At 38.9% G+C, this 57,671-nt stretch carries 59 protein-coding genes, 2 pseudogenes and 1 other annotated feature (2 of these 62 only partly in view); of the genes and pseudogenes, 15 read left to right on the forward strand and 46 right to left on the reverse strand.

The annotated features are described in order from the left end of the window. On the reverse strand, nucleotides 1-915 hold the 5' portion of the coding sequence (locus EL087_RS04955) for a galactokinase (protein WP_126407189.1). Its footprint begins 264 nt before the window's first position; the window shows 915 of its 1,179 coding nt (coding positions 1-915); it begins with the start codon at nucleotides 913-915; the stop codon falls past the left edge of the window. Nucleotides 916-1,156: 241 nt separating this feature from the next. Here EL087_RS04955 and EL087_RS04960 point away from each other — a divergent pair, with 241 nt between their 5' ends. Further along, the gene (locus EL087_RS04960; RefSeq protein WP_126407191.1) at nucleotides 1,157-2,158 is read left to right on the forward strand and encodes a LacI family DNA-binding transcriptional regulator; all 1,002 of its coding nucleotides are present in this window, start codon (nucleotides 1,157-1,159) and stop codon (nucleotides 2,156-2,158) included. Nucleotides 2,159-2,160: 2 nt separating this feature from the next. Continuing rightward, nucleotides 2,161-3,096, forward strand: a complete 936-nt coding sequence (birA, locus tag EL087_RS04965; RefSeq protein WP_003042895.1) for a bifunctional biotin--[acetyl-CoA-carboxylase] ligase/biotin operon repressor BirA — start codon at nucleotides 2,161-2,163, stop codon at nucleotides 3,094-3,096. A 145-nt stretch (nucleotides 3,097-3,241) separates the two neighbouring features. Here birA and EL087_RS04970 read toward each other — a convergent pair whose 3' ends face one another. From EL087_RS04970 to EL087_RS05025, 13 genes are all read right to left on the reverse strand, one after another. Next, on the reverse strand, nucleotides 3,242-3,436 hold the full coding sequence (locus EL087_RS04970; protein WP_003024260.1) for a DUF3272 family protein: 195 nt from the start codon (nucleotides 3,434-3,436) through the stop codon (nucleotides 3,242-3,244). A 38-nt stretch (nucleotides 3,437-3,474) separates the two neighbouring features. Next, on the reverse strand, nucleotides 3,475-5,139 hold the full coding sequence (gene dnaX, locus EL087_RS04975) for a DNA polymerase III subunit gamma/tau (protein ID WP_126407193.1): 1,665 nt from the start codon (nucleotides 5,137-5,139) through the stop codon (nucleotides 3,475-3,477). Continuing rightward, nucleotides 5,139-5,636: a GAF domain-containing protein gene (locus EL087_RS04980; RefSeq protein WP_126407195.1), complete on the reverse strand. Its 498-nt coding sequence runs from the start codon at nucleotides 5,634-5,636 to the stop codon at nucleotides 5,139-5,141. The genes dnaX and EL087_RS04980 overlap by 1 nt, the downstream gene beginning before the upstream one ends. A 437-nt stretch (nucleotides 5,637-6,073) precedes the next feature. Next, entirely contained in the window at nucleotides 6,074-8,692 is a 2,619-nt protein-coding gene (locus EL087_RS04985; RefSeq protein ID WP_126407197.1) for a pneumococcal-type histidine triad protein, read from the reverse strand. An 8-nt stretch (nucleotides 8,693-8,700) separates the two neighbouring features. Next, nucleotides 8,701-9,624, reverse strand: coding sequence for a metal ABC transporter solute-binding protein, Zn/Mn family (locus EL087_RS04990; RefSeq protein ID WP_003042942.1), 924 nt, complete (start codon nucleotides 9,622-9,624; stop codon nucleotides 8,701-8,703). Nucleotides 9,625-9,767: 143 nt separating this feature from the next. Further along, on the reverse strand, nucleotides 9,768-10,493 hold the full coding sequence (gene trmD, locus EL087_RS04995) for a tRNA (guanosine(37)-N1)-methyltransferase TrmD (protein WP_037567355.1): 726 nt from the start codon (nucleotides 10,491-10,493) through the stop codon (nucleotides 9,768-9,770). Beyond that, nucleotides 10,483-11,001, reverse strand: a complete 519-nt coding sequence (gene rimM / locus EL087_RS05000; protein ID WP_003042729.1) for a ribosome maturation factor RimM — start codon at nucleotides 10,999-11,001, stop codon at nucleotides 10,483-10,485. The genes trmD and rimM overlap by 11 nt, the downstream gene beginning before the upstream one ends. 196 nt (nucleotides 11,002-11,197) lie before the next feature. Beyond that, entirely contained in the window at nucleotides 11,198-11,566 is a 369-nt protein-coding gene (rplL, locus tag EL087_RS05005; protein ID WP_003024225.1) for a 50S ribosomal protein L7/L12, read from the reverse strand. A gap of 70 nt (nucleotides 11,567-11,636) precedes the next feature. Then, nucleotides 11,637-12,137, reverse strand: a complete 501-nt coding sequence (gene rplJ, locus EL087_RS05010; RefSeq protein WP_003029380.1) for a 50S ribosomal protein L10 — start codon at nucleotides 12,135-12,137, stop codon at nucleotides 11,637-11,639. Between the two features lie 38 nt (nucleotides 12,138-12,175). Continuing rightward, nucleotides 12,176-12,310 (reverse strand) — a sequence feature (ribosomal protein L10 leader region). 145 nt (nucleotides 12,311-12,455) lie between these two features. Beyond that, nucleotides 12,456-12,749, reverse strand: coding sequence for a hypothetical protein (locus tag EL087_RS09365; RefSeq protein WP_232008234.1), 294 nt, complete (start codon nucleotides 12,747-12,749; stop codon nucleotides 12,456-12,458). A gap of 436 nt (nucleotides 12,750-13,185) precedes the next feature. Next, complete coding sequence (locus tag EL087_RS09370) at nucleotides 13,186-13,308, reverse strand: MerR family DNA-binding transcriptional regulator (RefSeq protein ID WP_003042987.1); 123 nt, start codon at nucleotides 13,306-13,308, stop codon at nucleotides 13,186-13,188. 291 nt (nucleotides 13,309-13,599) lie between these two features. After that, nucleotides 13,600-14,481 (reverse strand): 4-hydroxy-tetrahydrodipicolinate synthase, encoded by an 882-nt coding sequence (gene dapA, locus EL087_RS05020; protein ID WP_126407199.1) that lies wholly within the window; start codon nucleotides 14,479-14,481, stop codon nucleotides 13,600-13,602. 54 nt (nucleotides 14,482-14,535) lie between these two features. Beyond that, on the reverse strand, nucleotides 14,536-15,612 hold the full coding sequence (locus tag EL087_RS05025) for an aspartate-semialdehyde dehydrogenase (RefSeq protein WP_126407201.1): 1,077 nt from the start codon (nucleotides 15,610-15,612) through the stop codon (nucleotides 14,536-14,538). Nucleotides 15,613-15,958: 346 nt separating this feature from the next. Between EL087_RS05025 and EL087_RS05030 the strand changes: the two genes are divergently transcribed. Then, nucleotides 15,959-16,651, forward strand: a complete 693-nt coding sequence (locus EL087_RS05030) for a YoaK family protein (protein WP_126407203.1) — start codon at nucleotides 15,959-15,961, stop codon at nucleotides 16,649-16,651. A 194-nt stretch (nucleotides 16,652-16,845) separates the two neighbouring features. On the opposite strand, the gene EL087_RS05035 is transcribed toward EL087_RS05030, so the two are convergent. From EL087_RS05035 to EL087_RS05045, 3 genes are all read right to left on the reverse strand, one after another. Next, nucleotides 16,846-17,499 (reverse strand): DNA alkylation repair protein, encoded by a 654-nt coding sequence (locus EL087_RS05035; RefSeq protein WP_126408149.1) that lies wholly within the window; start codon nucleotides 17,497-17,499, stop codon nucleotides 16,846-16,848. Between the two features lies 1 nt (nucleotide 17,500). Continuing rightward, a complete protein-coding gene (locus tag EL087_RS05040) occupies nucleotides 17,501-18,043 on the reverse strand; it encodes a GNAT family N-acetyltransferase (RefSeq protein ID WP_126407205.1) in 543 nt (180 codons plus the stop codon). A 103-nt stretch (nucleotides 18,044-18,146) separates the two neighbouring features. Continuing rightward, nucleotides 18,147-19,817 (reverse strand): formate--tetrahydrofolate ligase, encoded by a 1,671-nt coding sequence (locus EL087_RS05045; RefSeq protein ID WP_126407207.1) that lies wholly within the window; start codon nucleotides 19,815-19,817, stop codon nucleotides 18,147-18,149. A 137-nt stretch (nucleotides 19,818-19,954) separates the two neighbouring features. Here EL087_RS05045 and EL087_RS05050 point away from each other — a divergent pair, with 137 nt between their 5' ends. The 5 genes from EL087_RS05050 (at nucleotide 19,955) to EL087_RS05070 (ending at nucleotide 24,379) form a co-directional block, all read left to right on the forward strand. After that, nucleotides 19,955-20,647 (forward strand): phosphopantothenate--cysteine ligase, encoded by a 693-nt coding sequence (locus tag EL087_RS05050; protein WP_126407209.1) that lies wholly within the window; start codon nucleotides 19,955-19,957, stop codon nucleotides 20,645-20,647. After that, nucleotides 20,644-21,195 (forward strand): phosphopantothenoylcysteine decarboxylase, encoded by a 552-nt coding sequence (gene coaC / locus EL087_RS05055; RefSeq protein ID WP_126407211.1) that lies wholly within the window; start codon nucleotides 20,644-20,646, stop codon nucleotides 21,193-21,195. Before EL087_RS05050 ends, coaC begins: the two co-directional genes overlap by 4 nt. After that, nucleotides 21,179-21,742: an ECF transporter S component gene (locus EL087_RS05060; protein WP_126407213.1), complete on the forward strand. Its 564-nt coding sequence runs from the start codon at nucleotides 21,179-21,181 to the stop codon at nucleotides 21,740-21,742. The genes coaC and EL087_RS05060 overlap by 17 nt, the downstream gene beginning before the upstream one ends. A gap of 179 nt (nucleotides 21,743-21,921) precedes the next feature. After that, complete coding sequence (locus EL087_RS05065; protein WP_126407215.1) at nucleotides 21,922-23,640, forward strand: phospho-sugar mutase; 1,719 nt, start codon at nucleotides 21,922-21,924, stop codon at nucleotides 23,638-23,640. A gap of 391 nt (nucleotides 23,641-24,031) precedes the next feature. Beyond that, a complete protein-coding gene (locus EL087_RS05070; protein WP_126407217.1) occupies nucleotides 24,032-24,379 on the forward strand; it encodes a PedC/BrcD family bacteriocin maturation disulfide isomerase in 348 nt (115 codons plus the stop codon). Between the two features lie 115 nt (nucleotides 24,380-24,494). Here EL087_RS05070 and mutY read toward each other — a convergent pair whose 3' ends face one another. The 5 genes from mutY to EL087_RS05095 form a co-directional block, all read right to left on the reverse strand. Further along, nucleotides 24,495-25,664, reverse strand: coding sequence for an A/G-specific adenine glycosylase (gene mutY / locus EL087_RS05075; RefSeq protein ID WP_126407219.1), 1,170 nt, complete (start codon nucleotides 25,662-25,664; stop codon nucleotides 24,495-24,497). Between the two features lie 66 nt (nucleotides 25,665-25,730). After that, the gene (gene pta, locus EL087_RS05080) at nucleotides 25,731-26,708 is read right to left on the reverse strand and encodes a phosphate acetyltransferase (protein WP_117644404.1); all 978 of its coding nucleotides are present in this window, start codon (nucleotides 26,706-26,708) and stop codon (nucleotides 25,731-25,733) included. 10 nt (nucleotides 26,709-26,718) lie between these two features. Next, nucleotides 26,719-27,609 (reverse strand): RluA family pseudouridine synthase, encoded by an 891-nt coding sequence (locus tag EL087_RS05085; RefSeq protein ID WP_126407221.1) that lies wholly within the window; start codon nucleotides 27,607-27,609, stop codon nucleotides 26,719-26,721. Next, nucleotides 27,606-28,424, reverse strand: coding sequence for an NAD kinase (locus EL087_RS05090; RefSeq protein ID WP_022526149.1), 819 nt, complete (start codon nucleotides 28,422-28,424; stop codon nucleotides 27,606-27,608). The genes EL087_RS05085 and EL087_RS05090 overlap by 4 nt, the downstream gene beginning before the upstream one ends. Further along, nucleotides 28,408-29,079: a GTP pyrophosphokinase gene (locus EL087_RS05095; protein ID WP_003024184.1), complete on the reverse strand. Its 672-nt coding sequence runs from the start codon at nucleotides 29,077-29,079 to the stop codon at nucleotides 28,408-28,410. Before EL087_RS05095 ends, EL087_RS05090 begins: the two co-directional genes overlap by 17 nt. A 95-nt stretch (nucleotides 29,080-29,174) precedes the next feature. Between EL087_RS05095 and EL087_RS05100 the strand changes: the two genes are divergently transcribed. From EL087_RS05100 to EL087_RS05125, 6 genes are all read left to right on the forward strand, one after another. Next, entirely contained in the window at nucleotides 29,175-29,735 is a 561-nt protein-coding gene (locus EL087_RS05100; protein WP_126407224.1) for a CYTH domain-containing protein, read from the forward strand. A gap of 83 nt (nucleotides 29,736-29,818) precedes the next feature. Next, nucleotides 29,819-30,778 carry a ribose-phosphate diphosphokinase gene (locus EL087_RS05105; RefSeq protein ID WP_049533856.1) on the forward strand — a complete coding sequence of 320 codons (960 nt, stop codon included), beginning with the start codon at nucleotides 29,819-29,821 and terminating at the stop codon, nucleotides 30,776-30,778. A 9-nt stretch (nucleotides 30,779-30,787) separates the two neighbouring features. Then, complete coding sequence (locus EL087_RS05110) at nucleotides 30,788-31,903, forward strand: cysteine desulfurase family protein (RefSeq protein WP_126407226.1); 1,116 nt, start codon at nucleotides 30,788-30,790, stop codon at nucleotides 31,901-31,903. Between the two features lie 5 nt (nucleotides 31,904-31,908). Further along, entirely contained in the window at nucleotides 31,909-32,256 is a 348-nt protein-coding gene (locus tag EL087_RS05115) for a DUF1831 domain-containing protein (protein WP_003029329.1), read from the forward strand. A 164-nt stretch (nucleotides 32,257-32,420) separates the two neighbouring features. Then, a complete protein-coding gene (locus EL087_RS05120) occupies nucleotides 32,421-33,065 on the forward strand; it encodes a redox-sensing transcriptional repressor Rex (protein ID WP_003032500.1) in 645 nt (214 codons plus the stop codon). Between the two features lie 27 nt (nucleotides 33,066-33,092). Continuing rightward, nucleotides 33,093-33,785: a gamma-glutamyl-gamma-aminobutyrate hydrolase family protein gene (locus tag EL087_RS05125; protein WP_126407228.1), complete on the forward strand. Its 693-nt coding sequence runs from the start codon at nucleotides 33,093-33,095 to the stop codon at nucleotides 33,783-33,785. Here the strand turns inward: EL087_RS05125 and radC are convergent. From radC to pcrA, 20 genes and pseudogenes are all read right to left on the reverse strand, one after another. Further along, entirely contained in the window at nucleotides 33,782-34,462 is a 681-nt protein-coding gene (gene radC, locus EL087_RS05130) for a RadC family protein (RefSeq protein ID WP_126407230.1), read from the reverse strand. The two genes, EL087_RS05125 and radC, sit on opposite strands and share 4 nt — an antisense overlap. Before the next feature lie 86 nt (nucleotides 34,463-34,548). After that, nucleotides 34,549-35,202 (reverse strand): phosphate signaling complex protein PhoU, encoded by a 654-nt coding sequence (gene phoU / locus EL087_RS05135; protein WP_003042059.1) that lies wholly within the window; start codon nucleotides 35,200-35,202, stop codon nucleotides 34,549-34,551. Nucleotides 35,203-35,365: 163 nt separating this feature from the next. Beyond that, a complete protein-coding gene (gene pstB, locus EL087_RS05140) occupies nucleotides 35,366-36,124 on the reverse strand; it encodes a phosphate ABC transporter ATP-binding protein PstB (protein WP_003029320.1) in 759 nt (252 codons plus the stop codon). Between the two features lie 42 nt (nucleotides 36,125-36,166). Then, nucleotides 36,167-36,970, reverse strand: coding sequence for a phosphate ABC transporter ATP-binding protein PstB (gene pstB / locus EL087_RS05145; protein ID WP_003029316.1), 804 nt, complete (start codon nucleotides 36,968-36,970; stop codon nucleotides 36,167-36,169). Between the two features lie 11 nt (nucleotides 36,971-36,981). Next, nucleotides 36,982-37,866 carry a phosphate ABC transporter permease PstA gene (pstA, locus tag EL087_RS05150; protein WP_126407232.1) on the reverse strand — a complete coding sequence of 295 codons (885 nt, stop codon included), beginning with the start codon at nucleotides 37,864-37,866 and terminating at the stop codon, nucleotides 36,982-36,984. After that, entirely contained in the window at nucleotides 37,856-38,767 is a 912-nt protein-coding gene (gene pstC / locus EL087_RS05155) for a phosphate ABC transporter permease subunit PstC (protein ID WP_003024154.1), read from the reverse strand. The genes pstA and pstC overlap by 11 nt, the downstream gene beginning before the upstream one ends. 21 nt (nucleotides 38,768-38,788) lie before the next feature. After that, on the reverse strand, nucleotides 38,789-39,655 hold the full coding sequence (locus EL087_RS05160) for a phosphate ABC transporter substrate-binding protein PstS family protein (protein ID WP_126407234.1): 867 nt from the start codon (nucleotides 39,653-39,655) through the stop codon (nucleotides 38,789-38,791). Between the two features lie 105 nt (nucleotides 39,656-39,760). After that, nucleotides 39,761-41,065 carry an RsmF rRNA methyltransferase first C-terminal domain-containing protein gene (locus EL087_RS05165; protein ID WP_003042280.1) on the reverse strand — a complete coding sequence of 435 codons (1,305 nt, stop codon included), beginning with the start codon at nucleotides 41,063-41,065 and terminating at the stop codon, nucleotides 39,761-39,763. After that, entirely contained in the window at nucleotides 41,066-41,839 is a 774-nt protein-coding gene (locus tag EL087_RS05170; protein WP_126407237.1) for an inositol monophosphatase family protein, read from the reverse strand. Then, complete coding sequence (locus EL087_RS05175; protein ID WP_003029307.1) at nucleotides 41,823-42,107, reverse strand: UPF0223 family protein; 285 nt, start codon at nucleotides 42,105-42,107, stop codon at nucleotides 41,823-41,825. The genes EL087_RS05170 and EL087_RS05175 overlap by 17 nt, the downstream gene beginning before the upstream one ends. 1 nt (nucleotide 42,108) lies before the next feature. Continuing rightward, the gene (locus EL087_RS05180; protein ID WP_003029306.1) at nucleotides 42,109-42,510 is read right to left on the reverse strand and encodes a Spx/MgsR family RNA polymerase-binding regulatory protein; all 402 of its coding nucleotides are present in this window, start codon (nucleotides 42,508-42,510) and stop codon (nucleotides 42,109-42,111) included. 120 nt (nucleotides 42,511-42,630) lie between these two features. Beyond that, nucleotides 42,631-43,563 (reverse strand): bifunctional riboflavin kinase/FAD synthetase, encoded by a 933-nt coding sequence (locus tag EL087_RS05185; protein WP_126407239.1) that lies wholly within the window; start codon nucleotides 43,561-43,563, stop codon nucleotides 42,631-42,633. 25 nt (nucleotides 43,564-43,588) lie between these two features. After that, on the reverse strand, nucleotides 43,589-44,467 hold the full coding sequence (gene truB / locus EL087_RS05190) for a tRNA pseudouridine(55) synthase TruB (protein WP_003029303.1): 879 nt from the start codon (nucleotides 44,465-44,467) through the stop codon (nucleotides 43,589-43,591). A gap of 43 nt (nucleotides 44,468-44,510) precedes the next feature. After that, nucleotides 44,511-44,658: pseudogene (locus tag EL087_RS09475) on the reverse strand (GNAT family N-acetyltransferase); the annotation flags it as partial. 9 nt (nucleotides 44,659-44,667) lie between these two features. Next, the gene (locus EL087_RS05195) at nucleotides 44,668-45,942 is read right to left on the reverse strand and encodes a DUF2130 domain-containing protein (RefSeq protein WP_126407241.1); all 1,275 of its coding nucleotides are present in this window, start codon (nucleotides 45,940-45,942) and stop codon (nucleotides 44,668-44,670) included. A 124-nt stretch (nucleotides 45,943-46,066) separates the two neighbouring features. Continuing rightward, nucleotides 46,067-47,806, reverse strand: a complete 1,740-nt coding sequence (locus EL087_RS05200) for an ABC transporter ATP-binding protein (protein WP_126407243.1) — start codon at nucleotides 47,804-47,806, stop codon at nucleotides 46,067-46,069. After that, nucleotides 47,799-49,568 (reverse strand): ABC transporter ATP-binding protein, encoded by a 1,770-nt coding sequence (locus EL087_RS05205; RefSeq protein WP_126407245.1) that lies wholly within the window; start codon nucleotides 49,566-49,568, stop codon nucleotides 47,799-47,801. The genes EL087_RS05200 and EL087_RS05205 overlap by 8 nt, the downstream gene beginning before the upstream one ends. Before the next feature lie 451 nt (nucleotides 49,569-50,019). Then, nucleotides 50,020-50,919 (reverse strand): annotated as a pseudogene (locus EL087_RS05210) (helix-turn-helix transcriptional regulator). Between the two features lie 24 nt (nucleotides 50,920-50,943). Beyond that, entirely contained in the window at nucleotides 50,944-51,342 is a 399-nt protein-coding gene (locus tag EL087_RS05215) for an NUDIX hydrolase (protein WP_126407247.1), read from the reverse strand. A gap of 19 nt (nucleotides 51,343-51,361) precedes the next feature. After that, nucleotides 51,362-53,644 carry a DNA helicase PcrA gene (gene pcrA, locus EL087_RS05220; RefSeq protein ID WP_126407249.1) on the reverse strand — a complete coding sequence of 761 codons (2,283 nt, stop codon included), beginning with the start codon at nucleotides 53,642-53,644 and terminating at the stop codon, nucleotides 51,362-51,364. 152 nt (nucleotides 53,645-53,796) lie between these two features. Here pcrA and EL087_RS05225 point away from each other — a divergent pair, with 152 nt between their 5' ends. After that, the gene (locus EL087_RS05225; RefSeq protein ID WP_003042078.1) at nucleotides 53,797-54,999 is read left to right on the forward strand and encodes a cation diffusion facilitator family transporter; all 1,203 of its coding nucleotides are present in this window, start codon (nucleotides 53,797-53,799) and stop codon (nucleotides 54,997-54,999) included. Nucleotides 55,000-55,260: 261 nt separating this feature from the next. Here EL087_RS05225 and EL087_RS05230 read toward each other — a convergent pair whose 3' ends face one another. The 4 genes from EL087_RS05230 to lepB form a co-directional block, all read right to left on the reverse strand. Then, complete coding sequence (locus EL087_RS05230) at nucleotides 55,261-56,094, reverse strand: amino acid ABC transporter substrate-binding protein (RefSeq protein WP_003042753.1); 834 nt, start codon at nucleotides 56,092-56,094, stop codon at nucleotides 55,261-55,263. Nucleotides 56,095-56,103: 9 nt separating this feature from the next. Beyond that, nucleotides 56,104-56,733, reverse strand: a complete 630-nt coding sequence (locus EL087_RS05235; RefSeq protein WP_003042623.1) for an amino acid ABC transporter ATP-binding protein — start codon at nucleotides 56,731-56,733, stop codon at nucleotides 56,104-56,106. A 9-nt stretch (nucleotides 56,734-56,742) separates the two neighbouring features. Beyond that, the gene (locus EL087_RS05240) at nucleotides 56,743-57,384 is read right to left on the reverse strand and encodes an amino acid ABC transporter permease (protein WP_003042803.1); all 642 of its coding nucleotides are present in this window, start codon (nucleotides 57,382-57,384) and stop codon (nucleotides 56,743-56,745) included. Nucleotides 57,385-57,526: 142 nt separating this feature from the next. Beyond that, nucleotides 57,527-57,671, reverse strand: partial view of a signal peptidase I gene (gene lepB, locus EL087_RS05245; protein ID WP_003042836.1) — the final stretch only. It continues 413 nt past the right edge of the window; only the last 145 of its 558 coding nucleotides appear in the window; the start codon falls outside the window, past its right edge — the gene reads right to left on this strand; it ends in the stop codon at nucleotides 57,527-57,529.

Consider the following 57,671-nt stretch of genomic DNA (forward strand, 5'->3'; position numbering starts at 1 on the left):
ATTCATTAAGCGACCGAATTTTTCCAAATCGCCAGCTTGCAATGCAGCTTGAGCTTGAAGTGTCCGTTGATTTTCCAACACAGCGTGACGAGCGCGTTTGAGTCGATTTTCATCTTGAATTAAGTAGCTGTATTCATCAAAATCCCACTCATTTAATTCACCCAAGGTTGCAATAGAGAGTTTTTGCTTTAATTCCTCTACTGCTTTTTCACACTCTGCACGGCGTTCATTGTATTTGGAGTCTGCTAGTTCACGACGCTTGTTTGTATTCATGATGACAACCACATTGTCTTTGAGATCAAGCGGTACCAATTCGTATTCGAGCGTGTTCGTGTCTAAGTAAATTGCCTGTTGATCCGCCCCCATGCCAATGGCAAACTGATCCATGATTCCAGAATTAACACCGATAAATTCGTTCTCTGTTTGTTTACCGATTTTTACTAAATCTAAACGGTCTAATTTTAAATCAAACAGTTTCTCTGCAATAATTCCTGTCAGTAGCTCTAAAGAAGCCGATGAAGAGAGACCCGAACCATTTGGGATATTTCCAAAAACATAGACATCCATCCCTTTATCAATAACATGTCCTGCTTTTTGCAAGAAATGAAGCACCCCTTTTGGATAATTCGTCCAATTATGCGCTTTTTCAAAACGAAGATCTTCTAGCGGCACCTCAATAATTCCCTTGTCTTCAAAGTTTGCTGAGTAAAAACGAAGTAAGTTATCGTCACGCTTGCGCGCTGCCCCATAAGTTCCTAATGAAATAGCTGCAGGAAAGACATGCCCGCCGTTGTAATCGATATGCTCACCAATCAGGTTAATGCGTCCCGGTGAAAAAAATGTGTGATCTGCTTCTGCCCCAAAAATTGTTGCAAAGTTTGAACGCAATTGTTGAGTTGAAAGAGTTGTTGACATAAAAAGTCTCCTTTTGTTTTGTTAGGTCTTGTAACCGTTTTATTATCTTTATTATAAAATATCATTAGTAAAATTTCAAGTATTTTAGTAAATTTTTACCAAAATTTTATCAATCAAGTTGTAAAAAATAATACTCGTCAATCTTTCATACTAAACTTTAGAAAATTTACTAAATATTTTTGTATTTTACTAATTTTTAAGATATAATAGACATATTCTTTAAAGAAATTAGGAAACAATCATGGCAACGATTAAAGATATTGCAAAAAGTGCTGGTGTCTCTCCGGCAACTGTATCACGCGTTTTAAATCATGACCAATCCATGTCTGTGAGTGATGAGACACGCCAAAAGATATTTGATATTGCAGAGAAATTAGAATATAAAAAAACAAAAAGAGGAAGCAAGCGAAATTCCCAAAACCGCAGAATTGCGATTGTAGAATGGTACACAGAAGAGGAGGAACTAGACGACCTCTACTACTATGCCATTCGTCTTGGGGTAGAGAAAAAAGCTCAAGAATTGGCCTATGATGTTATGCGCTTTTTCAATAATGAAGAATTAAATCATCTCGATCAAGTTGACGGCATCATCGCGATTGGAAAATTCAGCCCTCAAAAGATAAAGGAGTTGGAACTCCACACAGAGCAGCTTGTTTTTATTGATAGCAATACGCTTGCCTATGGCCATAGCTGCGTCACAACAGACTTTGAAAATTCTGTTATAGCTGTTCTGAGCCACTTTTTAGAAAATGGGCACCGGCAAATTGGACTGCTAGTGGGGCAAGAACAAACTTCTGACAAAACCACTACCTTATCTGACCCACGCTTAGTAACCTTTAAAAATTATCTAACTGAAAAACAACTCTATCAGGAAAAATACGTCAAAATAGGAAACTTTTCATCTGAATCAGGTTATTCTATGATGAAAGAATTGATTGAAAATTTAAGCAAACAACTTCCAACTGCATTTTTCATGGCAAGTGACGCCTTAGCTGTTGGTGCTCTTCGAGCACTTCAAGAAGCTGACATCCCTGTACCAGATCGTGTTAGTTTGATTGCTTTTAATGATACATCTATCGCCAAGTACGTCTATCCACCACTCAGCACGGTTACTGTCTTTACAGAAGAAATGGGCAGACAAGGCTTGCAACTGCTGCACGAGGAATTTCAACATGCTGAACTAACCATTCCTCGTATGGTAACACTTGCTACCACCCTAACCATTAGAAAGAGCAGCTTATAGAAATGAAAACATACGAAATTTTATTTGACATTTTAAGTCGAGAATCTGACTATATCAGCGGTGAAAAATTAGCACAGGAGTTAGGAATTTCACGCACTTCTATCTGGAAAGCTATTCAACATTTGGAAAAAGAAGGTGTTCATGTTGAATCGATAAAAAATAAAGGCTATAAGCTCCTTTCAGGCGATTTATTGATTGCTAAAAAAATTGAAGAAACTGCTCCCATTCAAGTTTCTTTCAATCCAAACTGCAAATCCACTCAACTTGACGCCAAAGCAGGAATTGAAGCTGGCAATCCTGCCAACACGCTCTATCTGGCTTCCTCTCAATCAGCTGGTCGTGGACGCTTTGGCAGAAATTATTTTGCTCCAGAAAAAGGCGGGATTTATATGTCTCTTCACTTGAAACCCAATCTCCCTTTTCAACAAATTCCCGCCTATACTATCCTGACTGCCGGAGCCATTTACAAAGCCACTAAAGACCTCACTTTAATGGAAATGGACATTAAATGGGTCAATGACATTTACTACAAGGGCAAGAAAATAGCTGGCATCTTAACCGAAGCTATTACTTCTGTCGAGACGGGCTTAGTCACTGATGTGATTATTGGAGTGGGCATCAATTTCACAATCTCTGATTTTCCGAAAGAGTTAAAAAATAAGGCTGACTCTCTCTTCCACGAAAAACAATCTATCACGCGCAATGAACTTATTGCTGAGATTTGGAAAGATTTCTATGAATGTGAGCCAGACGAGCTGATTTACCTTTACAAACAACATTCCCTTGTCTTAGGTCGGACGGTCACTTTTTGCCAGAATGACAAAGGCTACAAAGGAGTTGCCAAGGAAATATCAGATAGCGGTCAGCTGTTGGTTCAATTAGATACTGGACAAGAAATGTGGCTAAACAGCGGTGAAGTTTCTTTAACAAGTTGGTAAATAAAAGAAGGAGACAAATTGAGTAACCATCAACTTTCTCCTTCTTTTTTCAACACAAAATCAATTCCTTTTATTCTACCATGTGCAGATTTTTTAAATCAAACAGAAGAAAAAAGGTCAAGGATTTTTGCCCCAACCTTTCTTTTTATTTTTTACGTTTGATATGTTTATCAATTTCGTCCACTATTTTACCCATGACATAGCTCACCTGTAAATTGCGAATCACTAGAAGCGCCCAGAAAACAGCGAATAAATAGTGTCCTGACATCATTGCTTCGTTAAAAAAATAGGTTTCAATTGCTGTGAAAAAAGCTGTTGTAAGAAATTGTTGTCTTGTCATGATTCTATTATAGCACGAAAAAGCAGAAAAATCTAAATTCAGTCCTCTTGAACGGTAATTTTTTCCGCTAAGAAATCAAATCCTTCTGGAATGACTGTATTCTCTTTTTCTTCAGCTTGTGGTGCGTTTTCTCCACGCGCTTTAGCCGAAAATTCAGCCCGAATCTCTGTCCAATCCGTCATAGAAACCGCCAAGATGTCTGGTGAAAATCCAGCAGCATTGCTTAAGAGATTGCCAAACATGGTGTTAAGATTTTCCCGTTTCATGGTTTGTTCTGCATTAAAGCTCGACTCGAATGCCAAAATGGCGTGGTTTTCGTTAGCTGCGACGGGTTGTGAGCCGACTAAAAGCGCCTTATCTGCTCCGGCTAAACTTTCAATAATTTCTCCCCAAGCATTCTGCAACTTGGTTAAATTACTGCGAGCCAGGCTAGGATTTTCAACTGCCTCTTGCAGAATCGCATTTACTTTATGACGATCTACCCGGTATCCTTTGCTTGTTTTGGCTGGTCGTGTTGCCTGTACTGGCTTACTCGGTACAGAATTTGACTGCAAACCTGCCAATTGATTTTTAAGCTGGCTGATTTCTTCTTTTAGCGTTTCTATCTCGCCTGCTATATTGGAAGGTAATTCTGCTTTTTCTTGCCCTTCTGCCAGTCGAATGGTCATCATCTCTGTATAAATCTTGGGTTGCAAGCTGTTCTTGATTTCCGCAAGGCTCTTCGTTGCAATCTCAATCAGCTCAAACAATCTTTCCTGCGGAGTCTTGAGATTGTCTAAAAAGATTTCACTTGTATGAGTATTCTTACCGCCAGTTTTGACAATGAGCAAGTCTCTAAGATATTGCAGCAAGTCTGTGACAAAACGAGCCATATTTTTGCCGCTGTCAAATATGACATCAAGATTTTCCAAAGCTGCTGACGTATCATGCGCTACTACAGCTGCTACATAAGCGTCTAGCGCTCCTAAACTGATGGAGCCTGTGATTTCCTCAGAGATAACTGTTGTCAGCTGATTGTCTTGAGTGAGACTAAGGGCTTGGTCCAAAATAGACAATGCATCTCGCATGCCCCCTTCTGCCCGTCTTGCGATAATCTGCACCGCTTCATTTTCAAAGTCAATATTTTCTTGCTGCAAAATCCACTCTATGTGCTCTACAATATCTTTGGTCTTAATCGACTTAAACTCAAAGCGCTGAACACGCGAGAGAATGGTTGCTGGTATTTTATGCAACTCTGTCGTTGCTAAAATAAAGACGACATTCTCTGTTGGCTCTTCCAAAGTCTTAAGAAGCGCATTAAAAGCTCCCGTTGAGAGCATGTGAACCTCATCAATGATATAAACCTTGTGTTTAGCTAAGCTAGGAGCGTAAGTAGATTTGTCACGAATATCTCGGATTTCATCTACACCATTATTGGAAGCCGCATCAATCTCGATGACATCCTCTAGGCTTCCTTCGGTAATGGCCTTGCAAATATAGCACTCATTACAAGGCTCGCCGCCCTTTTGGTTGGGGCAATTCATGGCTTTGGCAAAAATTTTAGCTACACTGGTCTTTCCTGTTCCTCTAGGACCTGAAAAGAGATAAGCATGACTGATTTTATCTTGCTCAACTGCCTGCCGCAAGGTTGTTGCCACGACTTCCTGCCCGACTAGCTGACCGAAGGTTTGGCTTCTATATTTTCGATATAAAGCTTGATACATTAGGCTTTGTCTCCAAACATTTCAAAATTCCAACTTGTTTTCTCTAGTAAGAGAGCCACAAAATTTTCCAAATATTCTCGATCAATCTCATCGTAATCCGCTACCAGATGAGAATCCAAATCCAGCACTCCTATTAATTGGTCGTTTTTGACCATTGGCACCACAATCTCACTACGTGCCCTGCTATCACAGGAAATGTAGTTACCATACTGGGTAACATCTTCGACGATCACCGTCTGACGTTTGGCTGCTGCTTCACCGCAAACACCTTTTCCTAAAGCAATGTGCACGCAGGAAACACCACCTTGAAAAGGTCCTAAAATCAACTCGTTTCCGTCATAAAGATAAAAGCCGGTAAAAACGGAATGCGGCAAGGTTTGATTTAGCAAAGCAGAGCTGTTTGACAGATTAGCCAAAGCATTGCTTTCGCCCTCTAGTAATGCTTCAAGCTGCGCTAAAAGTAATTGATAATTTGAAATTTTTTCTGATTGATTCATACTCTCTATTATATCAAAAAAACAGCCTCGTGACTGTTTTTTCGCAAATGGACAAGTCATTCCTCAAAAATGATAGATTTTTCAGTTTATAAAAGGTCGTCCGAGGGTCGGACGAAGTGAATCTCTTTTGGTTGAAGCAATCTGACCCTCGGACGAAGCAAATCTCTTTTGATTGAGGCTAGCCGACCCTCGGACAGGATAAATTAGTTTTGGTTTGTTCTATCCGCCCGGCGGACGAAGTGAAATCATTTTGGTTTGTTCTATCCGCCCGGCGGACGAAGTGAAATCATTTTGGTTTGTTCTATCCGCTCGGCGGACGGAGTGAATCTCTTTTAGTTTGTCTTATCAGCCTGACGGACAAGATAAAACTTCCCTTTATAAACATAGAATAACAAAAGAGCTGGAAAGTCAATTTCCAACTCTTGAGGGGTGCATTATTAAGAAACCAATTCTCCTGTGAGTACATTGATAGACTTGACAGTTCCTGTCGAATCAGTATAGCTGACTGTCTTGTTTTCAGGATGATAGGTAAAGTTTTCTAAGCTCAAACCATATTTAAAAGCAATGTTAATCAATTTTTTTCGGAAATCTTGCAGAGACAATCCATAGCTTGCTGCGCGTGCCTTTTCAGCTTCTTCTTCAGCATTAACTGTTGGTTTTTCAGTCCCTTCTGAATTTTCCTTTTCATCATCTACCTCTTTACTTGCAGAGTCGTCTTTCTTATCTTCTGGCTCTTCATTTGGTGCATAGTTCTTTCCGTTATCTGATTGATTTTTCTTACCATGCTGACTAGAATTACCAAAACCATTGTCAGAATGCGGACGGTCTTCTGGATGAGTGACGTAATATTTCACGGTCGCAAGGAAATCTTCCATGCTGTAGCCGTCAGGTGCTTTGTAAAGTCCTTGATCAAACCAAGAAAGAGAGATATTATGATAATGGTCATAATGCGGAATAATCAATTGACCATTTTTATAATCAACGACATAAGCTGTATTATATGGCATTGCCTCAACAGGTACCTTTTTAGCTGGTGTCACGCGTTCATAGATTGATTGCGCACTTTCTTTTTGAGGTTGCTTTGGATCAGTTTTAGGCTTGTCTTCTTTCTTTTCATTCGGAGTTTTTGTTTTCAGATACTCTTCCGTCGCCTTACGCTCAGATTCTGACAAATCTTTCTTAGGAATATAATGGCTGTGTGTCATGTGTGGCGCAGTGTAGCCATCTCCCTCATCCTTAATCACATCATGCGGATCAAAGATATAACCATCTGATGTCGCATAACGACCTGCAGCTTTAGCTAGCGCAACTTCATCAGCCGTATAAGCAATTTGAGAATTTGCTTTACCTGCGCGGTCAGGGTGCTGTACCTCACTTGACAATTTCAAAACCTTATCCAATAAGGCAAGCTTATCCACATTCGGATTTGCAGCCTGTTGCATGAGGTCTTCAACCGTTGCCAGTTGTGCTTTATCCCCTTTGCTTTCAAGCGTTTGACGAATTGGTGTTAAGACTTTCTTGAAAGCAGCAACGATTTCAGCATTTTTCTTTGTCAGTCCCGCTTGTGTTTTCGGATCAACCGCCTTGACGATTTCAGACAACAAATCTTTCACCTTTTGAAGCACTGTTGCTTTTTCTTCTGTTCCAAGAGTGAAGCCAGATTTGATACCAGCGAGTTGCTCTTCAAAGTTTGCCTTTTGACTAGCATTTGTCACCTTACTCATCAAACTTTCAACCTTATTGATAAAGGTTTGAATCTGTTCATCCGTCACTTCTGTCTCAGATGGTCCTTCTTTTGGCTTTTCAGGCTCTTTGCTTGGCTCAGTTTGCTTGCCATCATTAGGTTTGTTTGGCTGTGTTTGGTCCTTGCCCGTATCTTGGTTCGGTTTACTTGGGTTTGGCTGTTGATTACTTTGACCAGCTAGCTTTTTCGCTTCTGAATAGTCCGTACCAGGAACAATCATCCGCGAAATTTTTTCTTCTAGTGGCGACATTTGACTATAGTAAATGAAATGATAATGATTACCATGTGGCACTGCCACCCCACTAGAAGATTTTTTAGTAATCTGTGCCGGGTCAAATACCAAACCATCAGATTCCACATGACGTTGGTTTAACGGCATCAAGTACAGTTGTTTTAACAGATTGATGATTTCTTGATGAGCAGATGGAGTATTCTGATGACTTGGTTGTGATGGCTGCGCATGATGATTATTGCCCTGATGGGTCTGTGTTCCCGGCGTTGATGGTTGGTAATGGATAGAAGGTAGTGTAGTTCCGCCATTTGATGGTCTTGATGGCGTTGGACTTGGACTCGGAGTTGATGTCGTACCGCCAGATTTGTGTTTGTTGTCCCAATAGCTCTGAGCAGCAGCTAACTCACTAGGAGACAAATCTTTCTTTGGAATATAATGGAAATGATTACCATGCGGTACAATGAAGCCATCTCCAGTATCTTCTATCACATCTGTCGGGTTGAAAACATAGCCATCGTCTGTCGTATAACGACCTTGCGCACGAGCTTCTTTGACAGCTGTAGTTACAGTTCCTTTTGCGCCCTTATGCCCTTTTCCACTGTATTCTGCCCTTTGGCGAGCAATTTCTTCTTTTGTCCGAACATTGCTCGTGTGATTTGGATCTTTCAGATAAAGATAATATTTGCCATTCACCTTAATAATGTAGCCGTCTTTTACTTCGTTGACAATATCAGACTGCTGCAAAGTGTAGTTTGGATCGCGCATGATTAGCTCTTCACTGATAATGGCATCATAAGGAACTTTTCCATTATAATAGTGATAATGATCCCCATGAGATGTTACATAGCCTTGATCTGTGATTTTAACAACAATCTGCTCTGCGTTGATTCCTTCTTTCGCACTCACTTCATCAGGCGACAAATTCTCTGCTTGCTTGCCCTTATTTGCTTTAGATTTTCCATTTACATAAGCAACACGGTTATTTTCCTTGCTAGATACTGTCTGATGACGCCCCAGCTCATAGCTACACAAACTTAAGACAACAACTGCAACAGAACCGATAAGATATTTTTTCTTCATGATTCTCCTCATTTTTTCAATTCTTTTGCCAATGTCGCTAGATTGGCTTCTAGATTTTCAAGATAAGTATGATTATTTTGCGGATCAGCTTCCAAAGGATTTAATTGTTTTAGTTTAACGCCTGTAGATTTGACCAAAGTTTTCGCAACTTTTGATGAAGCATTACTTTCCACGAAAATTGTTTTGACCTTGTATTGTTTCACAAACTCTTCGATTTCCGTCAGTTGGCGCGGACTTGGTTCTTGTTCTGGTGAAATCCCAGCAATCCCCAATTGGGTCAATCCAAATCGCTTTGCCAAGTAAGAAAAGGCCGTATGCTGCGTCACAAACGTTTTTTGTTTCGCTGCTTTGAAAATCGGCTGATATTTTTTAGTCAACTCTTTTGCCTTAGCTGCCAGCTCTTTCGCATTTTTTTGATAGATCTCTTTATTTTTACTATCAATCTTCGAAAGTTTATCAGCGATGATTTGCGCTTCTTCTGCCACTTTTTCTGGATCTAACCACGTATGTGGATCGTAAAGAGTCTTTTCATCCACTCCTTCACCAGCAGTTACATCTTCTAATCCCGGCACACGCTCCAGCTTCATCCCTTCTGAAGCTTCAAGTACCTTCGCTTTAGATTTTTTTAGATTTGGATCCAATTTTCCTGCCCATGACTCTAGTGTATGAGAATGGTAAACAAAGACATCCGCATCATAGATAGCAGCTACATCATTCGCCGATGGCTCAAAAGAATGAATTCCCGTGCTTGACTGAATCATCCGAACATCATTCAAATCCCCAGACACTTCTTTAACCATGGCATAAATCGGGTAAAAACTTGTTACAATTTTCATTCCCTTGCTCTGCTTTTTGCTACCTGCACCGCACGCCGTCAAAATCAAAACCAGTCCTGCCACAAAAATAGAAAATAAATATTTCCTTAATTTCATATATCACTCCTTAACTAGTGTTTAACCAGTTCATTAACTGGTTAATATGATACCATGATAGAAATTAGCTGTCAAGAATTTTTTATCTGTTTTTTTAACAATAATAAAAAAGCTTTCTAAATAACATTAGAAAACTTTTACTCTTACCAATCGCTTTTTTCTTTACGAATCTCTTCCAGCATTTCAGCTTCTTCTGCTGTGAACTCATATTTTTCTAGCAAATCTGGACGACGCTCGTAAGTCTTTTTCAAACTCTCATACAGACGCCATTTTCGGATATTTTCATGATGACCACTCATCAAAATATCTGGCACAACCATTCCACGAAAATCATACGGGCGAGTATATTGAGGATATTCTAAAAGCCCTGATGAAAAACTATCATCAGTATGACTGGCTTCCTTACCAAGAACTTCAGGAATCAGCCGTACCGTCGCATCGATCATCGTCATGGCAGCCAATTCTCCACCGGTCAAAACATAGTCTCCAAGCGAGATTTCGTCTGTCACCAAACTTTTAATCCGCTCATCATAACCTTCATAATGTCCACAAATAAAAATCAATTCTTCTTCTTGGGAAAGCTCTTCCGCATAGGCTTGATCAAACGTTCGACCAGCGGGATCTAACAAAATAACCCGTGGCTGTTTTTTCTCAATCGCATCATAAGCATCAAAAATTGGTTGCGCTCTGAGCAGCATTCCCTGACCGCCCCCATAAGGCTCGTCATCAACATGCCGTGATTTCTCTGCATTTTCTCGAAAATTATGATAGTGAATCTCTAGTAATCCTTTTTCGCGCGCCTTACCAACTATTGAATGCTCCAGCGGGGCAAACATCTCCGGAAATAATGTTAAAATATCAATCTTCATCATCCAGCCCTTCCGGAATTTCCACATCTACTCGATTATTTTCAAGATCAATATTCAATACAACAGGCGGAATATAAGGCAAGAGTAAATCACGCTTGCCTTTGCGCTTTACCACCCAGACATCATTGGCACCGGGCTGCAAAATTTCTTTAATGGTTCCAATCAAAATATCCTGTTCATAAACATTTAAGCCAATAATTTCATGATAATAAAATTCGCCCTCATCTAAATCCGATAAATCTTCTTCAGCCACTTTCAAAGTAAAATCACGATATTTCTCAATGTCATTGATATGGTACATTCCTTTGAATTTGATAATATCAAAATTTTTCATCTTACGATGACTGGCAATTTCCACATTCATGACAAAATTATCTTTCTTATCAAAAAGGGCCAACATACTTCCCTTTTTAAAACGTTCCTCTGCAAAATCCGTCACCGATAGTACACGCATTTCACCTTGCAAACCTTGCGTATTTACAATTTTTCCAACATTATAATAGTTCATTTTCTCTCCAAATACTAGCATTATCCTATTTATTCTATCATGAATAAAGGGAATTCTCAAGAAAACAAAAACCCCACCAAGATAAATCCTTAGTAGGGTCATTGGGGAATGACATCATTCCTCTAATTTTAAATCGCCTTAAGCAACCTTAAAACCTTGATTTATTAGGCTTCCGCAATCAAATTGCGGTACTCTATTATTTAAGAGTAACTGAAGCTCCAGCTTCTTCCAATTTAGTTTTGATTTCTTCAGCTTCTGCAGTTGCAACACCTTCTTTAACAACAGTTGGTGCTCCGTCAACCAATTCTTTAGCTTCTTTAAGACCAAGACCTGTAATTTCACGAACAGCTTTGATAACGCCGACTTTCTTGTCGCCTGCTGCAGTCAATTCAACATCAAATGAATCTTTCGCAGCGGCAGCTTCACCAGCACCAGCAGCAGCTACAGCTACAGGAGCAGCTGCAGTTACACCAAATTCTTCTTCGATAGCTTTTACAAGGTCGTTCAATTCAAGGATTGAAGCTTCTTTAATTTCAGCAATAATATTTTCAATGTTCAATGCCATTGTTATTTCCTCCAAATATATTTCATTAGTTTAAAATTAGTTTGTAGCATAGGCTACGCGCAACTTAACATTAAGCCGCTTCTTCTTTGTTGTCTGCAACAGCTTTGACTGCGAGAGCAACGTTGCGAACTGGCGCTTGAAGTACAGATAGTAGCATAGATAGAAGTCCTTCGCGGTTTGGAAGAGTTGCAAGAGCAACAATTTCTTCTTTAGATGCAACCGCACCTTCAATAGCTCCACCTTTAATTTCAAGTGCATCAGCTTCTTTAGTAAAATCATTGATGATTTTTGCTGGTGCTACAACATCTTCATTTGAAAATGCAACAGCAGACGGTCCAACAAAAGCATCAGCAAGGCCTTCAAGTCCAGCTTTTTCAGCTGCACGACGTAAGATTGAGTTTTTAATGACTTTATACTCAACTTCGCTTCCACGAAGATTACGACGAAGAACTGTGTCTTGTTCAACTGTAAGACCACGAGCATCCACAACAACGATACTTGCAGCTGCTTTCATTTTTTCAGCAACTACATCAACTAGTTCCGCTTTTTTAGCAATACTTGCTTCACTCATTTAGTGTTTCACCTCCGTAATTATTTTGCTTGGGGAATTTTTCCAAAAGAAAAACGCGCCCAAACCTAGACACGAAAGTACAATACGTTTCTTTTACATGATCCGTTTTGTCCTCGGTAGGATCTTTATGAGTCGAGCTCCCCTACTGTCTTAGGCAGTTTTTTCAAACCATTAATGATTGTAACATAAGAAAAAAAAGATTGCAAGAGTTTTTGATAATTTTTTATAGCTAGAGCGGAGATCTATCCTTTGGGGTAAGCAGATACATTAAATTTTTGAAAAAAGTACCAGCTCACTCGGAGTAGATGCCTTATACTCTTATAACGCTCTGGCATTCAAATATTGATCGTTTGCAATAAGCATTTTTTTGTAATACTGATCATAACTCTTACTAAATTTCCTTATTAGTGGAATTGCTATTTCATAATATTTATTGTCTAACATAAACGTTTGTAATTTATCTTGAATTGTTTTCATAGGACTATTTTTATAATTGTCGCTATTTTTATAATCTTGATATTGAGCTATAATATTCTTATTTTCTGTTAGCCACTTTTCGGCATTTTCTATTGCTTCAATTTTTGACGCATTAACTTCTTTTAATACTTTCATATCAAAAGCAGAGCTTACTTCTTCAATATAATCTTGTTATTCTTTACTAAGGTTAAAAGAAGGAAGGCTATCTAGATAGTTAACAAATTTTTTATAAGCTTCTTTTCCATCCTCTCTTAAATGTTCATTCAAAAATGACTGGCATGCAGAAAAAATTAATTGCCCAAAATATCCTGGAAATGTTTTTTTCTAATCTCTCATAAATACTTTCTTCTGCTTCAATCAAAGCTATCTTATCATCAATAAGAGTCTAGCTTTCTTTCTTAACGATTGGCTTAATAATCTCTTTCCTCTTTTGTTCAATATCCAGCTGATGTTGTTTTCTTCTAAGTATGGAAGATAATGAATTTCCGTTTGAAGATAAACATTCTTTTATCTCAGATATACTAAGCCCAACTTTTCTAAATAAAGATATCTTACTCAAGATTTTCATGTCTTATTCGCTATAATCTCGATAACCATTTTCTGATTTCAAAGGCTTAATCAATCCTTTTTCCTCGTAGTACTCAATTGCTTTTCTGGTCAAACCAGTTTTATTTTGAATTTCATTTCTCAACATGATGCACCACCTCCTCAATTAAATGATATACCAGACCCTAACAAACAGGTCAAGCCCTTTATTTAATATTTTCTCGTAATATCTGGTGATGAAAAACATAATTAATGGAGACATCCAACTGAAATCTCAACAGAATCACTGGTAAATAAGCCTTTACAGGAATACAAATAACAGCAATCATCCTCATCAAAGGCATTAGATGCCAAAGTCCTCCGTAATGAAAAAATTAACTACTTCACAATAAATTTTGACAATATCTTTACGACTTTTTAGAAATCTAAAATGCTTATTTCAATCTTCAAAAAATGGAAGAATAGAGGCTTTTTCTTTCTCTGTACAGGCAACAAGCGGGAGGCGGAGTGGTCCGACTTCAAATCCTTGAGAATTTAGCACAGCTTTAAGTGGTGCTGGGCTTGTCACAGAAAAGAGAGCTTCTATTTTTGGTAACAGCTGACGTTGAATCTGAGCAGCTTTTTTCAGATTGCCCTCATCTAAGGCTGAAAACATTTCATAAAAATCATCACCATTGGTATGAGCCGCAACAGATATAACACCCTGTGCTCCAATTGCCTTTGCATGAAAAGCTTGTCCGTCTTCCCCAGTATAAATTAGAAAGTCCTGTGGCGCATTTTCAACCAAATGAGTAAGAGTATCTATACCCGTACAGTCTTTGATAGCAATAATATTTGGCAACTGCGCCAAGCGCAAGGAAGTTTCTACTGTCAAACCAGCAACCGTTCGGCTAGGAACATTATAAACGATGACTGGCAGATTTGAAGCTTCCGCAATCGCTTTATAATGCTGATATAGACCTTCTTGAGTCGGTTTGTTATAATAAGGAGTCACTGCAAGTCCGGCAGCAAAACCACCAAATTTGTCAACTTCACGCGCGAATTCAACTGAATCTCGAGTATCATTTGTACCAATTCCGGCTATCAGCGGAACTCGCCCTTTTACAATCTTTTGAACTACTGCAAATAATTCCAGCTCCTCTTCATGCGTCAGAGTTGGGCTTTCGCCTGTCGTTCCTACGATAATCAATCCTTCTGTATGATGCGCTAGAAGGTGTTCAATCAGCTTAGGAAGAGCCTCAAAGTTAATGCTACCGTCCTCTTTAAACGGTGTTACAAGTGCTGTTATGATTCTTGCTTTTTTTAAATCTTCTATAGACATAAACCTCGTCCTCCTAGCTTGCAAAATACAACTATACGAATATTATCTCACATTTTACTTCAATTCGAAAATGACCTCTGCTGTTGGATGCACCAAGCCACGTTCATGCAAAGTCTCAGCGATTTGAACAGAATTCCAAGCAGCACCTTTAAGCAGATTGTCTGAAACCACCCACATATGGATGCCTTTTTCAGCGTCCAAATCCTTGCGAATTCGTCCCACGAATGTCTCGCGTTTTCCGACAGCATTGACAGCTTGAGGGTAGACTTGATGAGCAACATCATCCTCTAATACTGCTCCTGGGAAGTTCGCAATAGCTGCTTTGACCTCTGCGATGGGTGCTACTTCTTTTGTCTCGATGTAGACAGACTCTGAGTGCGCTGAAAGAACAGGGATACGAACACAAGTAGCAGAAACCGCAATCGTGTCATCTTCCATGATCTTCTTGGTTTCATTGGTCATCTTCATCTCTTCGTAGGTGTAGTCATTGTCCGTAAAGACATCGATTTGAGGAAGAGCATTAAAAGCAATCGGATAGTGTTTCTTGTCACCGCCGGAAGGCAAAATCTCAGCCTTGACATCACACGGATTGACTCCGTCATTTAAGACCTCACGCAGTTCGCGTTGAGTCTCAAGAATAGCTCCCATACCAGCACCGGACACAGCTTGATAGGTCGATACGATAATGCGCTCCAAGCCCCATTTCTGACGAACAGGTTCCAGCGCCACCATCATCTGGATGGTGGAACAGTTAGGACAGGCAATAATTCCGTTATGAGCATCAAGTGCATGGGCATTGACCTCCGGCACAACTAATGGAACATCAGGATTCAGACGGAAATGAGAGGTATTGTCAACGACAACAGCTCCTGCTTTGACAGCGTAAGGAGCATACTTGGCAGACGTTGAACCGCCTGCTGAAAAGAGAGCGATATCTACACCTTCAAAGGTAGTTTCCGTTGTTTCTTCAATTGTGATGTCTTGGTCTTTGAATTTCAAAACTTTCCCAGCAGAACGAGCTGAAGCCAAGTAGCGTACTTTCTCAATTGGAAGACTTGATTCTTCCAGCATTTTAATCATTTGAGCTCCAACGGCACCTGTAGCACCAACCACAGCAACTGTATATCCCATAACATACCTCTCTGAATTTTCAAAAAATTTGTGTATTGCTGGTATTATACTACTTTTCTAAAGAATTGAAAAGACTTATAAGAAAAAAATCCCCACTAAAAAGTAGGGATTGAGGGCACTTTCGTGTGATGAGCAGGTTCACACAACTCATCAAGGTCCGCTCCTGCGTATATGACCTCCCATGCTCAATATGTGGCTTGCGCCACTTATCGACTCATCGCATATCTAGCATTCTACTATAGAAAATCCTAAAAGTCAAACTATTTTTTATGAGAGATTTTTTAGCTTATCCATATTTGAAATTGGTGCCTTAAAAGAGTAAAATAGTCTTTAGGAGGATGAAGTTATGGATACTATGAAACAGCCTGTCCCCATGCCTCAAGATAGGCGAACAATGGCCCTCTTACTTGGTGCTGTAGGTGGCTGCCTTGATGTTTTCTCGCATATGCAATTTAGTACGCTAATCGCAACCCAAACAGGGAATATTCTTTTAATCGTAGCCGATTGGGATGGACCAACCGTAAAGACTGCTTACCGTATCCTTTCGCTTATCTTTTTTACCTGTGGCTTTGTCTTCGGTATTCTACTTAAGGAACGGGCGCAAAGTTCACATTGGCGTACTTGGGGGGTCTTACCATTGACTCTCACGACTTTCCTCTTTCCTTTCTTTCATTCTCATTATTTTATCTGGGTGATATTGCTTGCAACCTCTACCGGAATGGTCATGCTAACTTATACAGGCTCAAAAATCGAGTCTTATCCCTATATGATTATGATGACTTCAGGAAACTATCGGAGAATGGTCACTGCTTGGTATGAGTATATTCGTTTTAAAGACCGTAGACATATTATTAGAAGGCAAGCGGCTAATTACTCTATGATTGTCGCTAGTTTCATCGGCGGTGCTGTTTTTACTGGTTTTCTCACACGCTTCATTCACCAATACGCTATCTGGACAGTCACCACTATTTTGACGATTATTATCATTCATTATACCAGATACAATCATATACATCACTTAGAGCAAAAAAATATCTAACACTCAATGAAAATCGAAAAACAAACTAGGAACTAAGTAAGACAAAAAACCGAACCAATCCTCTTGGGTAATGCTCACAAAGAGAATTGGTTCGGTTTTTGCTAGTTCATCAATACTTGCCTGCGATATTTCATTTATCAATCCTCTTCATCAGTTTTTAACTACTGATGGAAAAACTTCCTCATCTATCAATCTCACAAATACTTGCTTCCTTCTTTAATGCTGAGTTTGCTCAGTTTATCCTTGTATTTTTCGATAAACTCCAGCACCCAGTCGGGATTGGTTTTAGAGTAGTCTCGCAGAGCCCAGCCGATGGCCTTATTGATGAAAAACTCGGTTTGATTAAGATTATTAATCAGGATTTGCTCCAGCAGCTGGACATCCGTTTCTTCTTTTTGAAGCAATTGATGCTCGATAGCAATTCGGCGCAACCAGAAATCTTTATCCCTGCTCCAATCTAATACTATTTTCTTTGTCTCAGGATAATGCAAACTAATATAGCCTACCGAGCGACACAAAAAGTCAATTGTGTCCCACCATGGCTTTGTTTGTGCTAATTTCTTTATCTTTGGCAAATCGCTTGGTGTCAAAGCTTTTTGTTTCAGTTGCAAATAATCCAGCACCACATATTGCATTTCACGATAGGGATTGTCCCAAGCCTGATGGATAAATTTCCAATCAATTGCAGGGCTGCTATTTTTCTTAAAAAATACCTTGGAAAGCTTTCGTCTAACAGGTGTTTTGACCCCTAAAAACTCGAACTGGTCTTTCATGTATGCTTTCATGTGAATAGCATCTTCAGGGTTTGCTACTTCTTTTAATCCTTGGAAAATATCTTCTACTTTCATATTACCATTCACTTTCAACATTCATATCTTTGAATAATTTAATTGGTCTTGCTGGTTTATCTAAACTCTTCTGCAACCAAACTGTATCATGCCAGCAGCCAAATTTATAGCCGATTTTTGGGAAATGCGCTACCTGCTGATAACCACGTTTTTTATGGAAAGAAATACTAGCGTCATTCGGCAGAGCAATACAAGCTAGAAAATGAACAAACCCTTGCTGTTCAAGAATTTCTTCCAATTTGTCATAAAGCTGCTTCCCAATCCCTCTACCGCGATTCTCATCAACTACATAGACCGACAGTTCAACAGCCCAGTTGTATGCCTCTCGACCATAATAAGTCGAAGCATAAGCATAACCTAGAATTGCTCCATCTTCTTCTGCCACCAGATAAGGATACCTTTCCAAGGTCTTCTCAATTCGGTCAGAAAATTCCTCTACCGACGGAATATCATACTCAAAAGTAATGGCTGTTTTCTCCACATAAGGCGCGTAAATAGCTACAAGAGCAGTGGCGTCGTTTTTATGAGCTAATCTGATGTTCATCCGAACCTTCCTTTCTTCTTATTATTTTCATAAAAATGAAGTATATCACCATGTATATTTTGCCAAATTCAAAAAGAAAAGGCTCTCTCGAACCTTTTTCGTTTTAAAATAGTCCAACAGCAGTTCCGTCTGCTGCTACGTCCATATTGAGGGCTGCTGGGCGTTTTGGCAGACCGGGCATAGTCATAACATCACCGGTCAGGGCGACAATAAAGCCTGCACCCAATTTTGGAACGACTTCACGGATAGTGATTTCAAAATCTTCTGGCGCTCCCAGAAGCGTTGGATTGTCTGAAAAACTATATTGGGTCTTGGCCATACAGATTGGCAGCTTATCCCAACCGTTCTTGACAATTTGAGAAATTTGAGTTTTGGCTTTCTTTTCAAAATTGACTTTTGTTCCACGATAGATTTCCTTGACAATTTTCTCGATTTTTTCTTCGATAGACAGATTGTTGTCATAGAGTCGGCTGTAATGAGCAGGAGCCTCTTCAATCGTTTTAACCATAGTTTCAGCAAGAGCTAGACCACCGTCAGCTCCGTCTGCCCAAACACTAGCCAATTCCACAGGGACATCAATCTCTGCGCAAAGTTCTTTGAGAACGGCAATTTCAGCCTCAGTATCAGAGACAAATTCATTGATAGCCACCACAACCGGAACACCAAATTTACGGATATTTCCCACATGGCGTTTGAGGTTGGCAAAACCTGCTTTAACCGCTTCAACATTCTCAGTTGTCAGATCTTCTTTAGCAACACCACCGTTCATTTTCAATGCTCTGAGAGTTGCAACAATAACCACTACATCTGGAGCAGTCGGAAGATTGGGTGTTTTGATATCTAGGAATTTTTCAGCCCCTAGATCCGCACCAAATCCAGCTTCAGTCACCGTGTAGTCCGCCAAATGCAAAGCTGTTGTCGTTGCCAAAACGGAATTACAGCCGTGAGCAATATTGGCAAACGGTCCACCGTGAACGAAGGCAGGGGTTCCATAAATAGTCTGTACTAGATTGGGCTTTATAGCATCTTTCAAGATGAGAGCAAGAGCACCTTCTATTTCCAAATCTCGAACATAAACAGGCGTCCGATCATAACGATAACCAATAACGATATTAGCTAGACGTTCTTTCAAGTCTTCAATACTTGTCGCTAAACAGAGAATAGCCATGATTTCAGATGCAACCGTAATATCAAAACCATCTTCCCGCGGAATTCCATTAACCGGACTGCCCAGACCGACTGTCACATGCCGCAAAGCACGGTCATTCAGATCTACCACGCGCTTCCAGATAATGCGACGTTGGTCAATTCCTAGAGCATTTCCTTGATGTAAATGATTATCAATTAAAGCAGAAAGGGCATTGTTGGCAGTGGTAATCGCATGCATATCTCCTGTGAAATGCAAATTGATGTCTTCCATTGGTAGAACCTGTGCATAACCACCTCCAGCGGCTCCGCCTTTGATTCCCATTACTGGTCCAAGAGATGGTTCACGAATCGCAATCATGGTTTTCTTGCCTATTTTGTTGAGAGCGTCTGCTAAACCAATAGTAATAGTCGATTTCCCTTCGCCAGCCGGTGTTGGATTGATTGCTGTTACCAGAATCAGCTTACCAACTGGATTCTTTTGTAATTCCTGAATCTTATTAAAAGACAATTTAGCCTTGTATTTACCGTAAAGCTCCAAATCGTCGTAATCAATTCCAACTTTCTTCACTACATCAGCAATCGGCTGTAAGTCAACGCTCTGAGCAATTTCTATATCCGTTTTCATTTGGAATCCTCCAGTTTTGATAGGATTATTATACCAAAAAATAAAGAAAACAAACACTTTCAAAGCTAAACTTCTCAAAAACGTTCGGGAAAGTCTTTTCTATTTACGAATTAAGTTTTTTTGTGTAAAATTTAGTTATGAAACTATTGATTACTTCTGGCGGAACAAGCGAAAAAATTGATCAAGTTCGTTCTATTACGAATCACTCAACAGGAAGACTTGGTGCTCTTATTGCAGAGAGTTTTTTAACACAAGGTGATCAGGTCACCTTAATCACTACACAGAGTGCTGTCAAACCTGCTGCTCATCCGAATTTAACCATTCAAATCATTGAAAATGTTCAGGATTTGCTAGAAACAATGCAGTCTTTGGTCAAAATTCATGATGTTTTGATTCATTCAATGGCCGTTTCTGACTACACGCCTATTTACATGACAGGTTTTGATCAAATCACTGCTTCACAGGATTTAACAGAATTTTTGAACAAAACAAACGTACAAGGGAAGATTTCATCAAAAGATGAATACCAAGTGCTTTTTCTCAAGCAAACACCGAAAATTATCAGCCAAGTCAAAAAATGGAATCCCAATATCCGTCTAATTGGTTTTAAACTCTTAGTTGATGTTTCTAAGGAAGAATTACTGACAGTTGCTCGTGCCAGTCTTGCTAAAAATCAAGCTGAAATAATTGTAGCAAATGACTTGTATGATATTTCAAGCAATCAACATCATGCATACTTGGTCAAAAAAAATTCTGTCATAGAAGCCAGCACCAAAGAGGAAATCGCTCAACAACTCGTAACATACATTCACACAAAGGACAATCTATGAAACATATTACTTTAGCTGTCACAGGAAGCATTGCTGCATATAAAGCTGCTGACTTGACCAGTCAATTTACAAAAGATAATCTAAAAGTGACTATTCTGATGTCTCAAGCAGCTACAAATTTCATTACACCCTTGACTTTGCAGGTATTGTCGAAAAATTTAGTGCATACAGATGTCATGGACGAACCTGCGCCAAACAAGGTCAATCATATTGAAATTGCCAAGCAAACAGATCTTTTCTTAGTTGCACCTGCTTCTGCCAATACAATCGCTAAATTAGCCAATGGCTTTGCGGACAATATGATAACCAGTACCGCACTTGCTCTGCCATCAATAGCTAAAAAAGTGCTGGCTCCCGCTATGAATACAAAAATGTATGAAAATCCAATCACTCAAGAAAATCTATCTAAATTAGAAAAATATGGCTGGCAAATCATTCAGCCTAAAGAAACTGTCCTAGCTTGTGGTGACCACGGGATCGGCGCCCTTGCTTCTGTAGAAACAATTATAAAAAAAGTAAAGGAAATGATTTATGAAGAAACAATCTAATATTGCTCAAGTTGCTATCTTTTTTGCGATTATGCTCGTCATTCATCTATTGAGTTCAGTAATATTTAACCTATTCCCTGTTCCGATCAAACCAACAATTGTCCACATTCCCGTTATTATTGCAAGTATTTTATATGGACCAAAGGTAGGTGCTATTTTAGGGGCGCTAATGGGTATCATTAGTCTGGTTACGAACACACTTGTTCTCTTGCCAACCAGTTACTTGTTTAGCCCGTTTGTACCTAATGGGAATATTTATTCGCTCATCATTGCCCTCGTTCCACGAATCTTAATCGGAGTCACTCCTTATTTTGTTTATAAATATCTTAAAAATAAGACCGGACTTATCTTAGCTGGAACAGTCGGTTCGTTGACAAATACAATTTTTGTTTTAGGAGGGATTTTCTTATTATTCTCCAAAGTATATAATGGGAATATTCAGCTCTTACTCGCATCTGTCATTTCAACCAATTCAATAGCTGAAATGATTATTTCTGCGGTTCTGACAGTTACCATTATTCCAGCCCTTGAAAAAGTTAGAAAATAATCACGTGAAAACGTGATTTTTTTATGGAAAAATGCTATAATGAAAACGGTTAAACAAATGCAGAAAGCTGAAAAATTGAGAAAAATGGATATGCTCGTTCCTTTATTAAATAGTCAATGACATTTCCTATTTTCACTGATTTTTCATAAGCTTCCCTATTTTAAAAAGGAGATTTCGTAATGACTTACCAAGAAAATTTCAAAAAATGGCTTGATTTTGCAGAACTTCCAGACTATCTTCGGAAAGAATTGGATTCAATGGATGAAAAAACAAAAGAAGATGCTTTTTATACCAATCTTGAATTTGGTACTGCTGGTATGCGTGGTCTGATAGGTGCTGGTACGAATCGTATCAATATTTACGTCGTTCGTCAGGCAACTGAAGGTTTAGCACGTTTGATTGACGAAAAAGGCGAAGATTTCAAAAAACGCGGTGTCGCTATCGCTTACGACTCTCGTCACTTCTCTCCAGAATTCGCCTTTGAATCTGCTACTGTTTTAGCAAAACATGGCATTAAATCTTATGTATTTGAAAGTCTCCGTCCAACACCAGAACTTTCATTTGCAGTTCGCCATTTAGGAACTTTTGCTGGAATTATGATTACTGCTAGCCACAATCCTGCTCCATTTAATGGTTATAAAGTCTATGGTGAAGATGGGGGGCAAATGCCGCCGCATGATGCTGATGCCTTGACAGATTATATTCGTGCAATCGAAAATCCATTTGCCATTGAAGTTGCTGATGTTGAAGCCGAAAAAGCATCTGGATTGATTGAAATCATCGGTGAAAATGTCGATATTGAATACCTAAAAGAAGTAAAAGACGTGAATATCAATCAACAATTGATTGACGAATATGGCAAAGACATGAAAATCGTCTACACTCCGCTTCACGGTACAGGTGAAATGTTAGCACGCCGAGCATTTGCCCAAGCTGGTTTTGACTCTGTTCAAGTCGTTGAAGCTCAATGTGTGCCAGATCCAGACTTCTCCACCGTCAAATCACCAAATCCAGAAAACCAAGCTGCTTTCGCTCTCGCTGAAGAATTAGGGCGTAAAGTTGGTGCGGATGTCCTTGTCGCAACAGACCCAGATGCTGACCGTGTGGGCGTTGAAGTTCTCCAAAAAGACGGCAGCTACCGCAATCTTTCAGGAAATCAAATCGGTGCAATTATGGCTAAGTATATCCTTGAAGCGCATAAGACTGCTGGAACACTTCCTGCCAATGCAGCACTTTGCAAATCCATTGTGTCTACCGATCTTGTAACCAAGATTGCTGAAAGCTACGGCGCAACCATGTTCAATGTCTTAACTGGTTTCAAATTTATCGCCGAAAAGATTCAAGAATTTGAAGAAAAACACAATCACACTTACATGATGGGCTTTGAAGAAAGCTTTGGCTACTTGATTAAACCATTTGTACGTGACAAAGATGCTATCCAAGCTGTTTTGGTCGTAGCTGAGCTTGCAGCTTACTACCGTTCTCGCGGCTTAACTCTTGCAGACGGAATTGAAGAAATCTACAAAGAATATGGTTATTATGCTGAAAAGACGATTTCAGTTACTCTGTCTGGTGTTGATGGCGCGGAACAAATCAAAGCTATTATGAGCAAGTTCCGTGACAATGCACCAAAAGAATTTAACGCTACTGCTGTTGCAGTCACAGAAGATTTCAAAGCACAAACTGCTACTGATTCTGACGGCGATGTAACGAAATTAACAACTCCACCAAGCGATGTATTAAAATACACACTTACTGATGGTTCATGGATTGCTGTACGTCCTTCAGGAACTGAACCAAAAATCAAATTCTACATTGCTGTTGTCGGAAATTCCAGCCAAGACGCTCAAGCAAAAATTGCAAAAATTGAAGCAGAAATCAATGATTTTGTAAAATAAGCAAAAAGTAAGAAGGCTTTGATTTCTCAGTCTAACTTCTACAATATTCAAACTTCGAGTCTGGGACAAGAGTGTCTCAGACTCGAAATTGTCTTGTAACAAATGACAGATAATTGCTCAAATGCTGCTTTAAGATGGCGGACAGAGCTTTCGAAGTAGGTCTCAAGGTCTTTTCGCTTTTTAACATTTGCTCAACGTTACAGGGGAGACTATACAAAATAGCTGGGAAACATTTTATATCGGAGTCTTGAGATAAGAGGATGACAATTAAAATTTTCAGTTTCTAGTTCTGTTTCACTTCTCTTTCAATATTTTACATTTTATTTCAAATCTCTGCATTATTTTCCTATTTGTGGCATACTAGAATGAGCAAAAGAAATGAGGTTATTTTATGGATAATTTTACGCAAGATATCAAAGATTTAGAAGTCACGACTGTAGAACGTGCCCGACAAGCCATTGCAAATAAAGAAAACGCAACTTTTTTCATTGGGCGTAAAACGTGCCCTTACTGTCGTAAATTCGCCACTACGCTAGCTAGTGTTGTCGCTGAAACCCAAGCACATATTTTCTTTATCAATAGTGAGGAACCTAGTGAACTGGAAGAACTCCAAGCTTTTCGTTCCGAATATGGAATCCCAACTGTGCCAGGATTTTTACACACAGAGAATGGTCATGTGACTGTCCGTTGTGACTCTTCTATGACGGCTGAGGAAATCAAGTCATTCGCTAACTTATAAAAATGAAGCTGGAATTAAAATTTCCAGCTTCAAAGTATATTATAAACTAACTAAGCAGTAACTTTTTACTATCACCAAACGAGGCAGGGATCATATCGTCCCTGTCTCTTAATATTTAATTTCCTTTTAATTTTCCTTTTTGAAAGGCTTGCCACATCTTTTGCTGAGGTTTAGCAAATGGATAGTTGTCAAATTCATCAGGATGCAACCATAAAACTTGTTCCTGTTTAGGCATTTCCGTAGCATTTACTACCTGACCATAAAGCAAACGAATCTGCCACTTGCGATGACTGAACACATGTTGAATTGTCGGAAAAGCTTGCTCCTGCCAATTCACTACCACATCATAATCCTGCTCAAAGCTTTCTTGCGGAGATAATTCAATTGCAACTTGATTTTCTGCTACTTCAAAAAGGGATAACTGTTCATCATCCGAAAATTCGTCTACTTCAATCAAAGGAAAGTGCCAAAATCCTGATAAAAGACTGCTTGCTTCATTTTTCTCTAAAAGAAATTCTCCTTGATTATTCTGGATAATCAAACCATACAAATAAACTGGAATAGGTTTTTTCTTAGGAGCTTTGATAGGGTATCTATCCATTGTTCCATGTAAGTAAGCAGCACTAAATTCCCTTACTGGACTGTCCTCAGGTCTAGGGTTGACAGGCGCTTCAATATCTGAGCCCAAATCCATCAAAGCTTGGTTGAAATCTCCCGGTTTTTGGGGGTCAATCAGAATTTCCATCATCGCTTGAAAAACCTTTCGGTTAGCAGGGACACCAATATCCAAATTCACCTCAAATAAACGGCTCAGGACCCGCATAACATTCCCATCAACCGCTGGCTCAGGCAAGCCAAAAGCAATACTTGCAATAGCTCCTGCTGTATAAGGACCAATTCCTTTCAGACTAGAAATCTCCTCGTAAGTGTGAGGAAACTCGCCACTAAAATCTGTCATAATCTGCTGAGCAGCCTGTTGCATATTGCGTACTCGCGAATAGTAACCTAGCCCCTCCCAAGCTTTAAGCAAACGTTCTTCTGAAGCCACTGCTAAATCTTTAATTGTCGGAAACCAGGCTAAAAAACGCTCATAGTAAGGAATAACCGTATCTACCCGTGTTTGCTGAAGCATAATTTCTGAAATCCAGATATGATAAGGATTGCTGCTTCTCCGCCAAGGTAAATCGCGCTTATTTTCATCATACCAAGCTAATAATTTTTGGCGAAAAGAGATAATCTTTTCATCCTCCCACATCTCAATCCCATATTTTTTCAAATCTAACATAGCTTTAGTATAACACAAAATAAAAAGAGAACCCAGAACTTGAATTCTGGATTCTGTCTTGGCTTTCTAATAATGACCAACTGCTTGGCTGGCAGTAATCAATGTTAATTTATAAACATCATCAGCATTGCATCCACGGGAAAGGTCGTTTACTGGGTGGTTCAATCCTTGCAAAATAGGACCGACTGCTGAGAAGCCACCGAGGCGCTCTGCCATTTTATAACTGATATTTCCAGCTTCAATACTAGGAAATACAAAGACAGTCGCTTGACCAGCTACATTGCTTCCAGGAGCTTTTAACTCTGCCGTTTTAGGCACAAAAGCTGCATCAAATTGTAATTCTCCGTCAATAGCCAAATCTGGTCGCATTTCTTGCGCAAGTTTCGTTGCCTCAACGACTTTATCAACCTTTTCACCGAATCCAGAACCTTTAGTTGAATAGCTCAGCATCGCCACTTTAGGGTCAATGTCAAAGATTTGCGCGGTCAAGGCAGAGTTAATAGCAATTTCTGCTAATGTTTTAGCATCTGGGTCAATATTGATTGCACAATCACTGAAAACATATCGTTCATCACCGCGAACCATGAGAAAGGCACCTGATGTACGAGAAACCCAAGGAAGGGTTTTGATAATTTGAAGAGCTGGTCGAACTGTGCTTGCAGTAGAATGAATCGCACCAGAAACCATACCTTGCACTTTACCAAGATAAACAAGCATGACACCAAAATAATTGACGTCCTCTTTCAATAATTTACGCGCTTCGTCTTCTGTGATTTTTCCTTTACGGCGTTCTACAAAAGCTGCAACCATTTCTTCAAAGCATGAACAATTTTGAGGGTCAATGACTTCATAACCTTCTGTCACACCTTCAATTTCAAGATAAATACGAATTTTTTCAGGATTTCCCAATAAAACAGGTGTGATACTTGTTTCCTTTACCAAACGTTTAGTAGCTTGAAGAATACGTGGTTCTTCACCTTCTGGTAAGACAATCTTCACTTCTTTGTCTTGCAATGTTTCACGGATTGTTTCAAAAATTTTCATGTTTTACTCCTTACTTATTGCTTAATTTTTGAATGACTGTTTGAAAATCTTCCGGAAGAGGACTTGATTTATTCACAACTTCCTCATGGAATGGATTGTAAAAACGCAATGAATGACAATGAAGCGCTTGCCGCGTTATTCCGTCAGTCATGCTCCCACCATATAAATCATCTCCCAAGAGCGGAAAACCAATATAAGAAAAATGAACCCGAATCTGGTGTGTCCGTCCTGTATGAAGGTGAATATCCACGAGATAAATGTCATCATACTGCGCTAAAACTTTATAACTCGTATGAGCATATTTTCCATTTCTTGCCACACACCGAGTAATGATACTACTATCTTCACGCGCTATGGGAGCAATAATATCTCCTTCTGGCTTTAGCGGTGCCGAACCCTTGACCAAAGCATAATAATGCTTCTCAATGACTTTCTTTTGCAACTGCTTGTCCAATCTTGCATGAGCATAACCGTGCTTTGCAAACAACATCAGACCACTCGTATCACGGTCTAAACGAGTCACAATATGAATCTGCTGATTTTCATAATGATTTGCAATATAATAAGCCTTCACAAAATTGGCCATTGTATTGGAATGATTCACACTAGGAATGCTGGCCACGCCTGCTGGCTTGTTCAAAATCAAAAAATGTGCATCTTCGTAGACAATTTCTAAATCTTTCTCTACCGCTTGCAAACTGCCAAAACCTTCTTCTGCAGGAATATCGACGGCAACTTTGTCGCCAATATCTAACAAATAAATGGCATTTTGCTTTTTGCCATTTACCTGAATATCCCCACCAGAAAACTTAATTTTTGCAAGTAAACTTTTGGAAATTTCCTGTTTTTTTAGAAAGGTTTTGACTTTAACATGCTCATCTGCGATAAATTCAAACCTCATTCCTCCACCTCGCCGATAAAGGCATCTTTGACACGATTCCAAAAACTAGTATGACTCGGTGTAGCAAGAAAGTTAATCTTATGTTGATCAATTTGAAATTCAATTTTAGAAATATTGTTAATCATAAAATTTTGATTGTCAATCGAAATTGCATGTCGATCATTCCAAGTCGGCACAATTTCAATTTTATCTTTCTTAGGAACGATAATTGAGGAGCCCAAAGTCCGAAACACACGATTGTTCAAGCTTGCAACTTCTGCAATCTGAAGAGCTTCAATCGTTGGATGGAGAACAGCTCCGCCCAACGATTTATTGTAAGCTGTGCTTCCTGTCGGCGTTGATACTGAAATGCCATCACCACGAAAGCGCTCAAAATGCACTTGATTGATAATGATATCAGCGACCATTGTTCGTCCAGAACGCTTGACTGTCGCTTCGTTTAATGCACGCTTTATACAAATTTCATTATTTCCATGGAAAATTTTAACATTTAAAATCGGATAGGACACCTTTGCGCCCGTATCTAATTTTAAATTATCAATTAGTTTGTCCAACTCAAAATCTCGATAATCTGTATAAAAGCCCAAATGTCCTGTGTGAACACCAACAAAGCGAACTTTGTCTAGCTGATCTTCATATTTGTGAAAGGCTGACAAAAGCATCCCGTCGCCACCGATTGAAATGACAATATCAGGATTATTATCATTCAAAATAAAATGATTTTGCTTTAATTTTTGTTTTAATTGGCGACAAAGTTCTTGACTTTGCCGTCTGCGATTACTGATAATCCCTATTCTTTTACCTGTATTCTTCATCTGTATCGTCACTATTTCCTACGCCATCATTTAATTTACGACTAATTGGGTCAAATAAAGCTTGTGCCTCTTGAATATCATCGCGAATTTTTCCCATTTCTTCGTCTAATTGATAGGCGATTTTTGCTGTAATTTCCAAACGTTTCTTAATCTCATCTGGAAATTCTCCTTTATACTTATAATTCAGAGAATGTTCAATCGTTGCCCAAAAATTCATGGACAGAGTACGAATTTGAATTTCTGCTAAAATGATTTTATTGCCATTAATTGTATCAACAGGATATTCAATAATGACATGGTAGCTTCGATAACCACTAGCCTTACGGTTTTTAATATAGTCTCGCTCCTGGATAATCCGCATGTCGTGGCGCTTTCGCAAAACATCCAAAACTTCTTCTACGTCATCCACAAATTGAACCATTACACGCAAACCAGCTATATCTTGCATATCTTGCGCTAGATTTTCCTCTTTAATCCCACGCAAAGCCATTTTTTCTTTGATACTTTCTATCGGTTTTACACGACCTGTTACAAATTCAATCGGAGAATGTTTTTTTTGTTTTCGATACTGTTTACGAATCCCACGCAGTTTGATCTTTAATTCACCAACCGCTTGAATATAAGGATCCAGAAACTCTTCCCACTCTAATTGCATACACTCACCTTGTCATTTTACTTAATTTTTTATAAAATAAACACAATACTTATTATAACATAAATCGCTTTCAAACAAAAGAAAAGGATTGGAAAATGGATCATTTGGAAATTGAATACAAAACGCTTCTGACAAAAAATGAGTACCAACAGCTGTTACCACTGTTTTCAAAGATAAAAGCTACCAAGCAGATAAACTACTATATTGACACAGCCGACTTTTCAATTCGAGATGCAAAAATGGCACTTCGGATTCGTACTTTTGAAACTCGTGCCGAATTAACTTTAAAAATTCCGCAGCAGGTCGGTAATATGGAATACAATCAATTTCTCACTTTAGAAGAGTCTCACACTCTCATCAATACATGTGTGCTACCTGAAGGAGAAATACACACTCTGCTGACTCAGGCTGCTATCAACCTCGAGAAATTAAAGATTCTAGGGAGCTTGACAACTATTCGCTATGAAAAAGAGACTACTATTGGCTTGATGGCACTTGATGAAAATCATTATTTTGACAAAACAGACTACGAATTAGAGCTAGAAGTAACAGATGCTAAAATTGGAAAAGAACAATTCGAGTGCTTTTTACAAGCTCATCATATCCATTATAAATATGCAAAACCTAAAGTTGCAAGATTTGCTCAAAACTTATGAATAAAAAGCTGAAATTTTGCTTATTTTTTGATAAAATGGAGTGTAGAAATCAAAAGGAGTCTTAATAAGTTATGATGGATATACTGACGGATAAAGCACAGATGAAGTTGTTTGCACTAAATTCCAATCACGATATTGCCGAAAAAATTGCTAAAGCTGCTGGTGTGCCTCTTGGAAAACTTTCATCACGTCAATTTTCAGACGGAGAAATCCAAGTAAACATCGAGGAAAGTGTGCGTGGCTTTGATGTATTTATCATTCAATCAACAAGTTTTCCTGTCAATAATCATTTGATGGAACTTCTCATCATGGTGGATGCTTGCAATCGCGCCAGCGCTAATTCTGTCAATGTTGTGATGCCATATTTTGGCTATGCTCGTCAAGACCGAACGGCCGCTCCTCGCGAACCAATTACAGCCAAGCTCGTAGCAAATATGTTGGTAAAAGCAGGAGTTGATCGTGTTCTAACCCTAGATTTGCATGCTGTCCAAGTTCAAGGCTTCTTTGATATCCCTGTTGATAACCTTTACACCGTTCCTCTTTTTGCCAAACATTACTGCGAAAAAGGCTTGTCTGGCGAGGACGTAGTTGTGGTCAGTCCCAAAAACTCTGGTGTTAAACGTGCTAGAAGCTTAGCAGAACATTTAGATGCTCCAATTGCGATTATTGACTATGCACAAGACGATTCTCATCGTAACGAAGGATACATTATCGGAGATGTTGCTGGCAAAAAAGCTATTCTCATTGATGATATTTTAAATACCGGACGTACCTTTGCGGAAGCTTCAAAAATCGTTGAACGTGAAGGTGCAACAGAGATTTATGCAGTTTCTAGTCATGGTTTATTTGTTGAGGGAGCTGCTGAAAAGTTAGACAATGCCCCAATCAAAGAAATTCTAGTAACCGACTCAGTTGCAACCAAAGAAAAAACTCCGAAAAATGTTCAATACATTACTGCAAGTGAGCTAATCGGAGATGCAATCGTTCGTATTCATAAAAGAAAACCAGTTAGTCCTCTCTTTGCTTACAATAAAAAGAAATAAGGAGAAATCTTGATTTATTTCGATAATGCAGCAACAACTCCCATGTCAAAGGCTGCTATTACTGCTATGACACAGGTTATGGAAAATACCTTCGGCAATCCATCTAGCATTCATAGTCACGGAAGAGCTGCTAGCAAAATTCTTCGCGAAGTCCGACAAGAGCTTGCTGAACTGCTTCATACTAATAGTCAACATATCATCTTTACATCTGGTGGGACAGAAAGTAACAATACAGCCATAAAAGGATATGCCTTGGCCCATCAAGATCAAGGAAAACACATTATTACTACTGCTATTGAGCATCATTCGGTTCTTGAAACGATTGAATATCTGGTGGATAAATTTGGCTTTGAAGCTACTTATATCCAACCTAAAAATGGAGAGATTACGGCTCAACAGATAAAAGAAGCCCTTCGAGAAGATACAATACTTGTCTCAACCATGTATGCCAATAATGAAACAGGCTATATGCTTCCAGTCAAAGAAATTGCTGACGTTGTGAAACATCATCCCGCTACTTATCATGTGGATGCTGTGCAAGTTATAGGTAAATTACCTGTCTATCCTGACGAGCTAGGAATTGACTTTATGAGTGCATCAGCTCATAAATTTCATGGTCCAAAAGGCATCGGCTTCTTGTACTTCAATCATGTAAAATTTGACAAATTTTTACATGGTGGAGATCAAGAGGATAAAAGGCGTGCAGGAACTGAGAATTTAGCGGCTATTGCCGGTATGGTTGCGGCTCTAAAAGAGAGCCTCAATTGCTACCAAGAAAACATGGAACATGTTGAAAGTTTGAAACATCAACTTCTCTCTGAACTTGACGGAATCCATTACTATATAAATAATGATTCACACCTACTTCCCTATGTCGTAAATCTTGGCTTTCTAAATCAGGCTAACGATTTATTGCTCATGCGTTTAGACTTGGCTGGAATCTCTATCTCAACTGGCTCTGCTTGTACGGCCGGAACGGTTGAGCCAAGTCATGTGCTTAAAGCTTTTTATGGTAGCGATTCAGAACGCTTAAGGGAATCTATTCGCATTAGTTTCTCGGAGCAAAATACTTCAGAAGAAGTTCGACAATTTACTACAACATTAAAAGAAATTTTAGGAGGATAAAATAGATGGCTTTTCAGACCACTATTCACTTAAAAGACTGCCCCTACAGTTACTCTCTTGGAGAAAATGTAAAAAAATTTACTTTGCGTGATAACACATTTGCCGAAACAAAAGTCGGAAATTACGAATTAACACGCTTATTAGAAAATGTTCCCAATAGCGGGGATGGTTTTCTATTAAAAATCATTATCAATAAAGACCTTTCAGGTGTAAAAATCAACATCACAGACAAATCTGGCCTTCGGTTAGTGAATATTTTTAAATCAGAAGACAATCACATCATTCAAGAAAAGTTTTATTTCTTAATGGATAGCTTGGTAGAACGTGGTATTTTCACTAAACAAGAACAATAAACAAATAGCTTTAAAAACTCATTTTTAAATCATTAGTAAAACAATAAAGAGTAGGGAACAAACCAAAAATCTTTGATTTTGTCCTACTCCTTTTCTATTTTTATCAAATAAGTTGATTTTTTCACAAACTTTCTATAAAATAGTCTTTGAAAGGATGTGATTTTGTGAAATCTGAAAATAATACAACCATTCCACGCGCAACTGCTAAAAGGCTCTCTCTGTATTATCGGATTTTCAAACGATTTAATTCCGAAAAAATCGAAAAAGCCAATTCAAAACAAATCGCAGATGCGATCGGGATTGATTCTGCAACTGTCCGTCGAGATTTTTCTTATTTTGGCGAATTAGGTCGTCGTGGATATGGTTATGATGTAAAAAAACTCATGAATTTTTTTGCTGACTTACTTCATGACAATTCCATTACCAATGTGATGTTAGTTGGTATCGGTAACATGGGACATGCTTTGCTCCACTACCGTTTCCACGAACGGAACAAAATGAAGATTGTTATGGCATTTGATACAGATGATCATCCTGAAGTTGGGACTACTACAAATGACGGGATTCCTATTTATGGCATTTCACAAATCAATAACAAATTAAAAGGTGTGGATGTTAAAACAGCTATTTTAACAGTTCCTAGTGCAAAAGCGCAAGAGGTTGCAACCGTGCTTGTAGAAGCTGGTGTAAAAGGTATCCTCAGTTTTTCTCCTGTTCACTTAACCGTTCCAAAAGATGTTGTTGTTCAATATGTTGATTTGACAAGTGAGCTACAAACACTCCTTTATTTTATGAAAAAAGAGCATTAAGTAATTAGAAAGAGCAAACATTTATTTATGAAGAGACCTATTATCGGCATTACTGGAAATGAAAGACCAAACCCTGAAGATGAATTTGCCATCATGAGTTATGCTGCTAAGGGATTTGTAGAGGGCGTAAAAGAAGTTGGTGGAACTCCCATCATATTGCCAATCGGAGATGCAGATATGGCACGGCGCTACATCCAGATGATTGACAAACTTATCCTAACGGGTGGGCAAAATGTATCACCACAATTCTATGGCGAAGAAAAAACAATTGACAGTGATGATTACTATTTGGAGCGTGATTTGTTTGAATTAGCCTTAATCCATGAAGCTATCCAGCAACAAAAACCAATTTTTACCGTTTGCCGCGGTACGCAATTGTTTAATATTGCAATGGGTGGAACTCTTTATCAAGATATTGAGCACCATTGGCAAGACAGTTCTGCTGAATATACTACTCAAAAACTAGTCACTAAATCCGGTTCTGTTTTGGAAAAAATTTACGGCGAAGTATCTCATATCAACTCTTTCCATCATCAGAGTATCAAAGATTTAGCAGAAAATGTCGAAGTCATTGCCCGTGATCCGAAAGACAACACCATTGAAGCCATTACAACAACTGATGAAATCGCTTATCTGGGAGTCCAGTGGCATCCAGAATTCTTATTTGAAACACGTCCTAAAGATCGAATGCTGTTTGACTATGTTGTTAATAAGCTTTAAATCAAGTCTGTTTCTTCGCGATAACTATAATAATCTTTCTCTGCGATGATGAGATGATCCAGTAAGATGAAGCCCATTAGCTCACACGCTTCTTTTACATGTTTGGTCACTTCATCGTCATTTTTGCTTGGCAGTACAGCTCCTGATGGATGATTGTGCACCAAAATAATGGATGTCGCCATGTGTTTCACAGCATAATGCAGAATTTCTCGTGGTTCTGCAATACTGCGTGACACACTACCAATAAAAATCGTCTGCTGATGAATGATTTTGTTTTGAGTATTCAAATATAAAGCTACAAGGTGTTCCTGCTTCTTATGCCCCAATTCCTGTTGCATTTTTTTCGCTAACTTTTGACTACCTAAAATTTGCTCTTGCGTAATCAATTCTGCCTTACTGACTCGCTGGCCTAATTCAATCATGGCTTGCAATTCAATAGCTTTGATACGACCAATTCCAGAGATTGATTGCAATTCTTGTAGCGTCATATTGCGCAAATCATTCAAACTAGAAATAGTTGATAAAATTCGTTGAGAAACTTGAAAAACAGTTTCTTTTTTATTGCCTGTGCGGATAAGAATGGATAACAATTCTTGATTGCTCAATTGTTCTGCACCTTCTGCGACTAAACGTTCCCTTGGCAACAAAGAATCTTCCTGAAATGAAATACTATACATAAAAAACCTCCTCATATCCTTATTCGGAAAAAGAAGAGGAAAATAAAAAATCTGAGAAATGATTCTCAAATTTTTTAAGTTAGTATTTACATTTCAACAATTTTACCTGTTTCAAAATAAACAACCCATTCACAGATATTTTTAGCGTAATCACCAATGCGTTCTAAGTACGAAATAACTTGGAGGTAATCACGACCTGTAACAATCAAATCTGGATTTGCCTTAATTTCTTGTGTAGCTAAATCACGAATATCATCAAAATACTGATTGATTTTCTCATCCATAGCTGCTATTTCGTAAGCCTTGTCCACATCGCCATTAAGGTAAAGATCAAGTGCTGCTTCCACAAAATTTTTGACATCGCGTCCCATTTTGCTGATTTCTTCCTCAACAGACTGGATACGAACTTCTCCCTTCATGCGAATCGTTGCCTGTGCAATGGAAACAGCGTGGTCACCCATTCTTTCCACATCACTACTAGCCTTCAAAACTGTAATAACGGTTCGTAAGTCTTGCGAAACAGGCTGCTGCAAAGCAATGATTTCCAGAGATTTTTTCTCCAACTTTACTTCATATTCATTCACTTCTGCGTCTTCTTCGATTACTTCTTTTGCTAATTCACGGTCGTGGGTCACAAATGCACGAACTGTGCGATTAATCTGTGACAAAACTTCATTTCCCATTGCATAAAATTGGTTATGGAGTTTTGCTAAGTCTTCTTCAAATTGTACTCTAAGCATAAATTTTCCTTTCCTAAGATCTAAAGAATTTTATACGAAAATCCATCTTTTTACATAATTCTTGTCTACAAGTATATGTGCATTTTATATATAAATATATAGAGAATCAGTAGTCGCCAAAACATTGGAATAGCCATAATATTGTAGTGACCAATTACAATCTCTAACCAAACTTGCCTGTGATATAATCTTCCGTTTCCTTATGAATCGGACTGAGGAACATCTCTTTCGTGGCATTAAACTCAATCAAATCGCCATTTAGGAAGAAAGCAGTCTTGTCTGAAATACGACTAGCCTGTTGCATTGAGCGGGTCACGAGTAACATTGTATATTGATCTTTCAGCCCATGAAGTGTTTCTTCAATTTTTCCTGCAGAAATGGGATCAAGTGCTGATGTTGGCTCATCTAAAAGGATGATTTTCGGACTCGTTGCTAAAACGCGAGCCACACAAACACGTTGTTGCTGACCGCCTGACAAGCCAATCGCTGAATCATGTAAACGATCTTTTACTTCATCCCAAATGGATGCTCCCTTTAGTGAAGTTTCAACAACTTCATCTAACACTTCTTTGTCCTTGACGCCATTGATCCGCAAACCATAAACAACATTTTCATAAATCGTCATTGGAAATGGATTGGGCTGTTGAAAAACCATTCCAATTTCTTTGCGAAGCTCCACCGTATCTGTCCGTGGGCTGTAAATATTGTGCCCATTATAAATTACAGTGCCTGTCGTTGTCACCTCTGGATTTAAATCTCCCATGCGATTGATTGCCTTTAAAAGGGTTGATTTTCCTGATCCAGAAGGACCAATCAAAGCGGTAATCTCCTGCGGTAGTATATCTAATGATACACTATTGAGAGCTTTCTTTTTATTATAATAAACCGACAAGTCCTTGATTTGTAAAATAGGTTCTGTCATTCTGATAGTCCTTTAATAAATTCTAATTAATCAGCAATTTTCTTAGCCAAAATGACCAGAAACATAGTCATTCGTAGACTGCAACTTAGCATTTTGGAAAACATTGGCTGTTTCATCATATTCAATTAAATCACCAAGATAGAAGAAACCGGTATAGTCACTAGCACGTGCCGCCTGCTGCATGCTGTGGGTCACGATGATAATCGTATAGTTCTTCTTCAACTCTAACATCGTTTCTTCTAACTGCGCGGTTGCAATTGGATCAAGCGCAGAAGCAGGTTCATCCATTAGAAGTATTTCTGGCTTCACGGAAATGGCTCTGGCAATGCAGAGACGTTGCTGCTGACCGCCTGATAACATCAAAGCAGATTTATGAAGGTCATCCTTTACTTGTTCCCACAGAGCCGCTTGTTTTAGAGATGTTTCTACAATTTCATCTAAGATTTTCTTATCCTTAACACCGGCACGTTCATGCGCAAAGGTGATGTTGCGGTAAACAGATTTGGCAAAAGGATTTGGTCTTTGAAAGACCATTCCGATATGTTTCCGCATTTCATAGACATTGATATCTGGACGGTTAATATCAATTCCTTCATACCAGATCTCACCAGTAACCTTAGCAATGTCAATCGTATCATTCATCCGATTCAAGCTGCGAAGATAGGTTGATTTACCAGAACCTGAAGGCCCGATAAGAGCTGTAATCTTATTTTTCTTGAACTGCATATCAACCCCTTTAATGGATTCGTTTTTACCATAGTAAACGTGCAAATCCTTCGTTGATAAAACAACCTCTTCCTCAGGAAAAGTAACAATATGTTTTTCATTCCAGTTATATTCTGTCATTTCTTCTCCTTTTAGGCAGATGTTAATTTCTTATGCAGGTAACTTCCGAGCTTACGAGCTCCAAGGTTAAAGAATAAAATAAAGATAAGAAGCACTGCTGCTGACCCAGCTGACACTTCTACTGCATCGGGAATCGTTCCTTCACTATTGACTTTCCAAATATGAACAGCCAACGTTTCAGCCTGACGAAAAACAGAAATCGGACTAGTTACACTGAAAATATTCCAATTTGACCAGTCAAGCGCTGGGGCGGATTGACCTGCTGTATAGATAAGCGCAGCAGCTTCCCCAAAAATACGCCCAGAAGCTAGGACAATCCCCGTCACAATACTTGGTAATGCTTCTGGAACTACAACATGGACAATCGTTTCCCAGCGAGAGATGCCAAGAGCAAGTCCAGCCTCACGCTGTGTGTGATGCACATGCTGTAAGCTATCTTCTACACTACGTGTCATCTGCGGCAGATTAAATACAGTCAAAGCTAGCGCTCCAGAAAGAATTGAAAAACCATATTGAAATTGAATAACAAAAATCAAATATCCAAAGAGACCGACCACAACGGACGGCAGGGATGATAAAATTTCAATACAGGTTCTGACAAAATCTGTTACCGGACCTTTTTTGGCATACTCAGATAAGTAAATCCCTGCTCCCATTGATAAAGGAATGGAAATGATTAAGGTGATAACTAACAGAAACAATGAATTATAGAGCTGAATTCCAATTCCGCCGCCCGCTTGGTATGAAGACGATTGACCAGTCAAGAATTTCCACGAAACATGAGGTAAGCCCCTTACTAAGATATACAAAATCAAGGAAGCAAGAATAGCAACAATGATTCCTGCAATGGTATAGAGGACGCCTGTTGCTAATTTATCCATTTTTTTAGCGTGCATAGTTCTTCTTACCTCTTTCCTTTGTAATCAATTTAATCACAGTATTGAAGGCTAAACTCATCAAAAGCAGAACCAGAGCAAGCGACCACAGAACGTTATTATTAACAGTTCCCATAACGGTATTTCCAATTCCCATTGTTAAAATAGAAGTCAAGGTTGCAGCAGGTGTTGTCAGAGAAGTTGGGATAACCGCTGAATTTCCGACAACCATTTGAATCGCCAAAGCTTCACCAAAGGCACGAGCCATTCCAAAGACAATAGCTGTAAAAATACCTGAGCGAGCTGCTTTTAGCGTCACACGCCAAATCGTTTGCCAACGAGTCGCTCCCATTGCCATACTAGCTTCTCGATAATGCCGCGGTACAGCACGCAGGCTATCTGTTGTCATAAAGGTCACCGTTGGTAAAATCATGACAAAGAGAACAAAAATCCCTGACAAGATTCCAAAACCTGTTCCACCAAAGATACTGCGAACAAAGGGAACAACTACCTGTAATCCAATAAATCCATACACAACTGATGGAATTCCGACTAGAAGTTCAATAGCTGGTTGCAGAATTTTTGAGCCTTTAGGGGAAACCTCCGTCATAAAAACAGCTGCTCCAATTGCAAATGGTGTTGCCAATAAAGCTGATAGGAGAGTTACGAGGAAAGAGCCCAGAATCATTGGTAAAGCACCGAATTCCTTACCGGATGGATTCCACCTTGTTCCAAAAAGAAAACTGAAGATGTTTACTTTATTAACAAAGAAAGTCGAAAGTCCTTTCTCCGCTACAAATAATAAAATCATTGCGACGACAAAAACAATTAAACTCATGCAAAGAAAAGTAATGGTTTTTCCAAATGTTTCTAAACGAGAGTTTTTTGACTTTGTCAGCATTTTTTTTGCTACTTCGTTCATGTTATTCCTAAATTCTTTCTTTTACTTTGAGCTGATAGTTCCGTCAAGACTACGAGTAACCTTCATATCGTTAATCGGAATGTAGCCCATTTTACCAACAATATTATTTTGGACTTCTGCTGTCATCATGTACTCTAGAAATTTTTTAGCTAATTTGTTAGGTTCTCCCTTAGTATACATGTGCTCATAAGACCAAATAGGCCAGTTGTTCGTCGTCACATTCTTCTTCGTTGGCTTATAACCATTCAAGTTTAATCTTTTCACACTAGTATCAACATAAGAAAAAGCTAAATAAGAAATGGCACCTGGAGTCTGCGAAACAATCGTTTTGACCATTCCGTTAGAATCTTGCTCCTGCGCCTGCTTGGCTTCCTTGCCCTTCATAATAATACTATCAAAAACAGCACGACTACCAGAACCGACCGCACGGTTGATGATGGTAATTTCCAAATCCTGACCACCAACTTGTTTCCAGTTCGTATATTCACCAGTAAAAATTTTGCGTAGCTGCTCTGTGGTTAAGTTGTTTACTTTAATACCTTTATTTGCTATGATAGCGGTACCTGCAACAGCGACCTGATGATCAACTAAAGCCTTCGCATTGATACCACTTTTTTCTTCTGCAAATAAATCGCTATTTCCAATATCTACTGCACCAGATTGGACTTGTGATAATCCTGTTCCCGATCCTCCACCTTGCACATTGACAATTTTTTTCGGATTTTCTTCGGTGTATTTGTCCACGACTGCTTCAACTAACGGTTGTAGAGCTGTTGAGCCAACTGCTGTTATCGCCTCACCGCGGTTAATCCAGGAAGAACAAGCTGAAAGACCGATGCTGCAAATCACGAGAGTGACTGCCCAAAGTATTTTTTTGTGTTTAATCACATGAAACTCCTTTTCAGATGTGAAAGCATTTTCATTCTAAGATTTCCCTAATCTTTTCACATCTAATCTCACTATAACATATCTTTAGACATTTGGAAAGATTCTTTATTGAAATCTCAGGCCTTTTGGAAAATAATTTTTCAGAATATTTCCAGTCACTTTTGCAAACCCTAAACCATTACCTTGGACAACAACTTGATACCAACCATTTGCAGGGTTCTGATTGAGATTGACTGTCTCCCCAGCAACGTACTTTTTAAACTGCTCTTCATCAATTTCAATTATGTGCTTTACTTCACTTGGTTTTAAAGCCAGTCCCAAAGCAAAACTCGGTTCAAATCGTTTTTTCTTAAAAACACCTAGGTGCAAGCCATTTCTGGCAATTTTGAGTTTCGATAGATCTGGAAGACCTAGTGGCAATAGATATAAATGATCTCCAAAAGTCTGTAAATCGCCATTTAACTCTAAAGCCAAATGTTGTTTTTGAAATTCCTGCCACAACGTCTTCTGCTCCGATGTCAGATTGCTCTTTTTGGCTTTTATTTTTTTAGCTGACTGCTCACCATAAAAACGAAATTTTGCAACAAATTGTCCTTCACCCTTAAAACGATGAGGATACATGCGTGCAGTTTCCGAAAAGTGAATACCAGCCACCATACCATTGATTTTTGAAATTTCAACCAATTCAAGGGGATAGTTTTCTAACAGCCAGTCAACGATTTCCTCGTTTTCTTCTGGTGCCCAAGTGCAAGTAGAGTAAATCAGTTCACCACCAGTTGTCAACATTTTCAAAGCATCCGCTAGTATCTCACGTTGAAGCTGTGCACATTGAGCAGGATAAGTCTCGCTCCAATACTCCGTTGCTTCTGGCTGCTTTCTAAACATTCCTTCACCAGAACATGGTGCATCTAAGACAATCATATCAAAATAGCCCTGAAAGATCTGGCTTAATCTGCCAGCTGACTCATTCGTCACCACAATATTTCTCGCTCCAAAACGCTCAATATTTTCTACTAACACTTTAGAACGTTTTGGATTGATTTCATTGGAAACAAGAATACCTGTATTATTCAAGTATGACAATAGGTGAGTGGATTTTCCACCCGGCGCTGCTGCCAAATCAAGTACTTTCATATTCTGTTGTGGTGCTGCAGCCTGGGCAACCATTTGTGCAGCAGGTTCTTGTGAATAGACTAATCCTGTGATATGCTCTATTGATTTTCCAGAAACTTTGCCATAATGACCCCAGTTCGTATCAGGAATAGGTTTTGGAAAAGTTTTTTGCTGCTCTTTTAATGGATTGACTCGGAAAGCGGAAACTGGCTCCTCATCGAAAGTTAGAAAAAAAGAGGGAGCCTCCTCTCCCAAAAGATTGTAGTATTTTTCTTTAAACCCTTTTGGAAAATGCATCTAATCCTCTCGCTTTCGATATATGTATTTTTTAATTTCGTCCAATTTCATCATTGGAATCATCATAATCCCCTGATGACTTTCAAAATCAGGCTGCTTACCATCAAATGTCACTGTCGTATATCCTAATTTATCTCCCATAATGGAAGCAGCAGCATAATCCCAAGGCCAAATATAGGAAATATAGGTCAACAGTTGACCTGACAAAACCTTACTAAAGCTGATTGCAGCACTTCCATACACTCGAACTCCTAAACTTTCTTTCGCCAAATCAGCAATTCCCCAATCATTGCGCTCAAAAATCCCAGCATTTGAAGCTATTAAAAATTGATTTAAAGGGCGATCTTGGTAGGGAAGCAATTTCTGCTCATTGCAATAGACATCAAATTGACCACCGCCGTGATACAATTTATCTCCTATCACATCATAAATGACACCAAATTGACCAATGCCATTTTCAAAATAAGCCAGAACAACAGCAAAATCTGCTTTTTGTGCTACAAAGTTATTCGTGCCGTCAATAGGATCAATGACCCAAACATTGCCATCTGAAATAGAATGTCGTAAGCCATTTTCCTCAGCTAAAATGTGATCTGCAGGATAAGCTTCTAAAATCCAGGTTACTAAATTATCTTGAACTTCTTTGTCCATTTGAGTTACCAAATCAGTCGGACTGGACTTGGTCTCAATTTGCAACTGATCATTCAAATGCTCTTTGATATAAGAAGCCGCATTCAGTACAATTTGTTTGGCAAAATTAAATTTCTTTTCCAAGAGAAAACATTCCTTTCTCCTTTTGTTTTGCAGCTTGAACAGCTCGATATAAGGAATAGCCACTTGCTATTTCAAATTCACGTCCAATCCGCTTTTCTTCAGCTTTGCTTGGAACAATTTTTTTGAAGAGTTTGTAAGATGATAGTATTTCTTCTGCTGTTATTTTTTCTTCATAAGCCTGCTCAACATCATTCAAAAAAGAAAGCACTGAAGCAAGCTCTTCAGTGCTCCACGATATGTCTAGTGGGTAACGATAGTTTTTATTCATATTATTCAATCTCAGCTCTTAGAGTTGCATCGCGCAATTCCTGTTTTCGATATCCGCGAGGCAAAAACGCACGGATTTCATCTTCGTTAAATCCAATTTGCATTCGCTTGTCTTCCAGAATAATCGGGCGACGCAAAAGGCTTGGATTTTCCTCAATTAAACGAAGCAATTCAGAAATTGATAAATTTTCAACATCCAAATTTAATTTTTGAAAAATTTTTGAACGAGTTGAAATAATGTCGTCTGTTCCATTCTCCGTCAGAGAAAGAATATGTTGTAATTCGGGTGTAGATAAAGGGCTCGTCATGATATTGTGCTCCTCAAAAGGAACTTCATGATTGGATAACCATGCACGCGCCTTGCGACAACTTGTACAACTCGGTGATAAAAATAGTGTAACCATGCATTTCTCTTCTTATTATTTGTAACTGTTATCATTATACTAAATTTTATGTAAGATTACTAGGTATTTTTACAAATTTTCTCCTATTTTTTAGGAAAAATAAGAAGCTTACTACATGATTTAGTGGTTTTCATTTTTAGGAGTCCAATATCTTGCGATTTCCTTATCAACTTGCAATTGCTTGACTAGCTCGTCCACATTATCGAATTTTACCATATCTCGAATTTTGTCTAACCAAAAAATACGAATAGTATCACCATAAATATCTTGTGAAAACTCAAAAATATTGGCTTCAAAACGAAGTTCATCTCCTTCAAAAGTGACATTTTTGCCGACGCTAGCCATCCCGCGATACACCTTTCCGTTGTGTTCTACATCAACCACATAGACACCATCGGCTGGTAAAATAACCCGATCTAGCGGAGCAAGATTTGCCGTTGGATAGCCAATCGTTCGTCCTCTTGCATTGCCATGAACGACAATTCCTCTAGTGGATAAGGAGTAGCCTAGCAATTGATTGCTTTCTGCTACATTTCCTGCTAGTACTGTTTCTCGAATACGAGTTGAACTAACTTTTTCTCCATTGAAATTTACAGAAGGAACTACGATAACTTGTCCGTCAAATAGTTTTTTCAAATCTTCTGCACTGCGTCGATCTGAACCAAAATGGTAATCAAATCCCGCAATGACAACTTTTGCTTTCAAACGCGAGATGTATTTTTCAAAAAATTGTTCCGCAGTATTACGAGCAAACTGACTGGTAAAATCAATCAAATAAAGGTAGTCTACACCAAGATTTTCCATTTGCTGCAAGCGATCTTCTGGACTAGTCAAATGAAGCATCAATGAAGGCTGGTAGCGTACAAAAGCTAATTTGGGAGATTCTGGAAATGTCAGCACTGCAATCTTCAGATGCTTCTCTGCTGCCATTTTTCTCGCTTCAGCAAACAAGGCTTGATGTCCTTTATGCAGTCCGTCAAAATACCCTAGCACTAATACTGTGTGTTCAATTTGCTGAATGTCTTTTTCATTTTTTATTCTAATCGTTTTCATCACTTAACTATTTTATCACAAAATTTTAAAGAAATACTTTTCTAGGTTTATATTCTTTGTCGCGCTTTTCTAAAATAACTTGTAATTTCCCTTGATAAAAACCAGCCACCTGTCCTGCCTTGGTATCTATATGAATAAAGCGTCCAAATCGTACTTCTTCAACCTGCTCTTCCGTAAGGTTTACCTTAGGTAAATCTCCTATGCCGAATTCAATGGGTTGCAAAAATGAAAAATCTCCTTTGTTCACCTTCTCGTCAATTTCTGCTAAAGTCAAAGCTTCTTCCAAATCCATACCAGCCGCAGCAGTGCGAGTCAGTTTAGACATATGGGAATCATAACCCAACTTCGCTCCTAAATCAACTGCCAATGTTCGCACATAGGTTCCCTTGCTGCATTTAACTCGAAAAGGAAAACGTGCCAAGTTACTTTCATAGACAATAGCTCCTGTCCGCTCAAAGTTGTAAATTATTACCTGACGCTTTGGTCGCTCTACTACCTCCCCAGCTCGAGCATACTCATAGAGTTTTCGTCCATTGACCTTGATAGCCGAGTACATAGGTGGCACTTGGGTCTGTTCTCCAACCATACTGGCAATGACTTGATCCACTAATTTTTCATCTAGCGCTTCTGTCACAGGACTGAAAGCCACCTGTTCTCCACTGGCATCCTCTGTCGTTGTCGAAAAACCTAAAGTGACCTCTCCTTCATACACTTTACCTTCGTCTTGCATAAATTCTACCAATCGCGTGGCCTTCCCGACTGCAATGGGCAATACACCCACCACATCTGGGTCTAAAGTCCCACCATGACCGATTTTTTTCATTCCTAAAATTTTACGCAGTTTAAAAACCGCATCATGCGAGGTCATTCCCGCTTCTTTTTTTAAATTGATAATTCCGTTCATTGATTCCTTATTCTGCTAAAAATTCTATTAGTAGTTGATTAAATTCCTTGTTTCTTTCAGCACCACAAGAGCCATAATGAAGCTGTATCTAAACATCTAGTCAGACTTGAAGCAGTCGTCGGATAGCCTAAATCTTCATAGAGGGGGAGCAAGACTTCTATGTCTTTCAAGATTGCTTGTCGTACCTGCATCGTTTCCTCCTAGTCGTTCTTCAACGCCTCAAACTTAGCTTTCATAGTTGGATTTTTGCGGGTCAATTTCTTGACGGAGACGTCATCCAGTTTGTTGTTGGCGAGGCGCAGTTGATTGTCTGATGTCTGAAGTGCCTGTTTGACTGCTTCCATTCGCTTAATGGCTTTGTCAATTTCTTCGATTGCCTTGTTAAAATTCTTAGAAGCTGAATTGTAGTTCTTCGCAAACGCTACTTTAAAGGTTTCTAAATCATCTTCAAAGTGGGTAATGTCAATATTTTGCTCCCGACCCAGAGCCAGCTCCTGCTTGTATTTAAGAGAATTGAGCGCAGCATTTCGTAAAAGTCCAATGAGCTGGATAAAAAATTGAGGACGAACCACATACATTTTTTCATACTCGTGGCTGACATCAACAATGCCAGTGTTGAAATAATCATTATCTGCTTCCAGCATGCTTACCAATACAGCATACTCGCATTTCTTTTCCCTGCGGTCCTTGTCCAATTCTTTGTAAAAATCAGCGTTTTTATGCTTCTTCTCAGTACCGTCCGCTTCATTTTTCATCTCAAACATAATAGAAATGATTTCTACTCCGTTTTCATCTTCCTCACGGAAAATAAAGTCCCCTTTAGACCCTCGCGCAGAAACTTGATTATCCTTCTCAAAGTAAGCATTTGGAAAGGCAAAACTGCGAACCTTGTTAAATTCGCTTTCAGCGTAATGCTCTAAACTCTCTCCAATCGCTTTAGTAGATTGCTGCGCTTTAAAATTCTTGTAAAATTCTACTTGCTCATTGGCAGCCTTTAGCTGAGCTTCGTAATTTTGTTTAACAGATGCAAGGGATAATTCATTTTCTTTCTCTTGCAATAAAAGCTGATTTTGGATTTGGTCGCGTTCTTTTTCAATATTTGTCAACGAAGCTTGCAGCTCATTTTGGTGTTCCAGCTTCATACGATCCAGTTGCGATCGCAAGCCCAGCAACTCCCTGTCTTTATTGATGAGTTTTTCAGACAGAGCCTGCTCCGTATCCTTTTTGATCAACTCCTTTTGTGATTCAAAATTGGAAATAGTTGCCTTGAGCTCTTGAATTTCAGATTCTTTCTGACTTAACATTTGCTGTTGCTCATTCTGTGCCTTTTGTTTTTCCAGAGCTAACGCCTGCTCAATCCGAGCATGAATCTCCTTGTCAAACTCTGCAGTTCGAACCTGCGACAAAAGCTCACTGTACTGGCTCTCATTAACTGTAAAAACTTCCCCGCAGTTGGGGCATCTGATTTCGTTCATGGATACCTCTTCATTGATTGTTCTCTATAACATCTTATTATACCATTTCTTATGGTTATTTTAAATTAACAGCTTAAATATAAAAAGACCGTTGCACATGAACAACAATCTTTTTGTTTGTAAATTAAGCCTGTATCCGCCAGCTGGCAGCACTGCGTCTTTCCTGAATAAATCGGCTATATAAACCTCGTTTGGCAAGCAATTCTTGGTGCTTGCCTTGCTCAACTATACGACCTTGATTAAGAACAATAATTTGATCGGCATGCTCTACTGTTTTTAGCCGATGAGCAATCATAATAATGGTTTTATTCTTTGTTAAAGAATGAATGGCTTGCATAAGCACTTCTTCATTTTCTAGGTCGACATTAGCAGTTGCTTCGTCCAAAATAATAATTGGAGCGTCCTTGATAATGGCACGAGCAATGGAAATCCGCTGCCGTTCTCCACCAGAGAGACTGGCTCCGCCTTCACCAATCTTAGTCTGATAACCCTCTGGCAAAGACAGGATAAAGTCATGACAAGCAGCTTTTTTCGCAGCAGCTACAACTTCTTCATGACTGGCATCTGGTTTTCCAAATTTAATGTTATTTTCAATGGTATCTTCAAACAGATAAACCGTTTGAAAAACAAAGCTGAAATTACGAATAAGGCTGTCATAGCTGTATTCTTTTACATCATGACCATCTAAGCTGATGCTGCCACTCTCTACATCCCAGAAACGGGCAATGAGATTGCAAAGAGTTGTCTTTCCAGAACCAGAAGGCCCTACCAGAGCTGTTGTCGTCTTTTCTGGAATATCCAACGATACATCATCAATAATTTTCTTACTCTCATAAGAGAAACTGACATGATCAAGCTTGATATTGCTGGTTTTTGGCTGCAAATCTTTTCCGCTAATATCCATTGGTTTAATCGACAAAACTTTATTGACCATATCAACCGATAAATCAACAATGCGAAGAAGAGAAGAAAAACTACCAACTCCGTCCAGACTTTCGTAAATCATAAAAGCACTGATGAGCATCATGATACAAATCAAAAGACTCATACTTCCTTGCAGGTAAAAGTAAATGGAGAACAGCCCCATAATCGTTCCAGTCAGCTTGGTAATCATCCCTTGCAGAGCGATATAAGGCGAGGTAACCCAAGTCAGCTTTGTATCTAAATGCCTTTTATTCTCAATAGCACGCGATAGTTTTTTAGCCGATGATTGAACAATATTATAGTTCTTTACTTCCGCAATCCCTTGACTGTATTCTAGCACAACTGCTACCAAATCTGTATCAGCTTGTTGTTTAGCTTCTGACACATTTCCAGCTTGCCAACGCATCAATCCATTTGGCAAGAGAAACAGTATCAAGCCTGCCAACAAAATCAAACCAATTTTCCAATCGTAGATAAATACAAAAACCGTAATAGTTCCTGCTGTTAGGAATCCTTCCAGCGTCATCATGACAACCCGAGTAGCAACATCTGCTAGACTTTCAAGTGTATTGGTTGTAACGCTGGTGATTTGTCCCAGACTATTTTGATTAAAATACCCCATTGGCAGGTAGCGCATGTGTTCAGCAATTTCAATCCGCTTATGAGTACATGTATGATAGCCCGCTTCTGTCTGCAACATTGTAATTTTCAAGCTAATCCAAATGTTAAGAATAACAGACAAGAGCATAATTCCGAGAGAGAGCCATACAGTCTGCATAGAAACATCATTGTTAATGATAGCCATAACAACCAACCCAATAGCTGGAATCCGAAAAGCAATAATGAAAGCTTTTAGAACCCCTAAACAAACAGAAGTGTAGAATTTCTTGCGATCTTCTTCTGTACAAAAATCAAAGAATTTTTTCAATGTACTAAGCATCTGCCAATCCTCCTTCTGTCATTTGATCGCTATCCTTTACTGCAAGATGAGCCTGCCACATAGAAGCATAAAGCGGACAAGTCTTCTGCAAATCTGCATGTTTTCCTTTTGCTTCAATACGCCCGTCATTGACCACAACAATCTGATCTGCACTTGCAATCGTTGAAAGACGATGAGCAATGACAAGGAGTGTACGGCCTTCAATCAAACGAGCAATACTAGACTGAATGAGAGCTTCATTTTCGGGGTCAGTATAAGCCGTTGCTTCATCCAAAATGATAACCGGTGCATCTTTCAGCATAGCTCGTGCAATCGCAATTCGCTGCCGTTCTCCACCAGATAAATGACCGCCGCCAGTACCAACGCGCGTTTCAAACCCATTTTCCAACTTCATAATGAAATCATAACAGCCACATTTGCGAGCAATCTCTATCACGTCTTCGTCTGAAGCAGCGGAATTACCCATACGGATATTTTCCATAATCGTTCCATCAAAAAGGTAATTATCCTGTGTGACATAGGCAATCTGACGACTGTAATAATCAAGAGGTAGGTTTCGAATGTCCACGCCACCAAAGGTAATACTACCAGAACTAACATCCCAGAAAGAAGCTAGAAGTTTAGCAATCGTAGATTTCCCTGAGCCAGAGGGACCGACAAGAGCAGTTACTGTATCAGGCTCAATCGTTAAGGAAATACTATGCAATACTTCTTCCTCATCTGAATAACCAAAACTAACATCTGTCATTTGAAGTTCTGTTCCCTTTGGAATGTCCGTTAATTCTGTCGGACGAGGCAAATCAGGTTTTTCCAAAATAGCAATCACTTCACCAAAGATTGTCGCAATTTTCCGTAAATCATCCATATAGGAAGCCACTAAAATAAACGGCGTCAAAAGACTAAGAGACAGAATGATTAGTAAAATAAAGTTACTAGCTGTTAGGCTACCTTGAAGGTAAAAGAGAGTTCCAAAAGGGAGTAAGAAAAGCAAACCGGACGGTAAGAAAGCTGTAACAATGCCCATTTCAACTACGCACTTGCGCATCCATTCAATAAAGCAATCAGCTCCTTCTTTGGCAGCCTTGACAAATTTATCGTAAGAAAATTTCTCTTTTCCAAAAACCTTGATGACTTCAATCCCATTGATGTATTCTACTGCTGTATCGTTGAGTTTCTTCGTTTTCTCAACTGTATTTTCAAAATCACCTTCGCTCTTGCGTAGCATATTCCCATAAGCTAAGATAACAATCGGGATTGTCAGAAGCGAAAGCATGGTTAGGCGCCAATCAATCACTAACATGGCAATTAAGATAATAAAGGGACCAAATAGCCCGGATGTAAACTCAGGAATTAAGTGTGCCAAGGTTACTTCTGTGGCATCCACTCGCTCAACAATGATATTTTTGTAAGTTCCAGAAGATTGATTTAAAACCGTTCCCAGAGGCAATTTGGCTAATTTCTCTGTCAGACGATAGCGCATTTCTGCTAAAATCTTAAAGGTTGCTGTATGAGACAAGAGCGTCGAAATCCCGTGAAATCCCCAATGCGCTATCCATGCCAGTCCTATCCAAATGGACTGAAGGACATAAAAATTCCAATCTCGATTGCCTTGTAAGAGCTGATTGATGATATTTCCTACAAAAAAATAAGGCAAAAATCCGCATAAAACAGATAAAAAGGCAAAAACAAGACTAACAATAAAATAAAATTTGTGAAGAGAGACAAATTCCAGTATCCAAGATACAACCGACTTTTTCTTCATACAAATCCCTTCTTTCTCCTAAAAAACAAATAAAGAACCCTAGTCAAACAATTCATGATATGCTGACACTGCTGTTATTTAATTTATACTTATATTATAAATTCTGACAATTCTAATGTCAAACAAAAATAAAAGAGCGAGACAGAAATCAGTAGTTTCGTAGAAACCTGATTTCTATCCCACCTCCGCACAACTCGAAAGGTTTTGGGAACCTTTCGAGGTTGGAAATAAAGTCAAGTGAAGCTTGGCGTCAAAAGGGCTGCAAAAGTTGAGTTATCAACATATTTGAGTCCACTCGGTAGTGATTGATTGTGCATGGGAAACTCTACATTGACGAAAGTCAATAGAGCTTCTCCAAACTACTGCGTCTTATAATTTTGACTATATAAACAAAGGAGGCTGAGCACTTTTGCCCCAACTTCATTGTAGCTTGAAAAAATAGACACTGCTATCAGTTTTTATATTTTTGTGCCATACGTTCAATCATTTCTGTTATTTGCTCACGAATCTTTGTTGGCTCCAGCACTTCCACATTGTCTCCAAAAGAAAGAATATAGCAATACAGACTATAGTCATTCGGAATTTCTATCTCTGCATACAAGTTTCCTTGCTCATCTTCTTTGACTGGACAATCCAGTTCATCATATACTCTGAAAGCGGCTTTTTTATTAAATTTCAGCTTGACTCGTACGACCTCTTCTAATCGCGCTTCTTTTTCCAAGCTCACATTGTCAAAGTTATCTGCAAAATGTTGTAGTAAAAGCTTTAGCTGGCTTATGCGAGACAGTTTAAAATAACGAAAATCATTTCGGACTAAGCAAAATGCATGAAGATACCATGATTGTCCTTTAAAAAGCAGGCGAACTGGTTTTACTTGACGCTGGGTGCACTCTTCTTTGTTGCTAACATACGAAAAGGAAATCACTTGCTTACTGATGATTGCATTTTTCAAATTCTGAAATAGCTCTTCATATTTCTTGCTATTGGACCAGCTGGTAAAATCTACTTCTATCCAGTTTGGTTGGTTCAATTGAAATAAAGCCGATAGTTTGGTCAAAAGCTCGTTTTCATGCAGAAGACCCGTAACCCCTAATCCTTGTAAAGCAACCAACAGTTGCTCTTTTTCTGATTGATTAAGCAAAGAACTATTTAGTACAAAATCCTCCCTCAGTCGAATGCCTCCGTCTCTGCCTTGCATGGTGTAGATTGGAATGCCCGCACTGCTAAGTCGGTCAACATCTCGATAAATCGTTCTAACAGATACTTCAAATTATTCTGCCAGCTCCCTCGCTGTAACGTTATCCCTTTCTAAAAGAACATACACTATTCTAAATAATCTACTCTCTGTCATAGACCGTGCCTTTCCATGAACACCTTATCTCAATTTCTCTAAAATCTTTTGAAAAGTCTCTTGATTGCTCTGCCAGTACAATATATCAGGCACATTTTTAACTTCTGTCCACATAAAATCAATGTGCTCATCAGAAATATGAATATCTTTTTGCTTTGTTTCCACAAGAAAAAGTGTTTTAAAAATGGTCAAGTCTTCATCAATAACAACTGTGTGATGACCGATTTGCAACAGTTCTGTTAGCTCGATTTCCAGTCCAGTCTCTTCAAAAATCTCACGAATGCAGGCTGCTTCAGGACTTTCATCACTTTCAATACCACCAGTAATCGGTTGCCAGAAAGAACGTTGTTCAGTTTTAACTTTTAAGAGCAAAATTTCCTTAGCAATCGGGTCATAAATCCAGGCTTCAATGGAATATTTCATCGCAATAGTCCCTTAGATTTCACTTTTTCTCAATTGGTGCAACACTTGCCAACAGTTTCTTTAATCCAACCTCTGGGAAATTGATTTTCAATTCTTGGCTACTGCCACTGCCTGACACTTCCAATACCGTTCCGTCCCCCCATTTTTTATGGTGAGCAATATCACCGATAGCCCAATCAATAGTCGGCTGATTAGCAGCTACATTCTTACCAAATGGCAACTGGCTCGAGGAAATGCTGCTCGGTGCAGCTTGCCGCTTGCGTTCCTGCAATGCTTGAGCGAGGCTCATTCCTTGACCAAACTGAACAGCTTTGCCATTCACATAGGAAGCTTTAAAGGATGTATTAGCAGGTCGAGCCAAGCCTTGATAATCTAGCAAGCTTGAGCTAATTTCATTGAGAAAACGAGTTGGACGATTGTAATTGGTTTTCCCATATAGCAGGCGCGAGTTTGCATTGGTTAGGAACAAGACTTTTTCAGCACGAGTAATTCCGACATAGGCTAATCGGCGCTCCTCCTCTAGCTCATCTTCATCTTCAGCCGCGCGACTAAGTGGGAAGACATTTTCTTCCATACCGATAATGAAAACCACTGGAAACTCTAATCCCTTGGCAGCATGCAGCGTCATAAGTGTCACTTCTGAGCTTTCCTGATTGCCATCATCTGTATCTGCAATCAAAGCCAAATCATTGAGAAAACGGCTAAGTCTGTCCAAACCAGTTTCCTCAGTATCATTTTCTGGATTTTCGTCAAAATTCTTAGTAACAGAAAGAAATTCTTCGATATTTTCAATCCGAGCCTGACTTTCCAGCGTAGCTTGAGCTGCTAATTGCTCGGTGTAACCAGTCTTTTCAAGCACCAGCTCTACCACTTCTGTCACGGTCAACTCGTCCAATTGCTCGCGCAGATTCAAAATGAGATTGGCAAAGTCAAAAACAGCCTGAGCAGCTTTCCCCTTAACAGGTGAGAGCATAATCTGCGAAGAAGCATCCAAAAGAGACATCTCTTGACCAGCTGCAAAATTACGAATTTTCTCCACTGTACCCGGTCCGACACCCCGTTTAGGCTCATTCACAACACGCTCAAAACTGATGTTGTCGCTAGTATTAGCGATGAGATTGAGATAGCTGATGACATCTCGAATTTCCTTACGACTATAAAACTTAGTCCCCCCCACCATGGTGTAAGGAATATTAGCCTTTAGGAGAGCTTCCTCAATATTCCGAGATTGGGCGTTAGTTCGATAAAGAACAGCAAAATCCCGATAGACATAGTCAGATGTGCTAGATAGCTCATCAATGGTTTTAGCTACAAAGAGAGCTTCGTCTTGCTCATCATTAGCCCGATAATAAACAATATTTTCACCATCAGCATTTTGTGTCCAGAGATTCTTTGGACGGCGGTTGCGGTTGTTTTTGATAACATCATTAGCAGCTTGCAGAATGGTCTTAGTTGAGCGATAATTTTCCTCCAGAAGAACAACTTTAGCTTCAGGATAATCCTTTTCAAAGTCCAAGATATTCTGCATATCAGCACCTCGCCAGCCATAAATAGACTGGTCGGCATCTCCAACCACACAAATATTTTTAAAGCGTGAAGCTAACAGTTTAACTAGTTGGTACTGAGCGTGGTTCGTATCTTGATACTCGTCCACATGGATGTATTGATAACGCTGCTGGTAATAAGTCAACACATCTGGATTTTTATCAAAAAGCCGCAAGGTCAGCATGATTAAGTCATCAAAATCCATCGCCTCCGACTGGCGGAGTTCCTTTTGATACATTTCATAGCATTTCGCTACAATCTCTGTGTACATGTCTCCTGCTAAAGATGCATAGGCCACTTCATCAATCAAATCATTTTTCGCATTGGAAATCGTCCCTAAAATAGCTCGTTCATTCCACTTTTTAGGATCTAAATTGAGCGTTTTAAGTATTCGTTTCATCAAAGTTCGCTGCTCGCCAGGATCGACAATCGTAAAATTGCGGTTATAGCCGATATGGTCAGCTTCCCGACGCAAAATCCGCACGCACATTGAGTGAAAAGTCGCAATCAAACAATCCTCTGTCGCTGGATTGAGAGTGTAAGCACGCTCCTTCATCTCACGAGCTGCTTTATTGGTAAAGGTAATCGCTAAGATATTCCAAGGATTGACTAACTTTTCATCAATCAAATAAGCAATACGGTGAGTTAAAACACGGGTTTTCCCAGACCCAGCTCCTGCCATAATCAGCAAAGGTCCTTCCGTTGTTTGAACTGCCTCCGCCTGACGGTCATTCATACCAGTTAATAAGGGATTCATCTTTTTTCCTCTTTCAAAGTCAATGATTCTATTATAACAAAAATCACTCATAAGCTAAACTAGAAAAGAAAATCTTTGCTTTAGTTCTTCCTCATAAAAGTTTGAAAAATCATTTAAAAAGCGTTATAATAAACATTCTGAAAGGAAAACGTATGAATAATCCAGCAAAAAATCTGAAACTCGCAGAGCGTGGTGCTATCTTAGCCATTCTAGCCTATATCGTTTTATCCATTGCTAAAATCATTGCCGGTTCTGTCTTACAGTCCTCTAGTTTGACAGCCGACGGTTTTAACAATGTTTCGGATATTGTTGCTAATATTGCCGTCTTGATTGGACTTCGCATGGCACGTAAGCCTGCCGATACAGATCACAAATTTGGTCACTGGAAAATTGAGGACTTAGCTAGCCTTATCACTTCTCTTATCATGTTTTTTGTCGGATTTGATGTTTTAATTGATACCGTTCAAAAAATCATCTCTAACCAAGAAACGACTATCGATCCCTTAGGCGCCATCGTCGGGATTATTTCCGCTTTGGTCATGACAGGAGTGTATTTTTACAATAAAGCCTTAGCAAAAAAAGCTCAGTCTAAAGCACTCGACGCAGCTGCCAAAGACAATTTATCTGATGCTATTACTTCGCTTGGTACAACCATTGCAATCATCGCAAGCGCCTTAAATTTCCCGATTGTAGATAAATTGGTCGCTATCGTCATTACCTTTTTCATCCTTAAAACGGCTTATGAAATTTTCATGGAATCTTCTTTTAGTCTATCAGATGGTTTTGATGAAAATCTTTTAAAAGAATACAAAGAAGCCATTTTAGAAATTCCTAAAATTTCCCGTGTTAAATCTCAAAGAGGGCGAACCTACGGTAGCAACATCTATCTTGACCTCATTTTAGAAATGAATCCCGACTTGTCTGTCTATGAAAGCCACGAAATTGCCGATCAGGTTGAAAATATGCTCAAAGAGCGCTTTGGTGTCTTTGATATTGACATCCACATTGAGCCTGCTCCTATCCCCGAAGATGAAATATTGGACAATGTTTATCGAAAGCTCTTTATGAGAGAGCAATTGGTTGATCAGGGAAGCCAATTAGAGGATTTACTAGCACCTGAATTTGTTTACATTTCTCAGGATGGCTGCCAAATGAACAAAGAGGAATTTCAAATCGAAAAAGGAAAGCAATCTCCTATCAAAAATTTCCAATTAACTTCTATCAGTCAAAAAACCAAACTAATTTGCTACGAAGAAGACGGGATTATTCATACCAGCCTTTGGCGTCGTCACGAAACATGGCAAAATATTTTCCACCAAGAAACACGAAAAAACGAGAGCGAACAACAATCGTAATTCCATAGAAATCGGCTTTCTTATCTCGCTCCCACAAGCCTAATAAGGAGTCTTACTATAAAAAACAAGGCTGAGATAAAAATATTCTCAGCCTATATTTTTTAGGGATTTATCAGTAAAGCAAACTAATTTGTCCCTCATTTCTCACAATCAATAAATCAGCAAGCCCAAAGCCCTCACTAAGATGATACTCCTAGCGAAAACTTTGGGTTTTGTCTTTACTTCTTCTGTGGGTGATTGGGGCAACAATCAGATGTTCTCTCATTTTTTGACTTCATCTGCCGCAATATCCTCACCAAACCACTTGTCTGCTATTTTTTGAAATTGACCTGTTTGATATAATTTTTTAAATGCTTGGTTTATATTTTCAACGAGCTGCTTATCCGTTTTTCTAGCGCCAACTGCAAATGATTCACTATCAAATCCGGCTGGGAAAACATAATAATCCTGCAAAATCCCCTCTTCTTTTAAATAATAATTCGCATAAACTCGGTCAATCAACAATCCATCAATCCGGCTATTTTGCAAATCAATCAACGCCTCTGTAAAACTTTGATATTGAGCAGCTTTGTGATTTTTAACCAGATTCTTCAAAAGCTCCGGATGTGCTTCAAACTCATCGTAACCCGAAGAACCTGTCTGAGCGCCAAGAATTTTATCCTTCATGTCAGCTGTTTTTGCAATATTAGATGACTTTTTAGCAACTAATACCTGCTCATTTCTCATATAAGGAATGGTGAACTGTACTTTCTTCCACCGCTCATTGGTTGCCGAATACCCATTCCAGATAAGATCAATCGTTCCATTTGTGAGCTCTGTTTCTTTCATGTCCCAATCAATCGGCTGCCAATTCACTTTTATCCCATATTCTTTAAAGACAGCATTTGCCAAATCAATATCAAAACCAGCATATTGACCATTTTTTCGCTCAAATCCCATAGGAACAAATGTATTGTCAAAACCAATAGTAATGCTCTTTTTTTGTTGGTATTTTGACCAATTATCTACTTTAGGGTTGCTAACATTGCTACAAGCTGTAAGGAGCAAAAAAAGAATCAAACCACAGATCGCAAGAACATAACGTTTTATCTTCATATTCTCCTCCTATTTAGGCTGAACTTTAAGAATCGTATCTGCGATATTTTCCGCAAACTGCAAATCATGGGTTACTACAATTTGCGTCATTCCTAGCTCACGATTCTGAAGAATCAACTTTTCAACTTCAAGACGCAATTCCGGATCCAGTGCGGAAGTTGGCTCATCATAACCGATAATTTCTGGGTCAATCATCATCGCACGAGCTAATGCTACACGTTGTTTTTGACCACCTGATAAAGAATAAGGATAAGCATTTACATGTTCTGCTAACCCCAATCGGGTCAATAAGCTAATTGCTTTCTTTTCTGCATCCTCTTTTGCGACATTTTTTGTTTTAATGGGTGATAAAGTTAAATTCTCAAGAACTGTTAAATGTGGAAATAGCTGAAAATCTTGAAACACAAATCCCAATAAATTACGTTTTTCAAGTTCATCCAAGGGCAGCTCTTCTCCATTATAAATAATGTCACCCGAATCAATTGTTTCCAAGCCAGCTAACATCCGCAATAATGTCGTTTTCCCGCCGCCAGACGGTCCTACAATGGCAAGGATTTGCTTTTCTGGCACCTTTAAATTCAAGTCGGAAATAATTTGCTTTTCGCCAAAACGTTTGCTAATATTCTTTAATTCTAACATAAGCGCCTCCTACTTATAATAACTATATCTCTTTTCAACTTGCTTCGATACAATCGTCACAAGACCAATCAAGACAAGGTAAATAGCCCCTGCTATAAACATCGGTGCTAAACTCGCATCACGATTGGCTGCAGTCCGACTAGCCAAGATTAAGTCGGAAACACCAAGCGCATAAACAAGGGATGTATCTTTTACCAACGTCATCACTTCATTAAAGACACTCGGAAGCACCACTTTGACAACTTGCGGTAAAATAATAAACCGTATCGTTTGAAATGGTGTAAACTTCAAAACCTTAGCCGCCTCATATTGCCCTGCTGGAATAGATAAAATCCCACCACGGAAAATTTCGGCGAAATAAGCAGCATAATTTAGCGTGAATGCTATGATAGCCGCTGGAAGCCGATCCAAACGCACACCAATGCTTGGCAAAACATAATAAATAAAAATCAGTTGTAGCAAGAGAGGTGTACCGCGCATAATCCAAATATAAATATTTATAAGCCAATGAAGCAGTTTAAAGTGGACTTGCATTAAAAAGGAAATCACAATTCCAAGTGGTATGGATAAAACTAAGACTAAAACAAATACTTGTAAAGTCACCAATGCGCCATTCAATAAGCTTGGCAAAACTTCAAAAATATAGTTCATGCGTACACCTCCTAAATAAATATTTATCATTATATCAAAAATTTTTATATTTTCAACATCTTTTTGCAAATATATCCATGAATTTTTACTAAATATCGCAAAAACTTCATTTTCAAAAGAATAAAAAAACAAAATAGTTGAACTACTTTGTTTTAATAAATCCAAATTGATTAAACGGTAGTACTCTAAATGAGATAACTCCTTTAATTTGTTTCTCTGTAATCAAGCCAAACTTCCGACTATCTTCCATATCTTGTCGATTATCATTCAGAATCAGATATGACTGC

Source organism: Streptococcus milleri, from assembly GCF_900636525.1.
Lineage (GTDB): Bacteria > Bacillota > Bacilli > Lactobacillales > Streptococcaceae > Streptococcus > Streptococcus hominis.

Coding starts and splice junctions, on each gene's coding strand:
- EL087_RS05100 (WP_126407224.1), top strand. CDS start 29,175: ATGGATCATTTGGAAATTGAATACAAAACGCTTCTGACAAAAAATGAG.
- mutY (WP_126407219.1), bottom strand. CDS start 25,664: ATGTTAGATTTGAAAAAATATGGGATTGAGATGTGGGAGGATGAAAAG.
- phoU (WP_003042059.1), bottom strand. CDS start 35,202: ATGCTTAGAGTACAATTTGAAGAAGACTTAGCAAAACTCCATAACCAA.
- EL087_RS05045 (WP_126407207.1), bottom strand. CDS start 19,817: ATGAAAACGGATATAGAAATTGCTCAGAGCGTTGACTTACAGCCGATT.
- rimM (WP_003042729.1), bottom strand. CDS start 11,001: ATGAACTATTATAATGTTGGAAAAATTGTAAATACGCAAGGTTTGCAA.
- dnaX (WP_126407193.1), bottom strand. CDS start 5,139: ATGTATCAAGCTTTATATCGAAAATATAGAAGCCAAACCTTCGGTCAG.
- EL087_RS04960 (WP_126407191.1), top strand. CDS start 1,157: ATGGCAACGATTAAAGATATTGCAAAAAGTGCTGGTGTCTCTCCGGCA.
- radC (WP_126407230.1), bottom strand. CDS start 34,462: ATGTATAGTATTTCATTTCAGGAAGATTCTTTGTTGCCAAGGGAACGT.
- trmD (WP_037567355.1), bottom strand. CDS start 10,493: ATGAAGATTGATATTTTAACATTATTTCCGGAGATGTTTGCCCCGCTG.
- coaC (WP_126407211.1), top strand. CDS start 20,644: ATGAAACATATTACTTTAGCTGTCACAGGAAGCATTGCTGCATATAAA.
- EL087_RS05195 (WP_126407241.1), bottom strand. CDS start 45,942: ATGAACGAAATCAGATGCCCCAACTGCGGGGAAGTTTTTACAGTTAAT.
- rplL (WP_003024225.1), bottom strand. CDS start 11,566: ATGGCATTGAACATTGAAAATATTATTGCTGAAATTAAAGAAGCTTCA.
- EL087_RS04980 (WP_126407195.1), bottom strand. CDS start 5,636: ATGAATCAATCAGAAAAAATTTCAAATTATCAATTACTTTTAGCGCAG.
- EL087_RS05185 (WP_126407239.1), bottom strand. CDS start 43,563: ATGAAAACGATTAGAATAAAAAATGAAAAAGACATTCAGCAAATTGAA.
- birA (WP_003042895.1), top strand. CDS start 2,161: ATGAAAACATACGAAATTTTATTTGACATTTTAAGTCGAGAATCTGAC.
- EL087_RS05115 (WP_003029329.1), top strand. CDS start 31,909: ATGGCTTTTCAGACCACTATTCACTTAAAAGACTGCCCCTACAGTTAC.
- EL087_RS05090 (WP_022526149.1), bottom strand. CDS start 28,424: ATGAAGAATACAGGTAAAAGAATAGGGATTATCAGTAATCGCAGACGG.
- EL087_RS04985 (WP_126407197.1), bottom strand. CDS start 8,692: ATGAAGAAAAAATATCTTATCGGTTCTGTTGCAGTTGTTGTCTTAAGT.
- EL087_RS05060 (WP_126407213.1), top strand. CDS start 21,179: ATGAAGAAACAATCTAATATTGCTCAAGTTGCTATCTTTTTTGCGATT.
- EL087_RS05205 (WP_126407245.1), bottom strand. CDS start 49,568: ATGAAGAAAAAGTCGGTTGTATCTTGGATACTGGAATTTGTCTCTCTT.
- pstA (WP_126407232.1), bottom strand. CDS start 37,866: ATGCACGCTAAAAAAATGGATAAATTAGCAACAGGCGTCCTCTATACC.
- EL087_RS05035 (WP_126408149.1), bottom strand. CDS start 17,499: ATGAAAGTAGAAGATATTTTCCAAGGATTAAAAGAAGTAGCAAACCCT.
- pstB (WP_003029316.1), bottom strand. CDS start 36,970: ATGACAGAATATAACTGGAATGAAAAACATATTGTTACTTTTCCTGAG.
- EL087_RS05095 (WP_003024184.1), bottom strand. CDS start 29,079: ATGCAATTAGAGTGGGAAGAGTTTCTGGATCCTTATATTCAAGCGGTT.
- dapA (WP_126407199.1), bottom strand. CDS start 14,481: ATGTCTATAGAAGATTTAAAAAAAGCAAGAATCATAACAGCACTTGTA.
- rplJ (WP_003029380.1), bottom strand. CDS start 12,137: ATGAGTGAAGCAAGTATTGCTAAAAAAGCGGAACTAGTTGATGTAGTT.
- EL087_RS09370 (WP_003042987.1), bottom strand. CDS start 13,308: ATGTTGAGAAATGAAATTCAAAATAAAACTGGTTTGACCAGAAAAGCA.
- EL087_RS04970 (WP_003024260.1), bottom strand. CDS start 3,436: ATGACAAGACAACAATTTCTTACAACAGCTTTTTTCACAGCAATTGAA.
- EL087_RS05215 (WP_126407247.1), bottom strand. CDS start 51,342: ATGAAATATTCCATTGAAGCCTGGATTTATGACCCGATTGCTAAGGAA.
- pcrA (WP_126407249.1), bottom strand. CDS start 53,644: ATGAATCCCTTATTAACTGGTATGAATGACCGTCAGGCGGAGGCAGTT.
- EL087_RS05040 (WP_126407205.1), bottom strand. CDS start 18,043: ATGAACATCAGATTAGCTCATAAAAACGACGCCACTGCTCTTGTAGCT.
- EL087_RS04990 (WP_003042942.1), bottom strand. CDS start 9,624: ATGAAATTAAGGAAATATTTATTTTCTATTTTTGTGGCAGGACTGGTT.
- truB (WP_003029303.1), bottom strand. CDS start 44,467: ATGAACGGAATTATCAATTTAAAAAAAGAAGCGGGAATGACCTCGCAT.
- EL087_RS05165 (WP_003042280.1), bottom strand. CDS start 41,065: ATGCATTTTCCAAAAGGGTTTAAAGAAAAATACTACAATCTTTTGGGA.
- EL087_RS05050 (WP_126407209.1), top strand. CDS start 19,955: ATGAAACTATTGATTACTTCTGGCGGAACAAGCGAAAAAATTGATCAA.
- EL087_RS05070 (WP_126407217.1), top strand. CDS start 24,032: ATGGATAATTTTACGCAAGATATCAAAGATTTAGAAGTCACGACTGTA.
- EL087_RS05235 (WP_003042623.1), bottom strand. CDS start 56,733: ATGTTAGAATTAAAGAATATTAGCAAACGTTTTGGCGAAAAGCAAATT.
- pstB (WP_003029320.1), bottom strand. CDS start 36,124: ATGACAGAACCTATTTTACAAATCAAGGACTTGTCGGTTTATTATAAT.
- pstC (WP_003024154.1), bottom strand. CDS start 38,767: ATGAACGAAGTAGCAAAAAAAATGCTGACAAAGTCAAAAAACTCTCGT.
- EL087_RS05085 (WP_126407221.1), bottom strand. CDS start 27,609: ATGAGGTTTGAATTTATCGCAGATGAGCATGTTAAAGTCAAAACCTTT.
- EL087_RS05175 (WP_003029307.1), bottom strand. CDS start 42,107: ATGAATAAAAACTATCGTTACCCACTAGACATATCGTGGAGCACTGAA.
- EL087_RS05225 (WP_003042078.1), top strand. CDS start 53,797: ATGAATAATCCAGCAAAAAATCTGAAACTCGCAGAGCGTGGTGCTATC.
- EL087_RS05025 (WP_126407201.1), bottom strand. CDS start 15,612: ATGGGATATACAGTTGCTGTGGTTGGTGCTACAGGTGCCGTTGGAGCT.
- EL087_RS05180 (WP_003029306.1), bottom strand. CDS start 42,510: ATGGTTACACTATTTTTATCACCGAGTTGTACAAGTTGTCGCAAGGCG.
- EL087_RS05230 (WP_003042753.1), bottom strand. CDS start 56,094: ATGAAGATAAAACGTTATGTTCTTGCGATCTGTGGTTTGATTCTTTTT.
- EL087_RS05125 (WP_126407228.1), top strand. CDS start 33,093: ATGAAGAGACCTATTATCGGCATTACTGGAAATGAAAGACCAAACCCT.
- EL087_RS05200 (WP_126407243.1), bottom strand. CDS start 47,806: ATGCTTAGTACATTGAAAAAATTCTTTGATTTTTGTACAGAAGAAGAT.
- pta (WP_117644404.1), bottom strand. CDS start 26,708: ATGAAAATTTTTGAAACAATCCGTGAAACATTGCAAGACAAAGAAGTG.
- EL087_RS05240 (WP_003042803.1), bottom strand. CDS start 57,384: ATGAACTATATTTTTGAAGTTTTGCCAAGCTTATTGAATGGCGCATTG.
- EL087_RS09365 (WP_232008234.1), bottom strand. CDS start 12,749: ATGAAAGTATTAAAAGAAGTTAATGCGTCAAAAATTGAAGCAATAGAA.
- EL087_RS05065 (WP_126407215.1), top strand. CDS start 21,922: ATGACTTACCAAGAAAATTTCAAAAAATGGCTTGATTTTGCAGAACTT.
- EL087_RS05030 (WP_126407203.1), top strand. CDS start 15,959: ATGGATACTATGAAACAGCCTGTCCCCATGCCTCAAGATAGGCGAACA.